Genomic DNA, 49,977 nt, shown 5'->3' with positions numbered 1-49,977 from the left:
GGTGTGGGTCGGGCCGTCAAGGGTGGCCGAAGGCCATCGCAACGCGACGCGACGAAGGAGCGCCCTTTACGGACCCGCACCGGAAGGACAACGGGCGGCCGGGAAACCCCAGTCGCCCCTCCGCCCCCGCCCGACCGTCACCCCGCCCCCTCCCCGCACCCCGCACCCCGCACACCCCGCACGCCCCGCACTCCCCGCAGACTGATCGGGAAAATTCAGGCAGCTCATTTCTCATCGCGCTGCAGCGGACCGCGGAGGACCCGTTGGCTGTGCTGTAACCAGCCTCACCCCGGCGTCCACGACCGCGGACGCTGACCGTGGGCCTACTGCGCCGTATTGTCTACGCATCAGACTGCGCACGATCAGACTCCGCCCGCCGTTCCAGGAGATGAAGCCCCGATGATCACCCCACCCGTCGTGCACTCGCTGCGCGAGCAGATCCGCGAGCACATCGTGGAGGGGATCGTCAGCGGACGCTGGAAGCCGGGCGAGCGGATCGTGGAGCGGCGGATCGCGGTGGAGCTGGAGGTCAGCCAGACGCCGGTGCGCGAGGCGTTGCGCGAGCTGGAGACGCTGCGGCTGATCGAGTCGGCGCCGAACAAGGGCGTCCGGGTGCGGAATCTCACGGCGGTGGACCTGGAGGAGATCTACCCGGTCCGGGCCGGCCTGGAGCAGATCGCGGCCGAGCTGGCCGCGCCGAAGCTGGCGACGGACTGTTCGGCGTTGGAGCCGCACGTCGCGGCGCTGTGGGAGGCGGACCGGGCTTCGGACGGCACGGCGCAGGTGCGGCACACGGTCGGGTTCCACCGGGAGATGGTGCGGGCGGCGGGGAACAGCGTGCTGCTGCACACCTGGGAGAGCCTGGGCATCGAGGTGTTCACGGCGCTGTCGATCCGCTGGCTGGGGACGGTGCAGAAGTCGTACGCGGAGGAGCACGCGGCGCTCGTCGAGGCCTTCCGCAACCAGGATCCGGAGATCGGGGTGCTGGTGAAGCGGCATGTCCTGGGGTGCGCGCCCCGCGCCTGACATCGCCGAATCGCCGACCCGGCCACCAGGCCCGTTTGCCCCGATTTGCCCGGCACGCGGTGTCTGTTTTGCTGGCACCCCGTGCCGACTTTTCGTTGATGTCCCTTAACTTGGACGCAATCGTTTGATCGATCATCGATCAGGGATTTACAGTCTTCGCGGACCCCAACCGGGTCCGCCCACCCTGTCCTGCCCGTCAGGGATCTTCTTCACCACCTCTCCTTTGTCCGGAAGGCGGCGCACACCGATGTCCGACCCCGTAGGAAAGCTTCCGAGCGAGCTCGACCAGCTCCCGGACCGCGACACCGAAGAGACCGCCGAATGGGCGGCCTCGCTCGACGCCGTCGCCCAGGCCGCCGGTACGCGCCGCGCCGAATACCTGCTCCGCCGCACCCTCCAGCACGCCGAGGCCGCCGGCCTGGCCCTGCCGAAGCTGCTGGAGACGGACTACGTCAACACCATCCCCACCTCCGCCGAGCCGGCCTTCCCCGGTGACGAGGAGATGGAGGCCCGCATCACCGCGTGGAACCGCTGGAACGCGGCCGCCATGGTGACCCGCGGCTCCAAGTACGGCGTCGGCGGCCACATCGCCACCTTCGCGTCCGCGGCCTGGCTGTACGAGACCGGCTTCCAGCACTTCTTCCGCGGCAAGGAGACGGACGGTTCGGGCGACCAGATCTACGTCCAGGGCCACGCCTCCCCCGGCATCTACGCCCGCGCCTTCCTCGACGGGCGCATCTCCGAGCAGCAGCTCGACAACTTCCGCCAGGAGTCCGGCGGCAACGGCCTGCCCTCCTACCCGCACCCGCGGCGCCTGCCCTGGCTGTGGGAGTTCCCCACGGTCTCCATGGGCCTCGGCCCGCTGTCCGCGATCTACCAGGCGCGGTTCAACCGCTACCTGGAGAACCGCGGGATCAAGGACACCTCCAACTCGCACGTCTGGGCCTTCCTCGGCGACGGCGAGATGGACGAGCCCGAGTCGACGGCGGCCCTGGCCCTCGCGGCCCGCGAGCGCCTCGACAACCTGACCTTCGTCATCAACTGCAACCTGCAGCGCCTCGACGGCCCGGTCCGCGCGAACTTCCGTGTGGTCCAGGAGCTGGAAGGCGCCTTCCGCGGCGCCGGCTGGAACGTCGTGAAGACCCTGTGGGGCTCCGCCTGGGACGAGCTGTTCCAGCTCGACACCACGGGCGCCCTGGTCCGCCGTCTCCGCGAGACCCCGGACGCGCAGTTCCAGACGTACGCCACCCGTGACGCGGCCTACATCCGCGAGCACTTCTTCGGCGGCGACCCCGCCCTGGTGGCGCTCGCCGGCCTGCTGTCCGACGCGAAGATCGCCGAGTGCTTCCACACCTCGCGCGGCGGCCACGAGCCCCGCAAGGTCTACGCCGCGTACAAGGCCGCCCTGGAGCACAAGGGCGCGCCGACGGTGATCCTGGCGCAGACCGTCAAGGGCTACACCCTGGGTGCCGGGTTCGAGTCGAAGAACGCGAACCACCAGATGAAGAAGCTGACGATCGACGAGTTCAAGGGCATGCGCGACCTGCTCGGACTCCCGATCCCGGACAGCGCCTTCGCCGACGGCGTGGTCCCGTACGGCCACCCGGGCGCCGACTCCCCCGAGGTCCGCTACCTGCACGAGCGCCGCGCGGCCCTCGGCGGCCCGGCCCCGGCCCGCAAGGTCCACCACGTGGCCCTGCCGCAGCCGGCCGACAAGTCCTACGCCCCGCTGCTGAAGGGCTCCGGCAAGCAGGAGATGGCCACCACGATGGCCTTCGTCCGCCTGGTCAAGGACCTGATGCGGGACAAGGAGACCGGCCGCCGCTGGGTGCCGATCGTCCCGGACGAGGCCCGTACCTTCGGTATGGAGTCCCTCTTCCCGTCCGCCGGCATCTACTCGCCCCTGGGCCAGACGTACGAGCCGGTCGACCGCGACCAGCTGATGTACTACAAGGAGGCCAAGGACGGCCAGATCCTCAACGAGGGGATCACCGAGGCCGGCGCCATGGCCGACTTCATCGCCGCCGCCACGTCGTACGCGACGCACGGCGAGACGATGATCCCCTTCTACATCTTCTACTCGATGTTCGGCTGGCAGCGCACGGGCGACCAGATGTGGCAGCTCGCCGACCAGCTCGGCAAGGGCTTCATCGTGGGCGCCACGGCCGGCCGCACCACCCTGACCGGTGAGGGCCTGCAGCACGCCGATGGCCACTCGCACCTGATCGCGGCCACCAACCCGGCCTCGCTCAACTATGACCCGGCCTTCGCGTACGAGATCGCGGTGATCGTCAAGGACGGTCTGGAGCGCATGTACGGGGAGAACCCGGAGGACGTCTTCTACTACCTGACGGTCTACAACGAGCCGAAGCCGCAGCCGGCCATGCCCGCGGGTGTCGAGGAAGGCATCGTCAAGGGCCTGTACCGGTTCAACACCGCCGCTGACCTGGGCGACTCCGCCCCGGCCGCGGACGCCCCGAAGATCCAGCTGATGGCCTCGGGCACCGCGATCCACTGGATCCTGGAGGCCCAGAAGCTGCTGGCCGCCGAGTGGAACGTGGCCGCCGACGTGTGGTCCGCCACGTCCTGGGGCGAACTGCGCCGCGACGCGCTGGAGTGCGACGAGGCCCTGCTGCGCGGCGAGGAGCGCATCCCGTACGTCACCCGCGTGCTGGAGGGCGCCCCGGGCCCGGTGCTCGCGGTCTCCGACTGGATGCGCCAGGTCCCGGACCAGATCAGCCAGTGGGTCCCGCAGGACTACACCTCGCTGGGCACGGACGGCTTCGGTCTGTCCGACACCCGCGACAACGCCCGCCGCCACTTCGGTGTCGACGCGCAGTCGATCGTGGTGGCGGCGCTGGCCCAGCTCGCCCGCCGCGGCGAGGTGCCGGCGTCCTCCGTCAAGGAGGCCCGCGAGCGCTACGGCCTGTAGGCCGTACCGCCCGACGTGACCGGCCGGAGGCGGCCCGTCCCCACGAGGGGAGGGGCCGCCTCCGGCGTTCCTCCGGCGTTCCTCCGGTATTCCTCCGGCTTCCTCCGGTGTTCAGCTTCCTCCGGTGTTCCGGCGCGGCGGACGCACTGTCGGATTCTCGCGGTGGCGGGCTCACGGCGGACCCGTGATGCTGGATGCCGTGATGGACGAGACGGAGTTCTGGGAGATCGTCGACAGCACCCGGGAAGCCGCCGGGGGCGACCCGGTGGAACACGCCGACCTGCTCGTGGAGCGGCTGGGGCAGCTCGATCCGGACTCCGTCCTGGATTTCGCCCGGCACTTCGAGTCCCGCTACAACCGGGCGTACACCTGGGACCTGTGGGGCGCGGCCTGGGTGCTGCTGGACGGGGCGAGTGACGATGTGTTCGATTACTTCCGCTGCTGGCTGATCGGCCAGGGGCGGGAGGTGTTCGAGGGCGCGGTCCACGAACCCGACCAGCTGGCGGAGCTCCTCGACGAGTTCGACGAGGAGATCGACGGGGACGGCGAGGAGCTGGGGTACGCGGCCGACGAGGCGTACGAGCAGTTGACCGGCATGGTCGCGCCGGACCTCGGCGTTCCGCTCCAGTCGGCGGAGCCGGAGGGCACCCCGCTGGACTTCGAGGACGAAGCCGTGCTCGCGGAGCGCTTCCCCCGGCTGTGGGAGCGCTTCAGGTCCTGACCGTCCTGTCCTCCCGCCCGGGGAACGGGTCAGTAGTGGGTGCCGCCGTCGATGCGGATCTCCGTACCGGTGATGAAGGCGCCGTCCTCCGAGGCCAGCATCGCGACGACGCCGGCGACGGTCTCCGGGCCGGCGAAGCCCTGTCCGATGGCCGGGGCGAGCTTCGCGAACAGGTTCCAGTCGGTGTCCTCGGGCAGGCCGGGGCCGGCACCGGTCGTCATGCCGCTCTCGATGGAGCCGGGGGCGACGGAGACGAAGCGGAGCCCCTGCTTGCTGTACTCGGCGGCCAGGGCGTGCGTCATGGACTGGATGCCGCCCTTGCTGGCCGCGTACGCGGACATGTAGGGGTGGGCGAACGAGGCCGAGGTGGAGCTGAAGTTCACGACGACCGGCTTGTCGCCCTCCAGCAGGGCGGGCAGCGCTTCACGGATCATCAGGAAGGTCCCGGTGAGGTTGACCGTGATGACCTTGTTCCAGAGGTCGAGGCTGGTCTGGTGGGTGTGGGCGGAGCGCAGGATGCCCGCGGCGTTGACGAGGACGTCGAGCCCGCCGAGGAGACCGACGGCGGCGGTGACGCCGGCCCGTACGGCGGCCTCGTCGGATATGTCCAGGAGGGCGGTGGTCAGCCGGTCCTCCTGCCCGGCGGCGCGGGCCTGGTCGGCGGTCTCCTTGAGGCCCGCCTCGTTGACGTCCACGGTGTGGACGCGGCCGCCCTCGGCGAGGATGCGGTGGACGGTGGCGCGGCCGATGCCGGAGCCGCCGCCGGTGATGAGGACACGACGTCCTTCGAAACGGTTCATGGGGCGAGCGTACCGTCGAGATGACGCGTTTTGCCAGAGTGTCAAAGCGTGCATCCCGGTCGGGTCGGAGGGGTAGGCTTCTGACGTGAGATCCCCTCGTCCGTACTCCCCCCAGACCGGCCCCGGAGCACAGTCGCTGACCGAACGGCGCAAGGCCGCCACCCAGCTCGACATCGCCCGCGCCGCCTGCGCCCTCTTCGCCGCGCACGGCCCCGACGGCACCACCGCGGAGGACATCGCGCACCGGGCGGGCGTCGCCCTGCGCACGTTCTACCGCTACTTCCGCAACAAGCAGGAGGCCGTCGGCCCGCTGCTGGCGACCGGCGGCGAGCGGTGGCGCGGCCTGCTCGCGGAGGAGACCCCCGGCACTCCCCTCGGCGAGGCCCTGGAACGCGCCGTCACCCGCTCCCTCACCGACCCCCAGACCGTGGAGGAGGGGCTGGAGGTGACCCGCGGCCTGCTCCGCGCGGCGGCGGGCGACCCCGCGCTGCGCGCCGTCTGGTACCGCGTGAACCAGGACTCCGAAGAGCAGCTCGTCCCGGTGATCGCCCGCCTGGCCGGCGAGGGCGCCGACCCCCTCGGGGTCCGCCTGCTCGCCGCGGCCGCCACGGACGCGATCCGCATCGCCCTGGAGCTGTGGGCCACCACCGACGCCCCGCGCACCGGTCCCGCCTCCCCCGCCGAGCTGGCGGTCCGCAGCCTGCGCGAGCTGACCGGGGCGATGCCGCTGCTGGCGCGGGCCGGGGAGGTCAGAGGAACCGGTCGGCCTTCAGCCTGAGCTGCTCGGCGAAGTAACGGGCCGCGTCCGGCCGCATCCGGGCCAGGGACACCATCGCGGTGATGGCGACGTCGGCCACCTCCGCCTCGACGTCGTCCCAACCGTGCGAGTTCCCCTTGCGCGGGTTGGTGCCCTTGGCTCCGATCACGGCCTGGGCGGCCTCTCCGAACTCCTCACCGATCTTGAGGATCTGCAGGGTCACGCTCTCCTCGTGCGCCATCCCGCGCGCGCGGTCGTGCGCGTCGAACGTCGCCGCCAGCGCGGCGACGGTCTTCCACTGATCGTCCATGCCCCGAACCTAGCGGCTACGGCCGCACCCGCGGGACGCGGTCAAAAAAGAGGGCCGCCCCCACTGCCGTGACGGCAGTGGGGGCGGCTCTTCATCGCCTGCGGCTTAGAGGTCGAAGTACAGCTCGAACTCGTGCGGGTGCGGGCGCTGGGCGATCGGGGCGATCTCGTGGGTGCGCTTGTAGTCGATCCACGTCTCGATCAGGTCGGAGGTGAAGACACCGCCGGCGAGGAGGTACTCGTGGTCCTCCTCCAGGGCCTTGAGGACGTTCTCCAGGCTGGACGGGACCTGCGGGACGCTCGCGTGCTCGTCGGGGGCGAGCTCGTAGAGGTCCTTGTCGATCGGCTCCATCGGCTCGATCTTGTTCTTGACGCCGTCGAGGCCCGCGAGCAGCAGCGCCGAGAAGGCGAGGTACGGGTTGGAGGACGGGTCCGGGGCGCGGAACTCGACGCGCTTGGCCTTCGGGTTCGAGCCCGTGATCGGGATGCGCATCGCGGCGGAGCGGTTGCGCTGCGAGTACACCAGGTTGACCGGCGCCTCGAAGCCCGGCACCAGGCGGTGGTACGAGTTCACCGTCGGGTTGGTGAAGGCGAGCAGCGACGGGGCGTGCTTCAGGATGCCGCCGATGTAGTAGCGGGCGGTGTCCGACAGGCCCGCGTAGCCGGCCTCGTCGTAGAAGAGCGGCTCGCCGCCCTGCCACAGCGACTGGTGGACGTGCATGCCCGAGCCGTTGTCACCGAAGATCGGCTTCGGCATGAAGGTCGCGGTCTTGCCGTTGCGCCAGGCGACGTTCTTCACGATGTACTTGAAGAGCATCAGGTCGTCGGCCGCGGCGAGCAGCGTGTTGAACTTGTAGTTGATCTCGGCCTGGCCGCCGGTGCCGACCTCGTGGTGCTGGCGCTCGACCTGGAGGCCCTGGGCGTCGAGCTCCAGGGAGATCTCGGCGCGCAGGTCGGCGAAGTGGTCGACCGGGGCGACCGGGAAGTAGCCGCCCTTGTAGCGGACCTTGTAGCCGCGGTTGTTCTCCTCGGAGCCGGTGTTCCAGGCGCCGGCCTCGGAGTCGATGTGGTAGAAGCCCTCGTTCGCGGTGGTCGCGAAGCGCACGCTGTCGAAGATGTAGAACTCGGCCTCGGGCCCGAAGAACGCGGTGTCGGCGATGCCGGTGGAGGCGAGGTACGCCTCGGCCTTCTTCGCGATGTTGCGCGGGTCGCGGCTGTAGGCCTCGCCCGTGATCGGGTCGTGGATGAAGAAGTTGATGTTCAGCGTCTTGTCGCGGCGGAACGGGTCCAGGCGCGCGGTGCTGATGTCGGCCCGCAGGGCCATGTCGGACTCGTGGATGGCCTGGAAGCCGCGGATCGAGGAACCGTCGAAGGCGAGCTCCTCCGCCGGGTCGAACGCCCGCGCCGGGATGGTGAAGTGCTGCATCACACCGGGCAGGTCGCAGAAGCGGACGTCCACGAACTTGACGTCGTTCTTCTCGATGTACTGCTTCACTTCGTCGGCGTTCTGGAACATCCAACTCCTCCTACTCCCGACCCCGGGGGAGGGACGGGTTGCATAGCTCGTGGTGCGTCAGTGCGGTGCCGCACGCTGACCCGACCATAAGCAGACGGGATTTCCCAAGCATGACCCATTTGTTTCGCACAAGTTAACCAGGGTCCGGCCGGAGGGGCGCGGAGCGCCACAGGTACCGTGGTCGGGTGGACAACAGGCAAGCAATGGGATCGTGGCTCTCCGGCCCCCGCGCGGCGGCCGAGGACATGGGCGTCGACTTCGGCTACCCGGGCCAGCGGCTCGGCCTGCCCCAGCACGGCCCCGGCTCCGCGGCGCGCTTCGGGCGCCGCCTCGGCGGCGTGGCCGTCGACTGGATCGCCTGCCAGGTGATCGCATACGGGCTGATCACCGGCGGCAACGCGACCGCTACGGGCAACTGGACGCTGCTGCTCTTCGTGGGACTGAGCATCCTGACCCTCGGCACCGTGGGCTTCACGCCCGGGAAGCGACTCGTGGGCCTGCGCGTGGTCTCGGAGAACGGCGGCCGGCTGGGCTTCGGCCGGGTGGTGCTGCGGACGCTGCTGCTCGCCCTGGTCATCCCGGCGCTGGTCTGGGACCGCGACGGCCGCGGCCTGCACGACCGGCTGGCCCGTGCGGTCCAGGTCCGGATCTGATCCGTTCGCGCGACGGACGTGGAGGACCCGGTCGGCAACGTGGCGAACCGGGTCACCGCCGACGCAGGAACAGGGGCGCCCCCGCAGCCATCGGCTCGGGGGCGCCCCTGTTGTCGTATACGAACAGCGGCTCAGCGCATCAACGCATCAACGCATCTTTCCGCCGCGCGGCATCCGCATGCCCTTCGGCATCGGGCCCTTGGGCAGCGGCATGTTGCTCATGAGGTCGCCCATGGCGCGCAGCTTGTCGTTGGCCTGGGTGACCTGGGGGCCGGACAGCACGCGCGGCAGCTTGAGCATGGTGGTGCGCAGCTTCTTGAGCGGGACCTGACCCTCGCCGTTGCCCACGATGAAGTCGTGCACCGGGACGTCCGGCATGATCCGGGCGAGCTTGCGCTTCTCGGCGGCCAGGAGCGGCTTGACCCGGTTGGCGTTGCCCTCGGCGATCAGGACGACGCCCGCCTTGCCCACCGCCCGGTGGACGAGGTCCTGGCTGCGGTTCATCGCGACGGCGGGGGTGGTCGACCAGCCCCGGCCCACGTTGTCCAGTACGGCCGCGGCCGCGCCCGGCTGGCCCTCCATCTGCCCGAAGGCGGCCCGCTCGGCCCGGCGCCCGAAGACGATCGCCGTCGCGAGGAACGCCACCAGGAAGCCCAGGATGCCCAGGTAGACCGGGTGGTCGATCAGGAAGCCGATCCCGAGGAAGACACCGAAGGTGATGATTCCGACGGCCGCAAGGATCAGACCGACCTTCGGGTCGGCCTTGCGCGTCATCTTGTACGTGAGGGCGATCTGCTTCAGTCGCCCGGTTGTCGCAGCAGTCTCTGCGTTTGCCTTCCTCGCCATACAGCGAAGTTTACGTGGCCCGTGGGGTCCGGGTCGCAGCGGCCTCGAGTACGTGCTCGGTTTCGACGCGGTCCTTCGCGCGGCGGCGGTCCTCCAGGACCGCGGTCCAGGCATTGCGGCGGGCGCCGCTCATGAGCAGCGATTCGAGGCCCCTGAAGGCCTCGGCGAACGACGGAATGGCGATGGCGCGTACGGGCGCGGCCTGCATGGTCTCGTTCCCTTTCACGGTGCTCACATCGGTCCGGAGGGTGCACTGCGGGTGGGGCGCGGGTGTGCGACGGTGTGCGCGGTGCGTTGACCCATGGTCACTCATTGGTGTTACCAGGGCATGACCGGCCGGTCAAACGGTGATGAAACATTTACGCGGCCCGTCGGACCTCTTCCCTCGAAGAGCCTACGGGCCGCGTCCATGCGGCATTACCGGCTGGTAACCTTTGTGTGTGACGTCACACGCTGCTACGCGACGGCTCCGCTGCGCTTGTCCATCGCCTGCTGGTACAGGCGGCCGGCCCGGTACGAGGAACGGACCAGCGGGCCCGACATCACACCGGAGAAGCCGATCTCCTCGGCCTCCTTCGCCAGCTCGACGAACTCGGCCGGCTTCACCCAGCGCTCGACGGGGTGGTGCCGCGGCGACGGGCGCAGGTACTGGGTGATGGTGATGAGCTCGCAGCCGGCCTCGTGCAGGTCGCGCAGGGCCTGCGTGACCTCCTCGCGCTCCTCGCCCATGCCGAGGATCAGGTTCGACTTGGTGACCAGGCCGTACTCGCGGGCCTTGGTGATCACTTCGAGGGAGCGCTCGTAGCGGAAGCCCGGGCGGATCCGGCGGAAGATCCGCGGAACCGTTTCGACGTTGTGCGCGAAGACCTCGGGGCGGGAGGCGAAGACCTCCTCCAGCAGCTCCGGGACGGCGTTGAAGTCGGGGGCCAGCAGCTCGACCTTGGTGTGGCCGCCCTCGCGGCCGGCCGTCTGCTCGTGGATCTGGCGCACGGTCTCCGCGTACAGCCAGGCACCGCCGTCCTCCAGGTCGTCGCGGGCGACGCCGGTGATGGTTGCGTAGTTCAGGTCCATCGTGACGACCGACTCGCCGACGCGGCGGGGCTCGTCCCGGTCCAGGGCCTCGGGCTTGCCGGTGTCGATCTGGCAGAAGTCACAGCGCCGGGTGCACTGGTCGCCGCCGATGAGGAAGGTGGCCTCGCGGTCCTCCCAGCATTCGTAGATGTTCGGACAACCGGCTTCCTGGCACACCGTGTGCAGGCCCTCGCCCTTCACGAGGTTCTGCATCTTCGTGTACTCGGGACCCATCTTCGCCCGGGTCTTGATCCACTCGGGCTTGCGCTCGATGGGGGTCTGGCTGTTACGGACCTCCAGGCGCAGCATCTTGCGTCCGTCGGGTGCGACTGCGGACACGACCGGCTCCCTGTGACTGTGATTCCTCGGCGCCCACCAGGGTACGCCCGTAATTTCATACGCTCTTACGCCGGCCAACCTGCGGGCGGCCGGACGCATTCCCCGGCGGCTACGCCCCCGGGACGGTCTCGATCTCCCGCGGACGCAGGTCGGCGTTCTCCAGTACGTCCTTCAGGTGCTTCTCGACCACCGGCAGCACCTCGGTCACGGTGATCGCGCGGCCCAGTTCGTACGAGAGGGACGTCACACCGGCGTCGCGGATGCCGCAGGGCACGATCCGGTCGAACCAGGTGTTGTCGGGATTCACGTTGAACGAGAAGCCGTGCATGGTGACGCCCTTGGCGACGCGGATGCCGATCGCCGCCAGCTTGCGGTCCTCGCGGCGCTGGCCGGCGTTGGAGGGAGCGTACTCGGGCCCGTTCAGGCGGGCGTCGAACTCCTCGTCGTGCAGGCGCGGGTCCAGGTCCAGGGAGAGGCCGCCGATCTTCGGGCGCTGCTCCACGGGGTCGCCCAGCACCCACACGCCGGAGCGGCCCTCCACCCGGGTGGTCTCCAGGCCGAAGTCGGCGGCGGTGCGGATCAGCGCCTCCTCCAGCCGGCGCACGTGCGCGACGACGTCCACCGGCCGCGGCAGCTTCATGATCGGGTAGCCGACCAGTTGGCCCGGGCCGTGCCAGGTGATCTTGCCGCCGCGGTCCACGTCGACGACGGGCGTGCCGTCGAGCGGGCGTTCGCTGTCGGCGGTGCGCCGCCCGGCCGTGTAGACCGGCTGGTGCTCCAGCAGCAGGCAGGTGTCCTCGACCTCGTCCGCGAAGCGGGCGGCGTGGACCCGGCGCTGCTCTTCCCAGGCCTCGGTGTACTCGATGTAGTCGTCCGGTCCGAAGCCCAGATGGACAAACCCAAGCTCAGCCACCGCAGCGCCTCCTCGTTGAACCTGCTGTGTGCACGTACCGCACCAGCCAAGGGTACGGCGGCCGGCCACCACCGCTCCGGCGGCCCTCAGCCGCCCGCCGAGACCCCCCGGCCCGGCACGTTCCCGGACTGCGGTTCGGGCTCCGGAGCCGGAGCGGGCGCCGGCGCCGGCGGCAGCCCCGGCAGCAGCGGGGGCCGCCTGCGCCCCTTGGGCGGCCGGTCCGGGTCCTCGTCGGCGCGCGGCAGTCGCCGGTGCCCCTCGGAGTGGTCGTTGACCCAGCCGCACACCCCGCACGCGTACCGCCCGTCGAGACCCGCGATGTACGTACCGCACCGGCGGCACTCCGCCTCGGTGATCTCGGGTGCGCGGAGCGGCTGCGTGGTGGAGTCGGAGGGCGGCTCCGCCCTGGTCGGCCTGCGGGTCATGGGGCGCAGCGTACGCGGCGGGCGTCGACGCGGCCGTAAAGAGCCCCACCGATTCTGCACACGATCGGATGAATATGGGGCACAGAGGACGGCACAAGGGAAGTTCGCCGCTACATTCACGCCGTTCACAGGGCCGAACCTCCGGTCCGTCACGTCAGGAAACCGTGGAGCCGATGACGGAACGCCCCGCCCAGCACGTCCCCAACCGGCAGCTCGCGGCGCTGATCGCGGAAGCCGGGTTCTCCAACGCAGGTCTGGCCCGCCGCGTCGACCAGCTGGGCCTGGAACACGGCCTCGACCTGCGGTACGACAAGACCTCCGTCACCCGGTGGCTGCGCGGCCAGCAGCCCCGTGGAACCACCCCCGCACTGATCGCCGAGGTGTTCACCCGGCGCCTGGGCCGGCGGCTCTCCGCCCAGGACCTCGGCCTGGACGCCTGCGCGCCCGTCTACGCGGGCCTGGAGTTCGCGGCCACCCCGGAGGAGGCCGTCGACATCGCCAGCGGACTGTGGCGCAAGGATTCCGGCTCCCACGCCGAACTGCGGAAGATCGCCTTCACCCCGGCCGGGCTGGTCGTTCCCAGCCGGGACTGGCTGATCGGGCGGCCGGACGAGCACGTGGGCCGCGGCACGGACCCGGCGGCCGCGGCCCCCCGCGTCCCAGCCCAGGGCCGGGGCACCGTCCCCCGCCAGCGGCAGATCGACCGGGGGCCGGGCCAGCGCGTGACCAGCGGGGACATCGCCGCGCTGCGCTCGGTCAGCGAACTGTTCAAGACCCTGGACCAGACGTACGGCGGCGGGCACGCCCGCCAGGCCCTGGTGCGCTACCTGGAGCACGAGGCCGAGCCGATGCTGCGCGGCACCTACGGGGAGGCCACCGGCCGCCGGCTGTTCGCGGCCGCCGCCGACCTGACCCGGCTCGCCGGCTGGACCTCGTACGACATCGCCGCGCACGGGCTCGCCCAGCGCTACTTCGTCCAGGCGCTGCGGCTGGCGCAGGCCGCCGCGGACCGGCCCTTCGGGGCGTACGTGCTGGTCACCATGAGCCGGCAGGCGGTGTACCTGGGCCACGGCCGGGAGGCGGTCCAGCTGGCCCGCGTCGCCCAGCAGGGCGTCGGTTCCGGGCCCCCGCCCCTGGTCCAGGCGCTGCTGCACTCGGCGGAGGCCCGCGGGCACGCGGTCCTCGGCGAGGTGCGGGCGGCGACGGCCTCCCTGGTCCGGGCCGAGCGGGCGCTGGGCGCGGCCCGGCCCGGGGATGACGTGCCTCACTGGGCGCGGTCCTTCGACGAGGCCCAGCTGGCCGACGAGTTCGGGCACTGCCACCGGGACCTCCAGCAGTACCGGGCCTCGGCCCAGCACGCGGAGCGCTCGTTGCAGCTGCGGGCCCCGGCGCTCGCCCGCTCGCGGCTGTTCTGCCGGGTGGTGCTGGCCACGGCCCGGCTGGGGCTGGGCGAGCTGGACCAGGCGTGCGCGCTGGGCGCGGAGGCGGCGCAGCAGGCGATGGAGATGCGGTCGGTCCGGGCGGTGGAGTACGTACGGGACTTCGAGCGACGGCTGGAGCCCTACCGGGACGCGGCGGCCGTACGGACCTACCGGGACCGGCTCGCGGCGCTGTCCTGAGCGGCGGTGTCCTCAGCGGCACTGTCCTCAGCGGTGTTCCGAACCGCGGTTGCGGATGGGTACGGGCCCGGCCCCTGGCGCGGGGAACCGGGCCCTCGACCTGTGGTTCTTCTCAGGCCACCGCCGGGAGGGCGACCTCGGCGGTGGCCGGCAGCCGGATGCCGAAGTCGCGCAGGACGGCGGTGGCGGCGCGGCGGGCCGAGTGCAGGGCGCCCTGCACGGTGTTGGCGTCGCGGTGGTCGCCGCACACGTACAGCCCGGCCAGCACCCGCACCGGCCGCCGCAGGTCGTAGGGCGGCGGCATCGCGGGCACGGCCTCCGGCGCGTGGTGGACGGCCAGCAGCTCCCAGTCCCGGGTGGCGGTGTCGTACAGCCGGGCGAGGCGCGAGGCGACGGTGCGCACGGGCGGCGGCGGGCCGAGCACGGTCGTGGCGACCAGGCTGCGGCCGGCCGGGGCGCGCGTGGCGTCGACCGCGCTCATCACGGCGGTGTGCGCGACGGGCCAGCGGGGGTCTCCGTCGAGCAGCAGCGAACCGTCCCAGGGCAGCGGGGCAGGGGTGGCGTGGTGGATGACGGTGACCTCGTGGAAGTCCGGCACCCGCAGCCCCGGAAGCAGCTCGGCGGCGGCCCGCGCCCCCGTGGCCAGGACGAGGGAGCGGCAGGTGAAGTCGCCGTGCTCCTCGGTGGTGACCCTTTGGGTCGCCACGGACGTGACCCGGACCCCGGTGCGCAGGGTGCCGGGCGGCAGGGTGGCCGCGAGCAGCCGGGGCAGGGCCGCGGCGCCGCCCTCGGGCACGGCGAGCCGGCCGCGGGCGAAGGTGCGCAGGGCCAGGTCGGCGACGCGGCTGGAGGTGGTGAGCTCCGGGTCGCGCAGCAGGGCGGCGAGCAGCGGCCGCAGGGTGGCGGCCGGGGGCCGGGTCCCGAGGGCCGCCGCGGCCCTGCGCTCGGGCCGGGCCATCAGGCGTTCGACGGGCAGCGCGGCGAGCCGGCCGAGGTGGGCGCTGAGCCGGGCCTGGTCGAGGGACCGGCTGGCCAGCGCTCGGGCCGGCGTCATGACACCGGCCCGCAGCTGCCGGCCGTCGGTGTGGACGAGCACCCCGGGCGCGAAGGGACGCAGGACGAGGCCGGCGAGGCCGGGGGTCCGGTCCAGCTCCGTGTACGAGGTGTTGAGGAGCTGGCCGACCCGGTCGAGCCGGAAGCCGTCGGCCTGCTCGGTGGCCATCCGGCCGCCGGGGTCCTCGGCCGCCTCCAGGACGGTGACGGTGACCCCCGCCGCGATCAGGTGCTGTGCCGCCGCGAGTCCTGAGACCCCGGCTCCTACGATGACGACGTCCGCATGCTGTGCGGCGCGGTGTGAGCTGCTGAGCACGTGCCCCTCCCCGAGGTCGGCGCGGCTGTGTGGGGATCCTCCTTCCCCCAACGAGCTTCCGGGGAACCACCGTTGGGTGCGGGATTACGGTCGGATCCGGTCGCATTGTGGTCGCAACCGGGTCACGAACGGTCGCACGGGGACGGGGCCGCGGCCCTCGTGCGTGCGGGCGCGGCGAGGGCCCCGTGCGGAACCAGGGGCAGGAGGCGGGTAGTAGGAGGCGGGAGGTCGGGGTCAGGGCTCGGAGCGGGCGACGGCGGCGCGGACCGCGTCCTCGACCCTCGGGTGGCGGAACACGAAACCCGACTCCAACAGCCGCACGGGCTGGGCCCGCTGACTGCCCAGCACGTCCTCGGAGAGCTCCCCGAGGACGAGGCGCAGCACCGGCGCCGGTACGGCCAGTAGCGTCGGGCGGTGCAGGACTCGGCCCATCGCGGCGGTGACCTCGCGGTTGGTCGGCGGCTCAGGAGCGGTCAGGTTCACCGGGCCCGACAGTTGCGGGCTGTCGATGAGGTGCCGCAGGGCCGCGACCTCGTCGTGCAGGGAGATGAACGGCCAGTACTGACGGCCGTCGCCCAGCCGCCCGCCGATCCCGGCCCGGAAGACCGGGAACATCCGCCCCCAGGCACCGCCCTTGCCGGAGACCACCAGTCCGGTCCGGGCGAGCACCGTGCGCACCCCGGCCTCCCGGGCCGGGGCGGCGGCCGCCTCCCACTGCACGCACACCTCGGGCAGGAAGCCGCGGCCCGCCGGGGCCGTCTCGTCGACGGTGCGGTCGCCGGCGTCGCCGTAGTAGCCGACGGCCGAGCCGCTGACGAACACCGCCGGCGGCTCGTCCATCGCGGCCACCGCCCGCGCCACGGCGGCGGTGCCGTTCACCCGGCTGTCCCGGATCTCCTTCTTGTACGCGGCGGTCCAACGGTGGTCGCCGATACCGGCCCCGGCCAGGTGGACGACGGCCGCGCAGCCGGCGAGCCCCGCCGGGTCGACGTACCCGCGCCGGGGGTCCCACCGCACCTCGTCGGGCGCGGCGGGCTCCCGCCGCACGAAGCGGACCACGTCGTGGCCGTCCGCCCGCAGGGACCGTACGAGGGCGCTGCCGATGAGGCCGGTGGACCCGGTGACCGCGATACGCATGGCCCCATGATGCCGGTGCGGCAGGTGCGGGCGGGCGGGAACCGCCCGGCGGGTCGGGCGGGGGGCGTGGTCAGGTCGTGCCGATCCAGGTGCCCACCGAGTACGTGACCGCCATCGCGAGCGCACCGCCCCCGACGTTCCGCAGCACCGCCCGCCCGGCCGGGGCCCCGCCCAGCCGGGCGCTGGTCACCCCGCACAGCACCAGCGCCGCGACCACGGCCGCCACCGTGACCGGGACCCGCTGGGACGGCCCCGGCAGGAGGATCGCCAGCAGGGGCAGCAGGGCTCCCACCGTGAACGCGGCGAGACTGGCGAAGGCCGCGTGCCACGGGTTGGCCAGTTCGTCCGGGTTGATGCCCAGCTCCACCCGGGCGTGGGCCCGCAGCGCGTCCCGCTCCGTCAGCTGCTCGGCCGCCTCCCGGGCCACCTCCGGGCTCAGCCCGCGGGCGGCCAGCAGCTCCGTCAGCTCGTCGAGCTCCGCCTCCGGCTCCTGCACCAGTTCCCGGCGCTCCTGGTCCAGCGCCGCCCGCTCGGAGTCCCGCTGCGAACTGACCGACACGTACTCGCCCGCCGCCATAGACAGCGACCCGGCCAGCAGACCGGCCACCCCCGCCGCCAGGATCGCCGGGCGCGAGGTGGTCGACCCGGCCACGCCCACCACCAGGCCGGCGGTGGAGATGATCCCGTCGTTCGCGCCGAGCACCCCCGCCCGCAGCCAGTTGAGCCGGGTGCTCATGCCCGTACCCGGCGGCGGCTCGCCGGGCAGGGGCGTCGGCGTCGTGTCCGTCACGGGACCACTGTCCGTTCCGGGGCGTCCCGTGGCCACCCGGCGGACCGTCCGGGGTGCGCGGCCCGGAGCCCCGTACCAGGGTGGAGGGGTGAGAGGGGTGAGACGCCGGCGCCGTCAGGAGCCGGGCTGGCTGCGCGGGGAACCGCCGCCGCGCTGGGCCCGGGTCGCACCCGTGGTGGCGCTGGTGGTACTGGTGCTCGCGCAGCGGCTCACCCCCGACGACGTCGAGCTGGGCTTCTTCCTGGCGGGCCTGCCCCCGGTGGCCGCGTTCGCGTACGGAGCCGCCGGCACCGCCGTCTTCGCGGGGATGGTGCTCGTGCTGCTCGGGCTGCCGTGGGCCGGCGTCGGCGCACACCCGCGCGGCACCGACCTGGCCACGGTGGCCGCGGTCGGGCTGCTCAGCGTGGTGATCGCCTGGGTCCGGCGGCGTCGGGACACTCAGCTGGTCAACGTACGGACCGTCGCGGAGGCGGCCCAGCTCGCCGTCCTGCCGCCGGTGCCGGAACGCGTCGGCCCGGTGCGCTGCGCCGGGCTGTACCGGGCGGCGCAACGCGGCACCCTGGTCGGCGGTGACCTGTACGACGTACGGGCCGGGCCGTACGGGGTGCGTGCCCTGGTCGGCGACGTGCAGGGGCACGGGCTCGCGGCGGTCGGCACGGTCGCGGCGCTGCTCGGCGCGTTCCGCGAGGGAGTACTGGACGACGCGCAGCTCACGGAGGTCGCCGCCCGGCTGGACCGCAGGCTCCAGGCGGACGCGGCGGACCCGGCGCAGCCCGCCCCGCCCGCGGGGTCACTGGATCCCGGGGCCTCGGCGGGCCGGGGCGGCGCGGAGGACCCGCCTGGCGGCGCGGAGGGCACCGCGGGCCCGCCCGGCGCTCCGGGCGCTACGGGCGCTCCGGGCGCTCCGGGCGGTCTCGGCGCACCCGGTGGGGGCGGGTCGGCCGGGTCGGCCGGCCCGGCGGAGTCCTCGTTCGGGCTCGGGCATCCAGAGCTGTTCGCGACGGCCCTGCTCCTGGAGTTCCCGCCGGGGCTGGACCTCGTACGGATCGTCTCGTGCGGGCACCCACCGGCGCTGCTGCTGCGCGGGCCGGGGGTGTCGGAGGTGGCCGTGGAGCCGGGCCCGCCGCTGGGGCTCGGGCTCACCACCCCGGAGGACACCGCGGTGACGGGCGTCCCGCTGCTGCCCGGCGACCGGCTGCTCACCTACACCGACGGGGTCACGGAGGCCCGTGACACGTCCGGGTTCTTCTACCCCCTGGCCACCCGCGTCCCGGTGGTGGCGGCGCCCGGGCCAGCGGACCCGGCCGGGTTGGTCGGCGCCCTGTGGCAGGACCTGGTGGCCTTCACCGGGGGCGGGCCGGGCGACGACGTGGCGCTGCTGGTCCTGTCGCTCGAACGGCGGTCGCAGCCGGACAGGAAGCATCCCTAGATTCGCCGGGGCGCGCACCGTGCGTCATCAGCGCGCGGCCGACGATTGCGTACGGTGACGGAACGCGGCCCGTAGGTCCCGCCCCGCCCCCGCCCCGCCACTGGCACCGCCCCGCCCCTGCCTCCGACCCCGCCCCGACCGCCCGTGGGAGTCGCCATGTCCATGCTTCTGATCCGAGGAACGTTCAAGGTGTCCGGCGGTGCCCGGCCGGACGGCGACACCCTCCCCTTCATCCCCGACGACGTGGCCGAGTGGAGGCTCGTGCCGGGATGCACGCGGATCCTGCCCGGCGCCGACGGCCGCGCCCCCGTACGACTCGAAGGGGTCGACGCGCTGGAGACCCACTACGGGGTCGGCGAACAGGAGCAGCACCAGCCGCTCGAGTTCGCCCACCGGGCCGCGGACGAGCTGCTGGGCTGGCTCGGCTTCACCCACGTCCAGCGCCACGACGACGAAACCGTCACCACCGTCCCCGAACAGGTCCCCGGCTACATCCTCACCCGGGGCACCGACGCCCACGGCCGCTGCGTGGCCCTGGTCGGCCGCCGCGTCCCGCCCGCGTACAGCGGCTACTGGATCGACGTCAGCGAGAAGCAGCTGAAGAAGACCGCCAACTACCACCTCGTGGCGTCCGGCCTGGCCTACCCGACCTTCTACACCGGCCTGCCCGGCTTCATGCGCGGGGTCTTCTCCGACGCCGCCCAGGCCGCGAGGGCGGCCACCACCCCCGAAGGGCGGGGGCTGTGGGCGGCGGACGTGACCCTCACCGGGGCGAAGATCACCGGAATGTCCTCGCTCACGGCCCGCAACGGCGCGGTGATCCTCCCGAAGCTGTTCCGCCGGCTGAAGGACTACCTGGACCTCAACCCCGAGGACCCGTCGCTGGCCTGCTTCCCGGCCTTCCTGGCCGGTGCCGCAGACACCTACCGCATCCCGCAGCGCCCGAAGCAGCTCACCGGCCTGCAGCACATCGTGGAGATCAGCAACGGCCACACCGTACGGATGACCCACCATGCCGAGGAGATCGTCTTCGACGAGAAATGAGCGGGTGGGTCCTGCCGGCGTGGTCCGCTCCGGCAGGACCCGGCACCGCAACGGCGGGGGAACCGCCGTGCGGGGCGAGGGGTCAGCTCGCGTTGCTCACGATGTACGCACGCACCAGCCTGCACGTCGTGTTCGACGGCCGGTGGATCCCCGTCCGCACCGCCACCGAGCGGATCTTCCGGTTGGTGGCGCGCCGCGCGTCGTACGTACCCGAGTCGAGCAGGGATATCGCCAGCCGCATCGCCTTCAGCCGGCGGTTGTGGCTCTCGTACCACTCCCGGGGGAGCCCCGCGGGCAGCGGCTTCTTCTTGACGGGCCGAAGCGTCTTGGCAGTGGCCATCTACAGCCTCCCAAACGGTAGTTGGCTTCCTGTCGTACTCCCTCGATTTTACCGGGGGGCACTGACAGAAGCCCCTGGCCAGACGGGCTCTGACTAGGCTGGACGCCATGGAAATCTGGATCAACCCCGCCTGCTCGAAGTGCCGCAGCGCGCTGACGTTGCTCGACGCGGAAGGCGCCGAATACACGGTGCGCCGCTACCTGGAGGACGTACCGTCCGAGGCCGAGATCCGCGCGGTCCTGGACCGGCTCGGCCTGGAGCCGTGGGACATCACCCGCACCTCGGACCCCCTTGCGAAGGAGACCGGCGTGCGCGACCTCCCGCGCGAGGAGACCGAAGAGGCCCGGGCCCGCTGGATCGCGCACCTGGCCGCGCACCCGAAGCTCATCCAACGCCCCATCATCACCGCCGACGACGGCACGGCAGTCGTCGCCCGCTCGGAGGAAGCGGTCCGCGAGGCCCTCTCCCGCCGCCCCTGAACGGGACACCACCGGCTGACGGGCCGGTCGGTTGACGGGCCGGTCGGTTGACGGACCGGCTGACACGCCGACGGGTCGAGCGGCTCCCCCCACCTGGCCGCCGCCGGGTTGCCCTGCGCCAGCGCCGCCGCCGACGCCAACGCCGACGCCAACGGCCCGGGGGCCGGCGCCGCTTACCCTCCCCGGTATGACGTCCGACGACAGCGACACCGTCCCGCGCGGGGACACCCGGGCCGCCCCCGGCCCGGGTGGCGGCGCCGACCTGCATCTGGAGCTCCCCCCACACGGCGCCCGCCGCACCGTCCTCGCCCAGGCCCTCCGCGAAGCCGTCCGCAGCGGCCGGCTCGCCGGCGGGACCCGACTGCCGCCCTACCGGGCCCTCGCCGCCGACCTCGGGCTGGCCCGCAACGCAGTCGCCGACGCGTACGCGGAACTCGTCGCCGAGGGCTGGTTCACGGCCCGGCAGGGCTCCGGCACCCGCGTCGCCGAGGGGGTGGCCACCACCGACGAGCCGACCGCCCCGGCCGCGCCCGCCCCCGAGGGACCCCTCCACGACCTGCTCCAGGGCAAGCCGGACCCCGCGGCCTTCCCGCGGGGAGCCTGGTCCACCAGCGCCCGGCGGGCCCTCGCCCAGGCCCCCACCGAGGCCTTCGGCCCGGGGGACCCGCAGGGCCGCCCGGAGCTGCGGCGGGCACTGGCCGCATATCTGTCCCGGGCGCGGGGGGTGCGTACCGGCCCGGGGAACATCGTCGTCTGTTCCGGCTTCGCCAACGGCCTGCGCCTCCTCGCTTCGCTGCGGCCCCGCGATTGGGCCGTGGAGGAGTACGGGCTGCCCTTCCACCACGGCATCCTCGACGCCGCCGGGGTGCGCCCGCATCCCGTACCGGTGGACGTGGACGGCGCCCGCACCGACCTCGTGCCGGCCGGGGCCCGCACCCTGCTCCTCACCCCCGCCCACCAGTTCCCGACGGGTGCCCGGCTGCTACCGGCACGGCGGGCCGCGGCCGTGGAGTGGGCCCGCACCACGGGCACACTGATCGTGGAGGACGACTACGACGGCGAGTTCCGGTACGACCGCAAGCCGGTCGGCGCCGTCCAGGGGCTGGACCCCGGGCACGTGGTCTATGCGGGCTCCCTCAGCAAGTCCCTGTCCCCCGCGGTCCGTCTCGGCTGGCTGGTCCTGCCGGACGACATGGTCGGGCAGGTGCTCGCGGCGAAGGGGCAGCGGGAGTCCTGGGCCAGCGCCCTGGACCAGCTGGCGCTGGCCGACTTCATCGAATGCGGTGCGTACGACCGCCACGTCCGGCGCATGCGCCAGCGCTACCGCGCCCGCCGGGACCGTCTCGTCGAAGCCTTGGCGTCCCGCGTTCCGGACGTCCGGGTAACCGGCATCTCCGCGGGGCTGCACGCCGTGGTGGACCTCCCACCGGGGACGGAGCAGGCCGCCCTGGCGGCGGCCCGCGCAGCGGGCCTCTCCCTGGACGGCCTGTCGGCCTACCACCATCCGACGGCCCCGACCCCGCCCCGCGAAGGCCTGGTGGTCGGCTACGCCGCACCCCCGGAGGCGGCCTTCGGCAGAGCGGTGGAGGCGCTGGTCGGGGTGGTGAAGGAAGTGGTGAGGGGGGTGGTGTGATCAGCCGGGGAGTGGGGTGGAGGGCTGGGCGGGGGCCGGCAGGCGGGCACCTTCGGCGGGCATCCGGCTCATCGCAGCCCCTGCGCAGGGTCCACCGCGGGTTCGCTCCCGCCCCCGCGCTTCCTCATCCCGTCCTCACGCACCGACCTCGTAGGCTGTAACCCCAACAGAAGGGACATAGCGCAGCAAAAGGACGGAGCAGTCTTGACCCCCCACCGCCACGACCACCCCGCCAGTCGTCACGACCCGAACAACCCGGACACCCCCCACACCCCGCGAGCCCCCCGGATTCCCCTCACCCCACCCCACCGCGGGGCCGACTGGATGTTCTGCGGGGTGTACGGGACCGTGCTCGCGGCCGGGCTGTTGGCTGCGCTCGACGAGAAGGGTGCCGAGTACACCCCGTTCCAGGACGCCGTTTGGGTGTTCGTGACCGCCGCCGCCGCGGCCCTGGCGCACGGGTACGCGCACCACATGGCCGGTCACCAGCCCGGCTCCGCAGGGCACCGGTGGCGCATGCTGGTGCGGGAGGTGCTGCACGAGTGGCCGCTGATCGCGGCCACGTTGCCCACCGTGGCCCTTCTCGTCATCGCCGGGTTCGCCCACTGGGACGCCCCCGTGGTGACCACCGTCGGCCTCTGCCTCAACACAGCGCTGCTGTTCGGCTGGGGCTCTTTCGTGGCGCTGCGGGTGGGCTACCGGCTCCGTTCCTCACTCCTGATCGGGGCCGCGGACTCCGCCATCGGGGTGGTCATCATCGCGGCCAACGCCGTGATCAAATAAGTCACTTTTCAGACCGCGGATTTCGGTCCCGACCGTAGTGTGCATGGCTGTCGCCGCCCGGATTCCGAAGGTGCTCTGGTTCGGGGGCCCGTTCCACGAACAGGAGACCCATGCGTACCGCACTGCTCAAGCACGTGGGGCGAGCGGCGGCCTTAGCCGCTCTCGTCCTCGCCACGTCCCTCGGCGGTCCGGCCGTCGCCGCCCCGGCCGATCACACCACCCTCCAGGCACAGGCCGTCCCCGCGGGCCTCGACCGACGTGCGCCGAAGCCGATCGACGTGAAGATCACCGGGTCCGGCATCGAGGCGCCGGAGTCCGCGCCGGCGGGCCTGGTGTCGTTCAGCGTCACGACCGATGACTCGAACGGGCGCTTCCTGCAGGCCTTCCGGCCGCACCCCGGCGTGACCGTGGACCAGGTGCTGGCCGATCTCGCCAAGGCCGTCAGCCGCAAGCCGATCCCCACCGCCGAGGGCATGCTGGCGGTGCGCGACGAGGCGGAGATGTTCGGCGGGGCCCAGGTCACGGCGTCGGTGTCGGAGACGTTCACCACTCCGATCACCGCGGGCGAAGTCGTCCTCCTGGACTTCAGCGCCTTCCTCCAGGACCCGGCGCACCCGATCACCCGGACGCTGCGGCTGCACGGCAACCAGCGGCCCGGCAGGCCGACGGGCTTCCCCGACGGTTTCGTGCTCGCGCGGGACACCCCGGACGGCCCCCGCTTCGACGTCCACGGCCTGAACCGGACGGGGGACACCGTCCTGGTGCACAACGCCTCGCAGGAGTTGCACGAGGTGGGGATACAGCCCGTCGCACCCGGCACCACGGACGCCCAGATCCAGGCGGTCTTCGACCGCACCGCGCCCGGCCCGCTGCCCTACACCGGGCGGCCCGTGGGTCTCGGCGTCATCTCCCCCGGCCGCTCCGTGCTGCTGGAGATGCGGAACCTGCCCCCGGGTACGTACCTGATCGCCTGCTTCGCCCCGGACGGGAAGGCCGGGCTCCCGGACGCGATCAGGGGCATGCACAAGGTCGTCGTCCTGACCTGACGCGGCTCCGGCGTCCGGGGGCCAGGGCCGGCTCCGCTCAGCCGCTCACGCCCCCAGCTGTCCCTCCGCCTCCGCCAGGATCTCCGTCAGCCGGGCCGCGAACCGCGCGTCGCGCGGGTCCGGTACGCCGGTCCGGGCGGCGGTGAGCAGCGCGTCCAGCGCCCGCCCGTACGCGCCCGGTACGTCGGTCCAGTTGGGCAGCGAGTAGACCCCCTCGGCCCCGCGCACCTCCAGCCCGACCCCGGCTGCCGCAACGGGCGCCCCCAGGCTGAGCACGGCGGTGCTCGCGGCGCCCGAGGTGTGGCGCAGGGCCAACTGGACCACGTCGGAGGGCCCGCGGGCGGCGGTGACGGAGGTGACGTCGCCCAGGACCGGGAGCAGTACGGACAACGCGTGGGGGCCGACGTCCCACAGCCCGCCCTTGGCCTTGCGCCAGGGCGAGTCGGCGTAGGCGCTGGGTGCACCGTCGGGCGGGAACACGGCGCCGAGCCAGTGGGCGGCGGCGGTGAACCAGCCGGTGCGGCGGGCCTGTTCCTCGACCCAGCCCGCGGCGGGCTCGGCGAAGCGGAGGGTGAGGAAGACGACGGAGGCGACGCCGTGCCGGTCGGCGGCGTCGGCGACGGCCCGCGCCTCCTCGACGGTCGTGGCGACGGGCTTGTCGAGCAGCAGTCCGCAGCCGGCCGCGGCGGCGCGTACGGCGAGGGGGGCCTGAACGTCGGGCGGGAGGGCGAAGGCGGCGACGTCGCAGTCGGCGAAGAGGGCGTCGGGGTCGTCGTACACCTTCACGCCGTAGGCGTCGGCCAGCTCGGCGGCGGCTTCGGGCCGGCGGCCCCACACGCCCGCGAACTCGGAGCCGGCGTGAGCGGCAAGTGCGGGGGCGTGGGTGCGGCGGGCCCAGGGGCCGGTGCCCAGGAGTCCCACGCGGGGCCGGTCGACGGCGGGCGGACGGATGGGTTCCGCGGGGCCGCCTGCGGAGGTGAAATCGTACGAACTGCTCACCCGCCCAGTCTGCCCCACCCGGCCGGGCCCGCTGACCGCAACCCGCACAAGCCGCCCGACCAGCGGTGCAAACCCCGGTAACACGAGGTTCACACATGGGCAACGGCAGAGAAATGGCCACCGGGCACGCTGCGGTCTACACCGCACTACACCGCACGAGCAGGACCACACACCGCAGCACCCGCAGCACCCGCAGAGTCTGCGCCGGAGCGACGCACCGTAAGGATGGGGCCCGTGAGCTACAAGGCTGAGTACATCTGGATCGACGGCACCGAGCCGACGGCCAAGCTGCGCTCCAAGACGAAAATCCTCGCCGACGGCGCCGAGCTGCCGATCTGGGGCTTCGACGGATCGAGCACCAACCAGGCCGAGGGCCACGCGTCCGACCGGGTCCTGCAGCCGGTGTTCTCCTGCCCGGACCCGATCCGCGGCGGGAACAACGTGCTCGTGCTCTGCGAGGTCCTGAACATCGACATGACCCCGCACGAGTCCAACACCCGCGCGCTGCTCCGCCCGGTCGCCGAGAAGTTCGCCGCCCAGGAGGCGATCTTCGGCATCGAGCAGGAGTACACCTTCTTCGACGGCCAGCGCCCGCTGGGCTTCCCGGTCGGCGGGTTCCCGGCCGCGCAGGGCGGCTACTACTGCGGTGTCGGCTCGGACGAGATCTTCGGCCGCGAGATCGTGGAGAAGCACCTCGACCACTGCCTGGCGGCTGGCCTGGACATCTCCGGCATCAACGCCGAGGTCATGCCCGGTCAGTGGGAGTTCCAGGTGGGCCCGCTCGGCCCGCTGGAGGTCGCGGACCAGCTGTGGGTCGCGCGCTGGCTGCTGTACCGCACCGCCGAGGAGTTCAACGTCTCCGCGACGCTGAACCCGAAGCCGGTGAAGGGCGACTGGAACGGCGCCGGTGCGCACACCAACTTCTCCACGAAGGCGATGCGCGAGGACTACCGCGCGATCATCGCGGCGTGCGAGGCGCTCGGTGAGGGCAGCAAGCCGCTGGACCACGTCAAGAACTACGGCGCGGGCATCGACGAGCGCCTGACGGGGCTGCACGAGACCGCCCCGTGGAACGAGTTCAGCTACGGCGTCTCCGACCGCGGCGCTTCGGTCCGCATCCCGTGGCAGGTGGAGAAGGACGGCAAGGGCTACATCGAGGACCGCCGCCCGAACGCGAACGTGGACCCGTACGTCGTGACCCGCCTGATCACGGACACCTGCTGCACCGGTCTGGAGAAGGCCGGCCTGGTCTGAATCCACCCCGCCGTGCCCGTCGGGCCGCCCTGCGGCCCGACGGGCACACGCGTACGTGGGGGTGCCTGACTGCCGCACGGCGGAACTCCCGTGACGGAACGTCGGTTCGACATCCGGCTCATCCGGCTCATCCAGGCCATCCAGGCCATCCAGGTCATCCGACCCGCTCATCTCGGCGTCGACGGGGCCTTGATCGCTGAATTTGAGATTCCGCTCCACGAGTTGAGACGGACCCTGCCCGGGGCCGAAGGCATCTGCTTCAATGGGCGCATGGCCAGCCCTTCACACACCTCGACCGGTCGCAGCGACCTCGAGCCGTTCTGGCCGTCCCGTCAGGATCATGACTTCGACCGGGTGTGTTGCCGCGCGACGAACGCGCCGGCCCTCTAAAGCCTCCCGGGATCGACCACAGCACACCTCCCCCGAGGCCTTCGGTCTGCGCGGTGCAACGAGGACGTACGTACGACGCACGCACGTCTCCTGCCGACCACTTCGCGTGAAAGAGCCGACCACCCATGTCCCAGACCCACTCCCGCTCCCGGTCCCTGACGTCCGCCGCCTCCGCTGCGACCGCCACCCTCCCGCCCCCTTCCCCTGCCCCCTCCGCCCCGCGGCACCGGTTGCGGGCCGTGGCTCCGGACGAGGTCGCCCGCGTGGCCGACCTGCTCCCGCCCGGCGCCACGTGGCTGCCCGCGCCGCAGCACGCACTGCCCGTGCTGCCGGGGCGGCCGCCGATGGTCGGCTACCTGGTGCTCGTACCGGCCGACCAGCAGCCTCCTTTCTCCATCGCCCCGCAGGCCGTCCCCGCCCCGGCCCCCGACTCCCCGGTCTCCACCGCCGGGGACGGCCTCGTCCGCATCGACGCGGCGCGACGCACCGCCGAGGTCGACGGCCGGGTCCTGGACCTCACCTACCTGGAATTCGAGCTACTGGCGCACCTGGTCGCGCATCCGCACCGGGTGCACACCCGGGACCAGCTGGTGACCACGGTCTGGGGGTACGGCCACGTGGGCGACGGCCGGACCGTGGACGTCCACGTCGCCCGCCTGCGCCGCAAGCTGGGCGCCGCCCACCGGGACGCGATCCGGACGGTCCGCCGGGTGGGCTACAAGTACGCCCCTTGAGCCACGCCCCCGGGCACGACAGTGGGCCCGTACTCCCCCCTGCGGAATACGGGCCCACCGGGCTCTTCGAAGCCGTGGCCGGGCGGTCAGCCGGCCACCAGCCGCAAGCCGCCGGTCAGCCGGCCGTCTTGGCGCGGCGCACCGCGACCGCCCCCAGCACCAGGTCGACCGCGAGGAACGCGACGAGGCTCATGCCGAGCAGCGGTACGAACCACCCGACCACCGCGGTCACCGCGGCGAGCGGCAGCAACATGCCCACCGGCACCTTCCGCCAGGCCCCGCGCGGCTGGGCGCGGCCGACGGACAGCGTGCGGTCCTTGGTGGGCCGGCGCAGCCACCACATCCGGTAGCCCCAGAAGACCAGGAACATCAGGGCGACGGCGAGGGCGGCGAGCGCGATCTGGTTGGCGAGCCCGAAGGTCTGGCCCATGTGCAGGTCGATGCCGAACCGCGTCAGCTTGGCGAGGAGGGGGTAGTCGGAGAAGTACAGCACGTCGAGGACGCGGCCGTCGGCGGGGTTGATGGCGACGGTGTCCAGGTTGACCGGGAACGCCTTGTCCTTCTCCTTGACCACGTACCCCTTGCCCTTGGCGGGGAGAGTGACCTGGAGGTCCTCGGTGGCGCCCGCGGCGCGGGCGGCGGCCACGGCCTTGTCGATGCCGATGTCGGCGGTGGGCGTGGCCGGGGGCATCTCCATGTCCTCGGTCATGACGTGGCCGGCGTGCTCGCCGCCGGCGCCGCCGGCGCCCGAGCCGCCAGGGGTGAGGGCGGCGGAGACCGTCGGGGTGGCGCCGCCGAGGCGGTCCTGGAGCTGGCCGATGTTCTCGCCGGCGTACTTCGACCAGGTCAGGCCGGTGACGGAGAGGGCGACGAGCCCGGCGACGGCCCACAGGCCGACGGCGCCGTGCCAGGAAAGGGTCTTGCGGCGGCCGGTGGCCTTGCGGTCGGGCAGGACGAGCTGTGCCTTGCGGGAGCGGCGGCGGCCGATCCAGAGGGCGAGGCCGCCGAGGGCGACCACCCACAGCCAGCTCGCGGCGAGTTCGCTGTAGTTCCGGCCGAACTCGCCCAGCTGGAGGCTGGCGTGGAACTCGCTGAGCCAGGCGCGCAGCGGCAGCGCGTCACCGGAGGTGGTCAGCACTCCGTTGACGTGGGCCGTATACGGGTCGACGAAGGCGGTGCGGGTCTGGCCCTCGGCCAGGCCCGGGGCCTCCATGATCACGCGGGTGGTCGCCTCGGCGTCGGGCGCGGGCCAGACGGCGACGACCTTGCCGCCGGGCTCGGCGGCCTTGGCCGCGGAGACCTGGGTGCTGAGCGGCACCGTGCTCTCGCCGACCTGGTCGACGGTCAGCTCGTCGGCGTAGATGATCTTCTCGGCCTGCCAGGAGCCGGCGTAGAGGAGACCGGTGGCGGCGGCGAGGAACAGCAGCGGGGCGATCAGGATGCCCGCGTAGAAGTGCATGCGCAGCAGCAGGGGCCGCAGCCCGGCCCAGGTGCCGGGCTTGGCGGAGGCGCCCCGGGCGGATTCGGGCGCGGGGCCCGCTCCGGTGTCGGTGGCGGATCCCGCCGCTCCGGTGGCGGATTCGGGCGATCCGGTGGCGGATTCGGGCGCGGAGCCCGCTTCGGTGGTGGTGGCGGCGTCCCGGCTACGGGTGCTTTGGGCCTCGTCAAGAGACATGCTCGTCCTAGGTGTTGGCGAAGACAGGGGTGGACCGGCCCCTGGTCTCGCCGCTCGCCCCGCCGGGACGGCGGGACGGAAGGTGCGCTGGTCAGGCGCAGGCAGGACGGCCGGGGGCCGTGGCGTGGGAGCTTCGCGGACGGGGCGGGCCGCGGCGCACGAGGGCGTGGGCGTGCACGGCCCCGCGCAGCCTGTGCGGGGGTGCGTACGGGGGCCGCTGGACGGGTGGGCGCGGCACCGGGACCAGGGCGGCGCGGGCCCGCACCAGTGCGAGCGCGCGGGCGAGCGGGCGGGACGCCAGCAGGGCGGTGGCGCCGAGGATGGCGGCGAGCCGGAAGACGGCGGCTTCGCCCCAGGCGAGCCAGACGGCGCAGAGCAGCCCGGCGAGGACGTGGGCGATGGTCATGCCGAGCGCGCCGTTGCCGGCCATCGCGGCGAGGTCGGCCGGCCCTGCGTTCCCGCCCGGCGCACCGGTCCAACCCGTCACACCGGTCACACCGGCCATGTCGGTCATGCCGGTCATGGCGGTCGCGTCCACACCACCCAGTGCGGCTTCCACGGGGTGGTGGCCGGGCGCGGGCTCCGAAGGGTTCCGTCCGGCGTGGTGGGCCGCGTGCCCCGACAGGCCCCCGGCCTGGCTCCCGGAGAAGACCAGGTGGATGACCCCCTGCACGGCGAGCACCGCCGCGCTGATCCCTACGGGCCCCCGGCGCCGGCCCGCGGCGAGCCAGGCGAGGCCGGCGGTCAGGGCGAAGGCGCCCAGAAGGCCCAGCGGGGAGATGTCCGTGCCGGACATGTGCGCGTGCCCCGCGGCACCGAGAGCGGTGCACACCGCAGCGAACATCGCGGCTCGTGCGGCGCGTATCGGCGCGGGGCTTTCTGACATGGCCGGAACATGTTGCCACAGCCCCGGCTCGGCGCGCCCGAGGGCGGTGTCCGATCATGGACGGGTGAATCCGATGCCATGGCCGCCGATAGCCGGCGCGGTGTACGCGGGCGGGGTCCAGATCGGGGCGTACGCCCTGGAGCGGCTGGGTCCGGCTGAGCGCGAGCAGGTGCTGCGGGACTGTTCGACCAATGTCGAGAACCTCTCCTCCGGGCGCTGGGAGACGCTGCTGAGCAGCGCACTCGTGGTGGAGGAACCCATGCCGCTGCCGTACGCGCTGCTACTGGTGGCCGTCCTCGGGTACGCGGAGTACGCGTACGGGGCCTGGTGGACGGCAGCGGTGTTCCTGTTCGGGCACGTCTCGGCCACGCTGCTCGTCTACGGGGTGCTGCGCGGGCGGGCCGGTCCGCAGACCCGGCGGGCCCTGGACGTGGGCACCAGCTACGGCTTCAACGCCGTGCTCGGGGCGCTGACCTCGGCGCTCCCGCGCGGCCGGGTCCGTACGGCCGCCCGGGCCGGGCTGCTGGCGGTGGCCGCGCAGCCGCTGCTGCGGCGGGGGCGGACCTTCACGGACGCGGGGCACCTCGTGGCCCTGGGTGTGGGGGTCGGGGTCTCGCTCGCCTTCGATTACCTATCCGGGACGAAACGTCTGAAAATCGGATGACTCGGAACGATGGCTCCGGAACTCGGGGCACCACTTTGCGCCACACGTCCTCTCCCCCGCACTCCCACCCGCCCCAGCACCCGAACCCGGACCCGGACCCGGACCCGCACCCGGACCCGCACCCGCACCCGCCGACCGATGGAGCCGCCACGATGACCGCCACCGCCACCCCCTCCACCACCGTCGCCAACCTCCGCGACCTCGGCGGAACGCCGCTCGCCGGCGGTCGCACCGTCCGCCACGGCCTGGTCCTGCGCTCGGGCCAGCTCGACCGGCTCGACATCGACGCCGACCCGGCCGTGGCCGCGCTGGGCCTGCGCACGATCATCGACTTCCGCACCGGCGCCGAGCGCGCCGACCACCCGGACCGCATACCCGCGGGCGTGCGCCACCTGATCGGCGATGTCCTCGCGGACAAGCTCAACTCCGGGCAGGCGCCCGCGGCCGCCCAGCTGAAGGACCTCCTCTCGGACCCGGTGGTGGCGCAGGAGCACCTGGGCGGCGGCAGGATCCAGGCGCTGTTCGCGGAGACGTACCGGGCGTTCGTGAACACCGCCTCCGCGCAGGCCGCGTACCGGATGCTGCTCACCGAGCTCGCCGCTCCGGAGGCGGGCCCGGTCCTGTTCCACTGCACGGCCGGCAAGGACCGCACCGGCTGGGGCGCGACCGTCGTCCTGGCGCTGCTCGGCGCGGACGACGACACCCTGATGGCCGAGTACCTGGCGGTGAATCCGGCGGTCAAGCAGGCCTTCGCCCGCATGATCGAGGGCTTCACGATGGCCGGCGGCGACCCGGACATCGCCCTGGCGCTGATCGGGGTGTTCCCCGAGTACCTGGAAGCCGCACTGGACGAGGTCCGCACCCGGTACGGCTCGATGGAGAAGTACGTGCGCGAGGGGCTCGGCGTCTCCGACGTGACGGTCGAGGCCCTGCGCACCCGCCTGACGGCCTGACGCAGACGGCCCGACCCGCCGAACCCGCCGCAAGCGGTTGGACCCGAACGTGTGACCTGGGGGCGGTGACCATCCGGCCATTCGCTCGTTCAGCTGAACGTGACTGCGCCGGACACCGCCACCCGCCCCCCGTCTCCCGCGACGCCCGACGTCGAGCAGGCCGAGGCCGCGATCGTCGAGCACTACCCGCGGCTGGTGCGGCTCGCCTACCTGGTGCTGCCGCCCTCCCTGGGCCGGCACCGGCGCGTGCTCACCGCCCACTCGCTGGCCCAGCGCGCGCTCCCGCGCGGGCGGCGGTCCGGCGGGAAGGCCGCGGCCGGGGCGCGGCGGGGGGTCCCCGGGCAGCGCGGCGACCGCCGCGGTGGCGCGGGCCGGGACACCCCCGGCGCCGGATACGCGTACGTCCGGCTCCAGGTGCTCCGATCCGCCCTGGAGGCTGGGGTTCCGCTGACCTTCCGGGCGCTGCCCGGGCGGTACCGGCTGCCCGCGCTGCTGCCCCGGGTGTGGGGGCTGCGGCTGTTCCCGCGGTCCGGCGGGGCCGAGGAGCTGGCCCTGGACCAGTGGCTCGCCACGCTCGACGGGCCCGGCCGGGCCGCCTGCGCGCTGCGGGCGCTGGAGCGGCTGCCGGAGTCGGAGGTGCTGCGGGTGCTCGCCGCTGCCGGGGTGGCGGACCCGGCGGCCGCGGTCGCGGAGTCCGGGGACCCGGCGCACGACCCGCTGTTCACCTCCCCCGAGTTCGATCCGTGCGTGCTGCAGGCGCGCCCCACCGACCTGCTGCGCCGCCGCCGTCTCGGGCGGGCCGCACTGGCAGCCGGGGCCGCCCTCGCCGTCTGCGGTGCGCTGCTCGCGCTTCCGGGCGGCGGCTGGGGCGAGGACGGTGCGGCGGCCCCGCCGTACGCGCGCAACGCGGCCGTGGAACGGGCCCTGGACCCGGCCGAGCTGGTCCGGGTCGCGCCCACGCTGTGGCGTACGTCGTCCCGTACGGGCTTCTCGACCTGGCCGGCCCGCGGCGACCGGATCGACGACACGGAGCTGCTGCGCCGGGCGCTGGCCGTGTGGGTGCGGCCCGGGAAGTCGGTCGTGGCCTCCGCCACGCCGGGCACTCCGCCCGGACCTCCGATGGGTCCGCCGCAGCTGCTGTTCGCGGGCACCGTCGACCAGGCCGTCGTGGTCCTGCTGTACGACGGCCTGCGCGTGGTCCGGTACGCCGAGCCGCGCACCGGGACCTCGGTCGCCGCCCTGGACTTCGCCCGTACGGACGGCGCGTCGGCGGAGACGGCCACCGCGCTGGTGCTGAGCAGGGTCGACGGCAACGTCCGCTACCTGACGGCGCCCTGGGCCGCGGGGGTGGGTCTGCGGGACCTGTTGAAGCCGGGCGAGGCCACCGTGCCGTTGAAGTTGGGCCCGGACGGCGTCACCCCGCCGGTGCCGAGCCCCGCTCCGGCCGGCAACTGCACCAGCTGGAACGCACTGTCGCTGACCGGCGACGGCGCCACCCGACTGGTGACGGACCTGGGCGAGCTGACCCCGGCCCGGCTGACCTCGGGTGCGCCGGGCGCGGAGCGGGATGCCGCGGAGGGCGGGGAGCTCGGCGACTGGTCGCGGATCGCCTGCCTGCTGCCGTCGGTCCGGTCGGCGGGGGTCCGTACGGTCAATGCGTGGACGTACGCCAAGCAGCAACTGCCCGAGGGCGAGGGCACGGCGACGTGGCTGTGCACGCGGGCGGAGACCTGGGCGGGCGTGCAGGACCGGGTCCAGGCCCAGTTCCTGGCACCGGGCGCACCGCTGGCGGCGCAGGTGGCCAAGGCGGAGGGCTCGCCGGCCTGCGGCCCGCGGGAGCCCCGGGTGCTGGCGGGCGTGCTGTGGAAGTCGAAGGCGGGCCAGTGGTACACCCTGGGGGCGGGCAGCACGCAGTTCGCGTCGCTGTCGGCCTCGGGCGGTGGTGTGAACGGCTCCGCGGTGGGCAACCGCCTGGCCCTGAAGGCGCCGGCAGGAGCCCAGGTCGAGCTGTCGGGCAAACTCACGGACGGCACGAAGGCCCGCTCCCTGGGCTAGGAGCACCCCCCTCTGGGCCCGAACACTCCCTCAGGCCCGTGGGGCCCCCTCGGTTCGGTAGCAACCCCGGTAGCCGTCGGGCCCGTGGCCCCGCCGGCCTCCAGGGGGTGTGGTGCTGCGGCCCTCACAGCACCACACCTACCGGGGAGCTGGACAGGAGCGCGGTCCAGTCCTGGTCTGCGGCCCAGTCGGCGAACGTGTGCCAGCCGACCTCGGGGTGGTCGCGCCGCAGCCGGGCGGTGTCGACGTCGAGGCCTTCGGCGGTGAAGTACGCGAACATGGCCGCCAGGTCCTCGGACCAGTTGCGGACCTGGTCGAGCGGCACTTCCCGGTGGGTGACCGTGCGGCCGGTGGCGGCTGCGAGGACCTCCGCGATCCCGGCAGGGGTGAGCTCGTCGGAGGCCATGTCGATACGACGGCCGGCGAATTCGGGGCGCCGCTGCAGGACCAGCGCGGCGAACGAGCCGATGTCGGCGGCGGATATGAGGGTGAGCGGCCGGTCCGCGGGCATCGGCCAGGCGAAGGAGCCGTCGCGCAGCCCGTCGAGGGTCCAGCCGGTGGCGTAGTTGTCCATGAATGCGGCCGGGGCGATCACGGTCCAGGGCACTCCGGCCGCCCGCAGGTGCTGTTCCACGAGGTGCTTGCTCTCGTAGTGCGGGATGCCGGTGCCGCGGTCGGCGTGGGCTGCGGAGGTGAGCACGACGTGCCCGAGGCGGGCGTCCGCTGCGGCGTCGACGAGGGTGCGGCCCTGCCGGGTCTCGGTGGCGGTGTCGGTGCCGAACGGGGTGGTGACCGCGAAGAGCGAGTCCGCCCCGGCGAGCGCGGCGTCCAGCGATGCGCGGTCGTCGAAGTCAGCGCGGCGGACGTCGGCGCCGAGGCGGCGCAGGGCGTCCGCTGCGGGCGAGGCCGGGTCGCGGGTGAGTGCGCGAACCTGGTGGCCCGCTCCGATCAGGGCGCGGGCGGTGGCCCCGCCCTGGGCTCCGGTGGCTCCGGTGACGGCGATGGTGAGCATGGTTCCCCCAGGACAGAAGACAGCGAACTACTACGAATGACGCGAACGACGACCCGCATTCCCCTGCGCGGCACATTCACTGCGTCACACAGAAGACTACCGGAGGCGGGAGGGATTCCCAACCCCTGAACCACCTCAGTACATTGACGCCATGTCTAATAAGCCGCTCGCTCCCGCCCCCGTGGCGTCGGAACGCACAGAGCTCAAGGCGCGCAACGTGTCCTTCGGCTGGGAGGGCACCCCCCTCCACTGGCTGCCGGGCGACCCCTTCGCCACGCACACCATCAACGTGCTCCACCTGCTCCTGCCCGCCGGCGAGCGCTGGTTCGTGCACGTCTACAAGCAGGTGCTCCCCCACATCAGGGACGAGCGGCTCCGCGCGGACGTCATCGGCTTCATCGGCCAGGAGGCGATGCACGCGGCCGCTCACGACGAGGTGCTCCCCCACCTCAAACGGCTCGGCCTGGACCCCACCCCGTACACCGCCCAGGTGGACTGGCTCTTCGAGAAGCTGCTCGGCGACCGGACCCTGCCGCCCGGCCGGGCACGGCACTGGTGGCTCATGGAACGCGTCGCCATGATCGCGGCGATCGAGCACTACACGGCGTTCCTGGGCGACTGGGTGTTGAACGCGGACGAGTTGGACCGGCGCGGCGCCGACCCGATGATGCTCGACCTGCTGCGCTGGCACGGCGCGGAGGAGGTCGAGCACCGCTCGGTGGCCTTCGACCTGTTCATGCACGTGGACGGGAGCTACCGCCGCCGGGTCCGGACCTGGGCCACCGCCTTCGCCTCCCTCGTCTTCCTCTGGCAGCGCGGCACCCGCTTCTTCATGGAGCACGACCCGCAGCTGCCCGGCGCCAAGGCCTCGTTCGGCCAGTTCTTCCGGGCCGGGCAGCAGGGCACCCTACCGTCCACCGGTGCGATGCTCAGGTCGATCCCGACCTACCTCTCCCGCACGTACCACCCGTCCCAGGAGGGTTCCACCGCCCAGGCCGTCGCCTACCTGGCCTCCTCCCCCGGCGCGAACGGCGGTGTCCGGCCGTGAGCAGCAGCCGTGCCCTGACCGTCGCGGCCTTCGCGGGCGCCGCGTGGCTGACGAAGCGCGCCCTGCGCAGGCGCATATCCCGTTCGCCCCTGTGGCCGCTGCCGGCCCTTCAGACCCCGATCTCCGGGTACTCGCCGCGCCGCCGCCTGCGCGCCCCGATCGTGTCGCGCACCGAACCGGCGCACGGAGTCGTCCAGCTGACCGTGGAATCCCCCGAGCTGCCGGACTGGGCGCCCGGCGCGCACGTCGACGTCACCCTCCCCTCCGGCCTGGTCCGCCAGTACAGCCTGTGCGGGGACCCGGCCGACACCGGGCGCTACACGTTCGCGATCCGGCTGGTCGAGGACGGCCGCGGCGGCTCCCGCGAGGCCCACGCCCGGCTCGTCGAGGGCACCGAGCTGGAACTGCGCCCGCCGCGCAACCGCTTCGGGTTGGAGCCCGCGGCCTCGTACGTCTTCGTCGCGGGCGGCATCGGCATCACGCCGATCCTGCCGATGCTCCGCTCCGCCACCGCCGCCGGGGCGGACTGGACGCTGCTGTACGGGGGCCGCTCGCGCGCCTCGATGCCGTTCCTGCCCGAACTCGCCGGGTACGGGGACCGCGTCGCGCTGGTCCCCAAGGACGAGGCGGGCCTGCCCGACCTGGTCGGGCTGCTCTCCGCAGCCGCCCCGGACGCCCTGGTGTACTGCTGCGGCCCGGAGCCCCTGATGGCCGCCGTCCTCGCCGCGGCTCCGGACCCCAGGGCCGTCCGCCTGGAGCGTTTCGCTCCGTCCACGTCCACGTCCCCGGCCGAGGCGCGGCCCTTCACCCTGGACCTCGCCCGCTCGGGCCGCACGGTCGAGGTCGGGGCCGGCGAATCGGCCCTGGCGGCCGTCCGCCGGGTGCTGCCGGACACCCCGTACTCCTGCGGGCAGGGCTTCTGCGGGACCTGTCAACACCGGGTCCTGGCGGGCGAGGTGGACCACCGCGACGAGCTCCTGACGGACGGGGAGCGGGAGGACTCGATGCTCCTGTGCGTCTCCCGCGCGAGGGGTGACCGCCTGCTCCTCGACCTGTAAGGACCGCCCCGGACCTGCGGGTATGTGAGGGACATCCGGGGACGACCGGTTGCCCGGGGGCGAAGTAGGGTGTCCGCATGACAACCGGGGTGCGGCGCAGGATGGGTGTCGAGGAGCGGCGGCAGCAGCTGATCGGGGTGGCTCTGGAGCTGTTCAGCAACAGGTCTCCCGACGACGTGTCTATCGACGAGATCGCGGCGGCCGCCGGCATATCCCGGCCGCTCGTCTACCACTACTTCCCCGGCAAGTTGAGCCTGTACGAGGCCGCGCTGCGGCGCGCGGCGGACGACTTGGCGCAGCGGTTCGTGGAACCGCACGAGGGTCCGCTCGGGGCGCGGCTGCTGCGCGTGATGGGCCGGTTCTTCGCGTTCGTCGAGGACCACGGGCCGGGTTTCTCCGCGCTGATGCGCGGCGGTCCGGCGGTCGGCTCGACCCGGACCAACGCGATGATCGACGAGGTCCGGCAGGCCGCGTACGACCAGATCATCACGCACCTCGGCATCGAGAGGCCGCCCGCCCGCCTGGCGCTCGTGGTGCGGTCGTGGGTGTCGCTCGCGGAGTCCACGGCGCTGATCTGGCTGGAGAGCCGGGAGATCCCGCGCGCCGAACTGGAGTTGCAGCTGGTGCACGATTTCGCGGCGCTGGCCGCGGTGAGCGCCTCGTACGACACGGAAATGGCCCAGATCATGGTGCGGATCCTGGAGGGAGAGCCGGCCGACGGCCCGTTCGGCGAACTGGTGGGCCGCCTCGCCCTGCTGGTCCCCACCACGCCGGAACCGGCGTCGGATCCGCACCGATGATCGCGTGATAATACGCGCGTGATCATTGATGACGACGGGATCCGGTTCCGGCGGGCCGTGGAGAAGGACGCCGCCGCGTTGGTGGCCCTGTACGACCAGGCCGCCCGGTGGATGCAGAAGCACGGGATCGAGCAGTGGAAGCCCGGCGAGAAGGACGTCGCGCACTTCACGCAGAAGATGGGCGACGGGGAGGTGTGGCTCGCGGGCGACCAAGGGGGGCGGATCGTCGGGGCGTACGAGCTGTGGTGGTCGGACGAGGAAGCCTGGGGCGTGCAGCCTCCGGTCGCCGGCTACGTGCACCGGCTGATGGTGGAACGCAAGACCGCGCCCGCGGGGACCGGCCGGCGGATCCTCGAACACGCCGAGCGCCGGATAGCCGGTTCCGGTCTGCCGCGGGCGCGGCTGGACTGCGTCTCCACCAACCCCCGGCTGCTCGCGTACTACCAGAACGCGGGCTACCGGGTGGTCGGGGAGTTCCCCCACAAAGAGGGGAAGGACGGCCGCGTCTACGGGGTGATCCTGTTGGAGAAGCGGCTCGACCGGCTCAGCGTCGTGTGAAGACCGCGATCGTGCGGCCCGGGGTGCGGAACTCTCCCTTCTCCGCGTCGTACGAGGACTGCTTGACGACCGCGTCGGAACCGGCGGCCTGCACGGGGTGCAGGGCGTACCCGGTTCCGGCGAGGTCGGGGATCCGCTGGGTCTGGGCGCCGGGCGTGGCGTTGAAGACGACGACGAGGCGGCCCAGCGTCATGGTGACGACCCCGGGGGTCTCGTCCTTCCCCGAGAGCGGGAAGGCCAGTGCGTCCTGCACCTGCTGGGCCGTGGCCAGCGAGAACGCCGGCTCGGTGGTCCGGATCCGCAGCAGGTCCCGGTAGGCGGCCGAGGTGCCGTTGATCTCGGTGCAGCCCGGGGCGGGCCCGGTCAGCAGCGGCTTGGCGTAGACCCACTTGGACCGGTTGTCGGCGGCCGGCGGCAGACCCCGCCCGAACCCGTTGCCGTCTCGGCAGTCCCAGTGGATCGCGTTGAACCAGTCGCCGCTGTCGTACGAGTTCCGGTCCAGGGACTTCGAGCGGAGCAGGTCCGTCCCGGCCTGTGACAGCGCCGGCCCCTGGGACAGCGCGGCGACACCCATCGCCAGCACCTGCATGCGGGCCTGGTCGGCAGCCGCAGTGCCCTGGGGCAGCTTGTACGTCAGGGCGTCGGCGAGCGTCTCGTTGTCGTGCGCATCGGCGTAGGCGAGGGCATCGCCGGGAGCGGCCGCGTATCCGGCGGGGGCGCCGTTGTAGTCCACTTCGGAGCCCTTGACCCGGCGCCCCGAGGTGTCGGTGAAGGTGTACGAGGCGAGGTTCCCGGACAGACCGACCTTGATCAGGTCCTGGTCGTGCAGCAGCCGGGCCCGCTGCTCGGCGGCCGTCCCGTTGGCAGGGGACCCGTTCGGAGCCGTGAACAGCCCCGAGGCGAAGCCCTGGACGCGCGGATCCTCGTCGAAGGGGCCGCCGCCCCGCACCGCGTCACGGGCGCGGTCCGAGAACGTCGCGATCCCCGTTCCGGCCATGTTCAGCTGAGTGGCCTGGACGAACCGGGCGTCGTTCGCGACCTCTCCGAAGTTCCAGCCCTCGCCGTACAGAATGATCTTCTTCCCGTCCACGCCGTCCTTCTCGACGGTCAGCGCGTCGAGGGCGTTGCGCACGGCGAGGACGTTCTCCTTCGGGTGGTGGCCCATCAGGTCGAAGCGGAAGCCGTCGACCTTGTACTCCTTCGCCCAGGTGACGATGGAGTCCACCACGAGGCGGCCCATCATGGCGTTCTCGGGGGCCGTGTTGGCGCAGCACGTCGACGTGGCGACGCTCCCGTCGGCGAGCAGCCGCTGGTAGTACCCGGGCACGATCCGGTCGAGGACCGACTTGCCGTCCTGTCCGGCCGCCACGGTGTGGTTGTAGACGACGTCCATGACGGTCCGCAGCCCGGCCCCGTTCAGGGCCTGCACCATCTTCCGGAACTCGACGGTCCTGGCGGTGCCGTTCGGGTCGCTCGCGTACGAGCCCTCCGGGACGGTGTAGTGCAGCGGGTCGTAGCCCCAGTTGTAGGAGTCCTTCGCGGCCGCCGCAGCCACACAGGCCTGCTGTTGGTCCGAGTCCGGCGCGTACACCTTGAGGTCGCAGGCGGGCTCGGTACGGTCCTCCCGCTTCTCGGGGATGGTGCCGATGTCGAAGGCGGGGAGCAGGTGGACGTACGAGGTCCCGGCAGCCGCGAGGCCGCGCAGGTGGCGCATGCCGGCCGAGTCGCCGTCGGTGAAGGCCAGGTACTGGCCGGGGTGCTTGCTGGTGGGGTCGGCGACGGAGAAGTCCCGGACGTGGAGTTCCTGGATCTGCGCCGAGGTGAAGGGCACGGCGGCGGGCTTGCGCAGCTGCCGCCAGCCGGCCGGAGCCAGCTTGGGGTCCGCGAGGTCCACGACGAGGCTCGCCGCGGAATCGGTGGTCAGCGCAGTGGAGTACGGATCCGTCACCAGGTTGCGGACCACCTGCCGGGCACCGGGCGCCCACACCGTCACGGCGTACCGGTACGGCTTCCCGGCCCAGGACCGCTCACCGCGCGCCGACCAGACGCCGGTGGCCTCATCGCGGTGCATCGGCAGGACGCGGCCGTCGAGTTCGAGCTCCACCTTCCGGGCGGTCGGCGCCCACACCGACAGGGTGGGCCGACCGTCCTTGAACACGGGCCCGAGCGCGGCCCGGGTGGCGTACAGATCGTCGAGTACCCCCGCGAGCTGCACACCCGTGGCAGCGAGGACGGCCCCGTTGGCAGCCCTGGCCGAGGCGACGACCTGCCCCCTCAGTGCCTCCCGCACCCGTCCCCGGTCGCGCGCGTCCACGCTGTAGGCGGCGTACGCGGCCAGGTGCGGGTACTTCTGCTTCTGGGCGTCGGTGAGCTTGGTCGGGGAGAGCCGCAGCCACTGCGCCGCCCCGGTCAGCGTGCCGTTCGCGGCCTTGATCGCCCCGTCCCCGGAGGCGAGGAGCTGTACGGAGGCGGCCGCCGGGGGTGCGTTCCACGCCACGGTGTCCCGGTCGATCCAGACGGCCTGCGCCTTCCCGAGGTCGAGCCCGGCAGCAGAGCCCGCGGGCTGCGGCAGCAGGTGGGCGGCCTGTCCGCCCAGCATCCACACCTCGTGCCCGGTCCCCTTCAGATCGAGCGACTGGTCGGCGGGCAGGTCCTTCTCGTCCCCCTTGTGGAGGATGTAGCTGAGCGAGCCGGCCCCCGCGGCGAGCGGGACCTCGAAGACAGCGCCGTAGGCGTCGAACCGGGCGGGCATCAGCGGCTTGGACCAGTCGGTCGGGTTGGCGGCCCCGGTCCACACGTGCAGACCCCAGCCGTCGTAGGCCCCGTCGGCACGCTTGTAGTGCAGCACGGCCTTGCCCTGGTCCTGCGGCGGGTAGGCGGGCCGCTCGGTCTGCGCGGCCTCCTTGCCCTGCTCCAGCCAGACCTCTCCGGCACGCGTCACGTCCAGCGTGCGGTCGGCGGCGACGTCCTTGTTGCCGTCCTTGTCGATGACCAGGTAGCCGATGGACGAGGCGCCGGGCTTGAGCTTGACCCACGCGAAGGCGCCGTACGCGTCACGACCGACGAAGTCGTGTCCGGCGGGCCAGGGCGTGGCCTCCCCCTCGGCGATGTCGCCCCAGGCGTAGAGCCGCCAGTTCGTGTAGTCGCCGTCGGCCCGCCGGTAGTGGACGACGGCATAGTCGCGCTGGGTGGCGGTGGGCACGCCCACGGGCGGAACCCGCCCGGCGACGGACTCGCCCCCGCCACTGGCCGTGCGCCCGGCGGAGTCCACGACGACGGCCTTGTACCGCAGCGGTGTTCCGGCCGGGGCGTTCACGTGCTGGGTGACCTTGTACGGAGCGTGGTCGGCGGATCCGAGCACCTGCCACGGGCCGTTGCCGACCTGGGCGGCGAACACGACCCGGTTGAGCCCGCCGCCGCTGACGTCCGCCGACACTTCGACGGTTCCGGCAGCGCCGGCCGCGGGCGCCTTCAGGGTCAGCGCGGGCTTGGAAGCGGCGACGGCGAGGGGCTCGATGCCCCGCAGCACCACGGAACCGAGGGCGGGCACGACGACGGTGAGCTTGCCGGCGGCGGAGGCGCGGATCAGCGCGGTGCCGCCGTACAGGGTGCGGTACTGGGCGCCGGCGGGGGCGTCGATCTCTACGGTCCGCGACCCGGTGCCGTTGTTGGCGGCCACCAGGTACTCGGTGCGGCTGCGGGCGTCGGTCCGCGCGAAGGCGTAGACCGAACCGTCCGCCAGCCGCTCGCTCTGGATGCCGTCCCGCAGTGCCGGGTGCTCCCGGCTCAGCTTGGACAGCCCGGCGATCTGCCGGTAGATCGGATGCTGCTGGTCGTACGCGTCACTGGCGTGCGTGCGCGAGGTCCCGAGCTGGTCGTCATCGACATAATCGGCGATCTTCGTGGCGAAGAGGGGCTGCCGGGCGTCCTTGTCGCCGCCCGCCCCGGTGAAGCCCTGCTCGTCACCCGAATAGACGACGGGATTGCCACGCGAGAAGAACATCAGCTCGTTGGCGAGCCGGTTCCGGTCCAGTAGCTCCTGCTCACTCGCCCCGGGCCGGTCCTGCTTCAAGAACGAGGCGAACCGTCCCATGTCGTGGTTCCCGAGGAACGTGACCTGCTCGTAGGCATTGGCCTTGTCCGTCGTGTACCGGTAGTCATCGGCGAGGACACCGGCCAGCCGGCCAGCCGCCGCGCCCTGGGAGGCGTACGCGCGGATCGCGTCCTGCAGCGGGAAGTCGAGCGTGGCGTCCAGCCGCCCCTGCGTGACGTACGGCGAGGTGACGGCCGTGTCCGCCGAGTAGACCTCTCCGAACATGAAGAAGTTCTTGCGCCCCTGCTTGGCGGCGTACTTGTCCAGAGCAGTGGCCCACTGCGTCCAGAACTCGGTGTTCACGTGCTTGACGGTGTCGATCCGAAACCCGTCGACACCGAAGTCCTTGACCCACTTCTCGTAGATCTTTTCCATGCCGCTGACGACCTCGGGCCGCTCGGTCCACAGGTCGTCGAGCCCGAAGAAGTCGCCCTGCCCGGAGGATTCACCGGCGAAGGTGGAGTCGCCCCGGTTGTGGTACATGGTCGGATCGTTGAGCCACGCCGGCACCTTGAGGTTCTTCTTCCCCTCCGGCACGAACGGCGTACGCGGGAAGGACGAAGTGCCGACACCGGGAAACTTCCTCTTCCCGTCCGCGTAGTCCGCGTCGTCGAAGGCGACGCCGTCCTTCGTCAGATACGGAAAGGCTCCCTTCGACAGGTACGAGTAGGACTGCTCGCGATAGTCGACGACATCAGCCGTGTGGTTGGTGATGACGTCGAAGAAGACCTTCATCCCCTTCGCGTGCGCCTTGTCGATGAGCTTCGTGAGGTCGGCGTTGGTCCCGAAGTGCGGATCGACCTGGGTGAAGTCGGTGATCCAGTAGCCGTGGTAGCCGGCGGACACGTCATCGCCCTTGCCCTGCACCGGCTGGTTCTTGAAGATCGGCGCCATCCAGATGGCGGTGGTGCCCAGCCCCTTGATGTAGTCGAGCCGGTCCGTCAGCCCCTTGAGGTCGCCACCCTGGTAGAACCCCTTGTCCGTCGGGTCCAGGCCGGTCTGCAGCCGGCCGCCGCTGAGGCCTCCCGCATCGTTGCGCGGGTCGCCGTTGGCGAACCGGTCCGGGAGCACGAAGTAGAACTGCTCCCGCGTGAGGTCGTGCCGCGCGGGCTCGGCGGCCAGTTTGGCGTCCGACGGCGGCCCGGGGGGTCTTGCGGCGGCCGCGGCGGGCAGGGCGGGCAGGAGCGTCACGGCCATGGCGGCGGCGAGGACTCCTGCGGCAGGGCGTATCAAGGCGGCTCTCCTTGGTGACGTGAAGAGGGCCGCCCGGCGGTGGCGGGGTTCCTTGCGGGGTGCCGGGCGGCCCTGGTCTGTGGGGCGTCAGTTGCGCCAGGTGTCGTTCAGGACGACCTTGCTGCTCGCCGGAACGGTGGCGGTGCGGTTGGCACCGCCCTCCCAGGTCACGTTCCCGGCGGCGTCCTTGCGGACGTACTTGTACGAGAACGCGGTTCCGGGCGGAAGGGTCACGTCGAGCTTCCACACGGGGTAGGCGGACGGGTCGAGCTTCACGGCGCCGGCGGGGTTCCAGTTCCCCAGCTCGGCACGGTCTCCGGTGACGTAGACGTTCTGCCCGACCACGGTGGTGGCGTTGACCGCGAACGAAGCGCCCGCAGCGGCAACGCCCCCGCAACCGGGCGCCCCCACGTGGATCGCGAGCGCCGTGTTGCTTCCCAGCGTTGCGGTGAACGTGCCGTTCGCCCCGACGGAAACGTTCCTTCCGCTCTGCACGTCGCAGTAGTCACCGGCCGGCAGCGAGGTCTGGAAGGTCCGCGTCAGAGCAGCGCCCTCGTGGTTGATGGCCACGAACGCCTTGTTGCCCCGCCCGAACGCGATCTGGTCGTTGCCGTTGTCCCACCAGTTGGTCACGGCCTGCCCGCGCGCCGCGTTCCGGAAGGCGACCATGGAGGAGATCTCCGGCCAGGCGTGCTGGCACTTCCACCCGTCGCGGTAACACCCGGCGACCTGCCCGCCGTTCGGCGGACCGGCGTCCTTGTCGGTCCACTCGTACCCGGAGTGCACATCGGGCGAGCCGTACGGCCACGCCAGCATGAAGACGCTCGCCAGGGTGTAGTCGGCGCCGTTCTTGTAGTTCAGCGTGTCGCCGACCCGCTCGGTGTCGTGGTTGTCCACGAACACCCCGGCGCTCCCGGAGGCCATGTACCCCCAGCCCTCACCGAAGTTCTTCAGGTACGCGAGCTTCTCGTCCTGGAAGACGCGCTTCAGGTCGCGCGCGTACCGGAACTCCTGGACGTCACCGTTCCCGAGGTACTCGCTCGGCGACACCGCCTCGCCGGCCCCGTGGATGGCCTCCTGCTTCCAGTACGCACCGGGGCGGGTCAGCCGCGACTTGATGTTGGCGAGGTCGGCGGCCGGCATGTGCTTGGCCGCGTCGATCCGGAACCCGTCGACCCCCAACGACAACAGATCGTTCAGGTAAGCGGCGATCCGGCCGCGTACGTAGTCCTCGCCCGTGTCGAGGTCGGCGAGCTGGACGAGCTCGCAGTTCTGCACGTTGCCGCGGTCCTGGTAGTTGGTGATCTCCGCCCGGCAGTCGTCCATGTCGGCGCCGGAGTAGGTGCCGGAGTACCCGTACTTCGTATACGGGCTGCCCCCCGTCCCCACACCGTCACCGGCCGCCATGTGGTTGATGACGGAGTCGGCGACGACCTTCACCCCGGCCGCGTGGCACGTGTCGATCATCGTCTTGAACGCGGCCCGGTCCCCGAGCCGACCGGCGATCTTGTAGCTGACGGGCTGGTACGAGGTCCACCACTGCGGCCCCTGGATGTGCTCCTGCGGCGGCGAGACCTGGACGTACCCGTATCCGGCCGGACCCAGGGTCTCCGTGCACGCCCGGGCCACGGACTCGAACCGCCACTCGAACAGCACGGCCGTGACGTCCTTGTCCCCGGGCGCCGCGGCACTGGCCTGCGGGGCCTGCGCGGTCAGGGTGGCGGCGGCCAGAGCCGCGACGGCGAAGAGCCCGGCGGCGCTCGCTCCGGCAGGTCTGGCAGCTCTGACAGACATGTGGGGTCCTCCTGGCGGAAGAGGTGTGGGGATTGCAGTGACCGTAGGGGCCCACCCCAGACCGTTGCAAGACCTTGCGCAAGAGATTGCAGAATTGTTTCCTGCCGGCCATCTCGCCACCGGGCCCCGCACGTTGGCCGGCGGCCGGGAAAAGGACGATGGGCGGCCGGGAAATCCCGGCCGCCCATCTACCCCCGACCAAGGGGAACTTGTGGTGCAGCCCGGCCCTAGCCGGGCCTCAGTCCGCCCGCGGCGCCATCCCCGTGGACCCCCGGACCACCAGCTCCGGCTGGAACACGTACTCCGTGCGCTGCACGGGCGTACCGCCCACCGCCTCCAGCAGCGCCCCGACCGCGGCGGTCGCCATGGCGCGCACGGGCTGCCGCACCGTGGTCAGCGGCGGGTCCGTGAACGCGATCAGCGGCGAGTCGTCGTACCCCACCACCGAGACGTCCTCCGGCACCCGCAGCCCCCGCTCCCGCACGGCCCGTATCACGCCGAGCGCCATCGGGTCGCTGCCGCAGACGATGCCGGTGCAGCCGCGCTCCAGCAGGGCGCCCCCGGCCGCATGCCCGCCCTCCACGGTGAACAGGGTGCGCTGGATGAGCCCCTCGGCCTCCGCGTCGGGCACGGCGGCGGTGAAGCCCTGCTCCTTCCGGGCCGACGGCACGTAGCGCGTCGGCCCGATCGCCAGCCCGATCCTCCGGTGCCCCAGGTCCTCCAGGTGCCGTACGGCCATCTCGGCGGCGGCCCGGTCGTCCGGGGATATAAAGGGGGCGTTCACGTGCTCGTTGAACCCGTTGATCATGACGAACGGCACCCCGCGCGAGCTGAGCCGCTGGTACCGGGCGGGATCGGCCAACCCGTCCGCGTGCAGCCCGGACAGGAAGACGATCCCCGTGACCCCGCGCTCCTCCAGCTGCTCGACGAGCTCGTCCTCCGTGGCCCCGCCGGGCGTCTGCGTGCACAGCACCGGCGTGTACCCGTGGCCGGCCAGCGCCTGCTCGATGACCTGGGCGAAGGCCGGGAAGATCGGGTTGGTGAGCTCGGGTATGAGCAGCCCGACGAGCCCGTTGCTGCGCCTGCGCAGCCGTACGGGCCGTTCGTAGCCGAGCAGGTCCATCGCGGCCAGCACCTTGTGCCGGGTGCCGGCCGCGACGCCCGCCTTGCCATTGAGGACCCGGCTGACGGTCGCCTCGCTGACCTGGGCCTGCGCGGCGATGTCCGTCAGCCGGAGCGGCGAGGTCACCCCTGCCACCACACCGCCGTGTCGGCGGGCAGTACGCCGGGCTCGGTGAGCCCGCCGCTGGCCAGCAGGACGGTCCCGGCCGCGGGCAGCGCGACGGCCTCCCCGGTGGTGTTAGCGGTGCAGACGAACCCGCCCCGGCGGAAGGCCAGCACGCCCTCGGGGGCCGGGAGCCACTCGACCCGGTCACCGGCCCCCAGGTCGGGGTTCTCCCGCCGGATCCGCAGCGCGCTGCGGTACAGCTCCAGCGTCGAGTTCGGGTCGCCGGTCTGCGCCTCCACGCTCAGCGCAGCCCATTGCGCAGGCTGCGGCAGCCAGCTCCCGCCCTCCCCGAAGCCGTAGGGGGCCTCGGTGCCGCTCCACGGGATCGGCACACGGCATCCGTCGCGCAGGCCGTCCTGCCCGTTCTCCTTGAAGAACGACGGGTCCTGGCGGACTTCGTCGGGCAGGTCGGTGACCTCGGGCAGGCCGAGCTCCTCGCCCTGGTAGACGTACGCCGACCCGGGCAGGGCCAGCATCACCAGCGCGGCCGCGCGCGCCCGCCGCAGCCCGGCCTCCGCGTCACCCTCCCCGAACCGGGTGGCGTGCCGGACCACGTCGTGGTTGGACAGCACCCAGGTGCTGGGGGCGCCGACGGGGCGCATCGCGTCGAGCGAGTCGTCGATGGTGGCGCGCAGGGCGTCCGCGTCCCAGCCCGTGGTCAGGTAGTGGAAGTTGAACGCCTGGTGCAGCTCGTCGTGGCGCACGTAGAGGGCGGTGCGGCCGACGGTGGGGGTCCAGGCCTCGGCGACGCCGATGCGGTCGCCGGCGTACTCGTCGAGGACCTTGCGCCAGGCGCGGTAGATCTCGTGGACGCCGTCCTGGTCGAAGAAGGGCAGCACCTGGTTGCCGAGCAGCTTGAGCTGCTCGTCGCGGCCGAGGTCGGGCAGGCCGGGGGCCTTGACCAGGCCGTGCGCGACGTCGATGCGGAAGCCGTCGACGCCCAGGTCGAGCCAGAACCGCAGGACGGACCGGAACTCGTCCTGGACGGCCGGGTGGTCCCAGTTGAAGTCGGGCTGCTCGGGAGCGAACAGGTGCAGGTACCACTCCCCGTCCTCGACGCGGGTCCAGGCCGGCCCGCCGAAGATGGACTCCCAGTCGTTCGGCGGCTCCTCGCCGTTCTCGCCCCGGCCGGGCCGGAAGTGGAAGCGTTCGCGCAGCGGCGTCCCGGGCCCTTCCCGCAGTGCCTGCTTGAACCATTCGTGCTGGTCGGAGCAGTGGTTGGGGACGAGGTCGACGATGATGCGCAGGCCCAGCCCGTGGGCTTCGCGGATTACGGCGTCGGCGTCGTGCAGGGTGCCGAACATGGGGTCGATGGCCCGGTAGTCGGCGACGTCGTAGCCGGCGTCGGCCTGCGGGGAGGCGTAGAACGGGCTGAGCCAGACGGCGTCGACGCCCAGCTCCTTGAGGTAGGGCAGTCTGCTGCGGATGCCTTCGAGGTCCCCCATGCCGTCTCCGTTGGAGTCGGCGAAGCTGCGCGGATAGACCTGGTAGATCACCGCTTCTCTCCACCAGCCGGGCGCAGTGCCGGTGGCGGTGGTGAGCGTTTCGGCGAGGTGCTGGGTCATGACGTCCTTGGTTGGGTTCGGGCCGGGGGTGTGTCGGGGCGGGCGCGGGTGGTCAGCCCTTGGTGGCGCCCGCCGTCATCCCGGCGACGAGGTGACGCTGGGCGAAGACGAAGAAGATGGCAGCGGGGATGGCGATGAGGACCGAGGCAGCCGTCATCGGACCCCAGTTGGCGGTGTACTGCGTGACGAAGGTCTGCAGGCCGCCCGCGAGGGTGAGGTTCTCGTCACCGACCATGAACGCGGAGGCGTACGCGACCTCGCCCCAGGCGGTGATGAACGAGTAGAAGCCGGTGACGGCCAGGCCGGGCCGGGCCAGCGGCAGGATGAGCCGCCAGAAGGTGCCGAAGGGCGTGAGTCCGTCCACGCGCCCCGACTCGTCGATCTCGGCCGGGATGGTGTCGAAGAAGCCCTTCATCATCCAGGCGCAGAAGGGCACGGCGATCGTCAGGTAGGTGATGATCAGACCGACGGGCTGGTTCAGCAGCCCGAGCTGCCCCATGAGGTTGTAGAGCGGGACGATCAGGATGGCCATGGGGAACATCTGCGTGATCAGCAGGGTCCACATGAGCGGCTTCATGCCCGGGAACCTGAACCGGCTGACGGCGTACCCGGTGGTCGCGGCGATGAACACGCCGAGCACGGTCGTGATGCCCGCCACCAGCACGGAGTTGCCGAACCAGGTGAAGAAGGAGGTCTGCTCCACCAGGTAGCGGTAGTTGTCGAGGGTGGGTTCCTTGACGAAGTCGGTGGTGATCGCGTGCTTCGCGGGCTTGAGGGAGGTCAGGAGCACCCACAGCACGGGGAAGACGGCGATCACGGAGGCGACGACGAGGGTCGCGTGCAGTCCGACGGAGGCGAGCGGCGACCGCTTGCCGCGCTCGCGCACACCGGCGGACCGGTCGGTCGTGGAGGTGGCCACGGTCACCACACCTCTCCCTGCTTGCGCAGCGCCCGTCGGTAGACCAGCGCGAAGATCATGAGGAGGGCGAGGATGAGCACGCCCCAGGTCGCGGAGCCGGCGAAGTCGCGCGGGCTCGCCACGAACGCCTGCCGGAAGGCCTGGGTGACCAGGATCTCGGTGGCGTCGCCCGGCCCGCCCCGCGTGAGCAGGAAGATCACCGGGAACATGTTGAAGGTCCAGATGGTGGAGAGCAGGACCACGGTCATGCTCACCGACCGCAGCCCGGGCAGGGTGATGTGCCGGAAGCGCTGCCAGGTGCTGGCGCCGTCCATCTCGGCGGCCTCGTAGAGCTCGCCGGGGATGGACTGGAGGCCGCCGAGGAGGGCGACCATCATGAAGGGGATGCCGAGCCAGACGTTGACGGCGACGACGGAGACCTTGGCCCACGTCGGGTCGTCGAGCCACGGGACGGCTGCGATGCCGCCGCCTTCGAGGAGCTTGTTGAGGATGCCGTTGTCGCGGTTGAAGAGGAACCGCCAGGCGAAGACCGAGACGAAGCCGGGTACGGCCCAGGGCAGGATGAGCGCCATCCGGTAGACGGCACGGCCCTTGAACTCCCGGTTCAGCATGTTCGCCAGCACCAGACCGAGCCCGAAGGTGATGGACACGCACGCGACGGTCCACACCACCGTCCACACCAGCCGCTGCATGAACACCGGGTCGGCGAGCACGGCCGCGTAGTTGTCGAGCCCGACGAACTGGTACGTGGCCTCGATGTGGTTGGCACCGATCGTACGGGCGACGTTGCGCTCGTTGGCGTCGGTCAGCGACAGGTAGATGCCGCGCACCAGCGGCCAGCCGATGATGACGCCGAGCACGATCACGACCGGGGCGACCATGGCCCAGGCGTACCAGTGCGTGGCAAAAGCACGCTTGAGCCCGCCGCGGTTCGCGGCGCGCTTCTTGGAGTTCGAGCCCGCGTTCGAGCTCGGGTTCGGGCCCTCAGCCGTGCGGCTCCGGCCGCGGGCGACGACGCTCTC

44 protein-coding genes are annotated in these 49,977 nt (G+C 72.4%); 22 read left to right on the top strand and 22 right to left on the bottom strand.

Translation table 11 applies throughout. The annotated features are described in order from the left end of the window. Positions 1 to 402: 402 nt before the first annotated feature. From ACFV7Q_RS19030 to ACFV7Q_RS19020, 3 genes are all read left to right on the top strand, one after another. Positions 403 to 1,026 (top strand): GntR family transcriptional regulator, encoded by a 624-nt coding sequence (locus ACFV7Q_RS19030; protein ID WP_385429775.1) that lies wholly within the window; start codon positions 403 to 405, stop codon positions 1,024 to 1,026. 247 nt (positions 1,027 to 1,273) lie between these two features. Continuing rightward, on the top strand, positions 1,274 to 3,958 hold the full coding sequence (aceE, locus tag ACFV7Q_RS19025) for a pyruvate dehydrogenase (acetyl-transferring), homodimeric type (RefSeq protein WP_385429761.1): 2,685 nt from the start codon (positions 1,274 to 1,276) through the stop codon (positions 3,956 to 3,958). A gap of 202 nt (positions 3,959 to 4,160) precedes the next feature. Next, the gene (locus tag ACFV7Q_RS19020) at positions 4,161 to 4,679 is read left to right on the top strand and encodes a DUF4240 domain-containing protein (RefSeq protein ID WP_385429774.1); all 519 of its coding nucleotides are present in this window, start codon (positions 4,161 to 4,163) and stop codon (positions 4,677 to 4,679) included. Between the two features lie 29 nt (positions 4,680 to 4,708). On the opposite strand, the gene ACFV7Q_RS19015 is transcribed toward ACFV7Q_RS19020, so the two are convergent. Continuing rightward, the gene (locus ACFV7Q_RS19015) at positions 4,709 to 5,479 is read right to left on the bottom strand and encodes an SDR family NAD(P)-dependent oxidoreductase (protein WP_385429759.1); all 771 of its coding nucleotides are present in this window, start codon (positions 5,477 to 5,479) and stop codon (positions 4,709 to 4,711) included. 85 nt (positions 5,480 to 5,564) lie between these two features. Here ACFV7Q_RS19015 and ACFV7Q_RS19010 point away from each other — a divergent pair, with 85 nt between their 5' ends. Further along, positions 5,565 to 6,257 (top strand): TetR/AcrR family transcriptional regulator, encoded by a 693-nt coding sequence (locus ACFV7Q_RS19010; protein ID WP_385429758.1) that lies wholly within the window; start codon positions 5,565 to 5,567, stop codon positions 6,255 to 6,257. Here ACFV7Q_RS19010 and ACFV7Q_RS19005 read toward each other — a convergent pair. Further along, positions 6,229 to 6,546, bottom strand: a complete 318-nt coding sequence (locus ACFV7Q_RS19005; RefSeq protein WP_385429756.1) for a MazG-like family protein — start codon at positions 6,544 to 6,546, stop codon at positions 6,229 to 6,231. The two genes, ACFV7Q_RS19010 and ACFV7Q_RS19005, sit on opposite strands and share 29 nt — an antisense overlap. 105 nt (positions 6,547 to 6,651) lie before the next feature. Continuing rightward, positions 6,652 to 8,061, bottom strand: coding sequence for a type I glutamate--ammonia ligase (gene glnA / locus ACFV7Q_RS19000; protein ID WP_385429755.1), 1,410 nt, complete (start codon positions 8,059 to 8,061; stop codon positions 6,652 to 6,654). A gap of 185 nt (positions 8,062 to 8,246) precedes the next feature. On the opposite strand from glnA, the gene ACFV7Q_RS18995 reads away from it, so the two are divergent. After that, the gene (locus ACFV7Q_RS18995; protein ID WP_385429753.1) at positions 8,247 to 8,714 is read left to right on the top strand and encodes an RDD family protein; all 468 of its coding nucleotides are present in this window, start codon (positions 8,247 to 8,249) and stop codon (positions 8,712 to 8,714) included. A gap of 147 nt (positions 8,715 to 8,861) precedes the next feature. Here ACFV7Q_RS18995 and ACFV7Q_RS18990 read toward each other — a convergent pair whose 3' ends face one another. The 5 genes from ACFV7Q_RS18990 to ACFV7Q_RS18970 all read right to left on the bottom strand — a co-directional run bounded on the left by ACFV7Q_RS18990 (position 8,862) and on the right by ACFV7Q_RS18970 (position 12,308). Continuing rightward, complete coding sequence (locus ACFV7Q_RS18990; protein ID WP_385429751.1) at positions 8,862 to 9,560, bottom strand: DUF4191 domain-containing protein; 699 nt, start codon at positions 9,558 to 9,560, stop codon at positions 8,862 to 8,864. 10 nt (positions 9,561 to 9,570) lie between these two features. Beyond that, positions 9,571 to 9,768: a hypothetical protein gene (locus ACFV7Q_RS18985; protein ID WP_385429772.1), complete on the bottom strand. Its 198-nt coding sequence runs from the start codon at positions 9,766 to 9,768 to the stop codon at positions 9,571 to 9,573. A 248-nt stretch (positions 9,769 to 10,016) separates the two neighbouring features. Then, positions 10,017 to 10,970 carry a lipoyl synthase gene (lipA, locus tag ACFV7Q_RS18980; RefSeq protein ID WP_385429750.1) on the bottom strand — a complete coding sequence of 318 codons (954 nt, stop codon included), beginning with the start codon at positions 10,968 to 10,970 and terminating at the stop codon, positions 10,017 to 10,019. Positions 10,971 to 11,079: 109 nt separating this feature from the next. Continuing rightward, positions 11,080 to 11,883: a lipoyl(octanoyl) transferase LipB gene (gene lipB, locus ACFV7Q_RS18975; protein WP_385429748.1), complete on the bottom strand. Its 804-nt coding sequence runs from the start codon at positions 11,881 to 11,883 to the stop codon at positions 11,080 to 11,082. A gap of 86 nt (positions 11,884 to 11,969) precedes the next feature. Next, positions 11,970 to 12,308, bottom strand: a complete 339-nt coding sequence (locus ACFV7Q_RS18970) for a hypothetical protein (protein ID WP_385429747.1) — start codon at positions 12,306 to 12,308, stop codon at positions 11,970 to 11,972. Between the two features lie 173 nt (positions 12,309 to 12,481). Here ACFV7Q_RS18970 and ACFV7Q_RS18965 point away from each other — a divergent pair, with 173 nt between their 5' ends. Next, complete coding sequence (locus ACFV7Q_RS18965) at positions 12,482 to 13,927, top strand: regulator (RefSeq protein WP_385429745.1); 1,446 nt, start codon at positions 12,482 to 12,484, stop codon at positions 13,925 to 13,927. 112 nt (positions 13,928 to 14,039) lie between these two features. On the opposite strand, the gene ACFV7Q_RS18960 is transcribed toward ACFV7Q_RS18965, so the two are convergent. From ACFV7Q_RS18960 to ACFV7Q_RS18950, 3 genes are all read right to left on the bottom strand, one after another. Beyond that, positions 14,040 to 15,296, bottom strand: a complete 1,257-nt coding sequence (locus ACFV7Q_RS18960) for an NAD(P)/FAD-dependent oxidoreductase (protein WP_385429744.1) — start codon at positions 15,294 to 15,296, stop codon at positions 14,040 to 14,042. 234 nt (positions 15,297 to 15,530) lie between these two features. Beyond that, positions 15,531 to 16,433: a TIGR01777 family oxidoreductase gene (locus ACFV7Q_RS18955; RefSeq protein WP_385429742.1), complete on the bottom strand. Its 903-nt coding sequence runs from the start codon at positions 16,431 to 16,433 to the stop codon at positions 15,531 to 15,533. A 70-nt stretch (positions 16,434 to 16,503) separates the two neighbouring features. After that, positions 16,504 to 17,169 carry a VIT family protein gene (locus ACFV7Q_RS18950; protein ID WP_385429770.1) on the bottom strand — a complete coding sequence of 222 codons (666 nt, stop codon included), beginning with the start codon at positions 17,167 to 17,169 and terminating at the stop codon, positions 16,504 to 16,506. Positions 17,170 to 17,320: 151 nt separating this feature from the next. Here ACFV7Q_RS18950 and ACFV7Q_RS18945 point away from each other — a divergent pair, with 151 nt between their 5' ends. Together ACFV7Q_RS18945 and ACFV7Q_RS18940 are read left to right on the top strand one after the other, a co-directional pair. After that, positions 17,321 to 18,652: a PP2C family protein-serine/threonine phosphatase gene (locus ACFV7Q_RS18945; RefSeq protein WP_385429740.1), complete on the top strand. Its 1,332-nt coding sequence runs from the start codon at positions 17,321 to 17,323 to the stop codon at positions 18,650 to 18,652. A 156-nt stretch (positions 18,653 to 18,808) separates the two neighbouring features. After that, complete coding sequence (locus ACFV7Q_RS18940) at positions 18,809 to 19,696, top strand: nuclease (RefSeq protein ID WP_385429739.1); 888 nt, start codon at positions 18,809 to 18,811, stop codon at positions 19,694 to 19,696. 82 nt (positions 19,697 to 19,778) lie between these two features. On the opposite strand, the gene ACFV7Q_RS18935 is transcribed toward ACFV7Q_RS18940, so the two are convergent. Continuing rightward, entirely contained in the window at positions 19,779 to 20,036 is a 258-nt protein-coding gene (locus ACFV7Q_RS18935; protein WP_360639249.1) for a hypothetical protein, read from the bottom strand. 107 nt (positions 20,037 to 20,143) lie between these two features. On the opposite strand from ACFV7Q_RS18935, the gene ACFV7Q_RS18930 reads away from it, so the two are divergent. The 4 genes from ACFV7Q_RS18930 (at position 20,144) to ACFV7Q_RS18915 (ending at position 23,977) form a co-directional block, all read left to right on the top strand. Next, positions 20,144 to 20,515 (top strand): ArsC/Spx/MgsR family protein, encoded by a 372-nt coding sequence (locus ACFV7Q_RS18930; RefSeq protein WP_385429737.1) that lies wholly within the window; start codon positions 20,144 to 20,146, stop codon positions 20,513 to 20,515. 187 nt (positions 20,516 to 20,702) lie between these two features. After that, positions 20,703 to 22,148: a PLP-dependent aminotransferase family protein gene (locus ACFV7Q_RS18925; protein WP_385429735.1), complete on the top strand. Its 1,446-nt coding sequence runs from the start codon at positions 20,703 to 20,705 to the stop codon at positions 22,146 to 22,148. Positions 22,149 to 22,352: 204 nt separating this feature from the next. Further along, the gene (locus ACFV7Q_RS18920) at positions 22,353 to 22,931 is read left to right on the top strand and encodes a hypothetical protein (RefSeq protein WP_385429733.1); all 579 of its coding nucleotides are present in this window, start codon (positions 22,353 to 22,355) and stop codon (positions 22,929 to 22,931) included. A gap of 110 nt (positions 22,932 to 23,041) precedes the next feature. After that, positions 23,042 to 23,977, top strand: coding sequence for a hypothetical protein (locus ACFV7Q_RS18915; RefSeq protein ID WP_385429732.1), 936 nt, complete (start codon positions 23,042 to 23,044; stop codon positions 23,975 to 23,977). Between the two features lie 45 nt (positions 23,978 to 24,022). Here ACFV7Q_RS18915 and ACFV7Q_RS18910 read toward each other — a convergent pair whose 3' ends face one another. After that, positions 24,023 to 24,928, bottom strand: coding sequence for a Gfo/Idh/MocA family protein (locus tag ACFV7Q_RS18910; protein WP_385429768.1), 906 nt, complete (start codon positions 24,926 to 24,928; stop codon positions 24,023 to 24,025). Between the two features lie 282 nt (positions 24,929 to 25,210). Here ACFV7Q_RS18910 and glnII point away from each other — a divergent pair, with 282 nt between their 5' ends. The 3 genes from glnII to ACFV7Q_RS18895 all read left to right on the top strand — a co-directional run bounded on the left by glnII (position 25,211) and on the right by ACFV7Q_RS18895 (position 27,354). After that, complete coding sequence (gene glnII / locus ACFV7Q_RS18905; protein ID WP_385429731.1) at positions 25,211 to 26,230, top strand: glutamine synthetase; 1,020 nt, start codon at positions 25,211 to 25,213, stop codon at positions 26,228 to 26,230. Positions 26,231 to 26,320: 90 nt separating this feature from the next. Further along, positions 26,321 to 26,620 carry a hypothetical protein gene (locus ACFV7Q_RS18900; protein ID WP_385429730.1) on the top strand — a complete coding sequence of 100 codons (300 nt, stop codon included), beginning with the start codon at positions 26,321 to 26,323 and terminating at the stop codon, positions 26,618 to 26,620. Positions 26,621 to 26,745: 125 nt separating this feature from the next. Then, positions 26,746 to 27,354, top strand: a complete 609-nt coding sequence (locus tag ACFV7Q_RS18895) for a winged helix-turn-helix domain-containing protein (RefSeq protein ID WP_385429728.1) — start codon at positions 26,746 to 26,748, stop codon at positions 27,352 to 27,354. 115 nt (positions 27,355 to 27,469) lie between these two features. Here ACFV7Q_RS18895 and ACFV7Q_RS18890 read toward each other — a convergent pair whose 3' ends face one another. Together ACFV7Q_RS18890 and ACFV7Q_RS18885 are read right to left on the bottom strand one after the other, a co-directional pair. Further along, positions 27,470 to 29,029, bottom strand: coding sequence for a PepSY-associated TM helix domain-containing protein (locus ACFV7Q_RS18890; RefSeq protein ID WP_385429726.1), 1,560 nt, complete (start codon positions 29,027 to 29,029; stop codon positions 27,470 to 27,472). A gap of 91 nt (positions 29,030 to 29,120) precedes the next feature. Next, positions 29,121 to 29,915 carry a hypothetical protein gene (locus tag ACFV7Q_RS18885; RefSeq protein WP_385429724.1) on the bottom strand — a complete coding sequence of 265 codons (795 nt, stop codon included), beginning with the start codon at positions 29,913 to 29,915 and terminating at the stop codon, positions 29,121 to 29,123. 73 nt (positions 29,916 to 29,988) lie between these two features. Here ACFV7Q_RS18885 and ACFV7Q_RS18880 point away from each other — a divergent pair, with 73 nt between their 5' ends. The 3 genes from ACFV7Q_RS18880 to ACFV7Q_RS18870 all read left to right on the top strand — a co-directional run bounded on the left by ACFV7Q_RS18880 (position 29,989) and on the right by ACFV7Q_RS18870 (position 33,587). Continuing rightward, positions 29,989 to 30,579 carry a rhomboid-like protein gene (locus tag ACFV7Q_RS18880; RefSeq protein ID WP_385429767.1) on the top strand — a complete coding sequence of 197 codons (591 nt, stop codon included), beginning with the start codon at positions 29,989 to 29,991 and terminating at the stop codon, positions 30,577 to 30,579. Between the two features lie 152 nt (positions 30,580 to 30,731). Next, complete coding sequence (locus ACFV7Q_RS18875; protein ID WP_385429722.1) at positions 30,732 to 31,532, top strand: tyrosine-protein phosphatase; 801 nt, start codon at positions 30,732 to 30,734, stop codon at positions 31,530 to 31,532. A 99-nt stretch (positions 31,533 to 31,631) separates the two neighbouring features. Beyond that, positions 31,632 to 33,587: a hypothetical protein gene (locus ACFV7Q_RS18870; protein WP_385429720.1), complete on the top strand. Its 1,956-nt coding sequence runs from the start codon at positions 31,632 to 31,634 to the stop codon at positions 33,585 to 33,587. A gap of 124 nt (positions 33,588 to 33,711) precedes the next feature. Here the strand turns inward: ACFV7Q_RS18870 and ACFV7Q_RS18865 are convergent, their stop codons facing one another. Further along, complete coding sequence (locus ACFV7Q_RS18865; protein ID WP_385429718.1) at positions 33,712 to 34,599, bottom strand: NmrA family NAD(P)-binding protein; 888 nt, start codon at positions 34,597 to 34,599, stop codon at positions 33,712 to 33,714. A 151-nt stretch (positions 34,600 to 34,750) separates the two neighbouring features. Here ACFV7Q_RS18865 and ACFV7Q_RS18860 point away from each other — a divergent pair, with 151 nt between their 5' ends. From ACFV7Q_RS18860 to ACFV7Q_RS18845, 4 genes are all read left to right on the top strand, one after another. Beyond that, a complete protein-coding gene (locus tag ACFV7Q_RS18860) occupies positions 34,751 to 35,647 on the top strand; it encodes a metal-dependent hydrolase (RefSeq protein WP_385429716.1) in 897 nt (298 codons plus the stop codon). Then, positions 35,644 to 36,705 carry a PDR/VanB family oxidoreductase gene (locus tag ACFV7Q_RS18855; protein ID WP_385429714.1) on the top strand — a complete coding sequence of 354 codons (1,062 nt, stop codon included), beginning with the start codon at positions 35,644 to 35,646 and terminating at the stop codon, positions 36,703 to 36,705. The genes ACFV7Q_RS18860 and ACFV7Q_RS18855 overlap by 4 nt, the downstream gene beginning before the upstream one ends. A 77-nt stretch (positions 36,706 to 36,782) precedes the next feature. Beyond that, on the top strand, positions 36,783 to 37,505 hold the full coding sequence (locus ACFV7Q_RS18850) for a TetR/AcrR family transcriptional regulator (RefSeq protein ID WP_385429712.1): 723 nt from the start codon (positions 36,783 to 36,785) through the stop codon (positions 37,503 to 37,505). Positions 37,506 to 37,526: 21 nt separating this feature from the next. Beyond that, positions 37,527 to 38,063 carry a GNAT family N-acetyltransferase gene (locus tag ACFV7Q_RS18845; RefSeq protein ID WP_385429765.1) on the top strand — a complete coding sequence of 179 codons (537 nt, stop codon included), beginning with the start codon at positions 37,527 to 37,529 and terminating at the stop codon, positions 38,061 to 38,063. On the opposite strand, the gene pulA is transcribed toward ACFV7Q_RS18845, so the two are convergent. The 6 genes from pulA to ACFV7Q_RS18815 all read right to left on the bottom strand — a co-directional run. Beyond that, positions 38,050 to 43,353 carry a pullulanase-type alpha-1,6-glucosidase gene (pulA, locus tag ACFV7Q_RS18840; protein ID WP_385429763.1) on the bottom strand — a complete coding sequence of 1,768 codons (5,304 nt, stop codon included), beginning with the start codon at positions 43,351 to 43,353 and terminating at the stop codon, positions 38,050 to 38,052. The two genes, ACFV7Q_RS18845 and pulA, sit on opposite strands and share 14 nt — an antisense overlap. A 123-nt stretch (positions 43,354 to 43,476) precedes the next feature. After that, positions 43,477 to 45,183, bottom strand: a complete 1,707-nt coding sequence (locus ACFV7Q_RS18835; protein WP_385429710.1) for a carbohydrate-binding module family 20 domain-containing protein — start codon at positions 45,181 to 45,183, stop codon at positions 43,477 to 43,479. A 238-nt stretch (positions 45,184 to 45,421) separates the two neighbouring features. Next, the gene (locus ACFV7Q_RS18830; protein ID WP_385429708.1) at positions 45,422 to 46,441 is read right to left on the bottom strand and encodes a LacI family DNA-binding transcriptional regulator; all 1,020 of its coding nucleotides are present in this window, start codon (positions 46,439 to 46,441) and stop codon (positions 45,422 to 45,424) included. Next, the gene (locus ACFV7Q_RS18825; RefSeq protein WP_385429706.1) at positions 46,429 to 48,036 is read right to left on the bottom strand and encodes a glycoside hydrolase family 13 protein; all 1,608 of its coding nucleotides are present in this window, start codon (positions 48,034 to 48,036) and stop codon (positions 46,429 to 46,431) included. Before ACFV7Q_RS18825 ends, ACFV7Q_RS18830 begins: the two co-directional genes overlap by 13 nt. Before the next feature lie 52 nt (positions 48,037 to 48,088). After that, on the bottom strand, positions 48,089 to 48,955 hold the full coding sequence (locus ACFV7Q_RS18820) for a sugar ABC transporter permease (RefSeq protein ID WP_385429704.1): 867 nt from the start codon (positions 48,953 to 48,955) through the stop codon (positions 48,089 to 48,091). A gap of 2 nt (positions 48,956 to 48,957) precedes the next feature. After that, the coding region (locus ACFV7Q_RS18815; protein ID WP_385429702.1) for a carbohydrate ABC transporter permease at positions 48,958 to 49,977 on the bottom strand (1,020 nt) is incomplete at its 5' end.

This window comes from Streptomyces sp. NPDC059851, from assembly GCF_042732005.1.
GTDB lineage: Bacteria > Actinomycetota > Actinomycetes > Streptomycetales > Streptomycetaceae > Streptomyces.
Note: the sequence above shows the minus strand (reverse complement) of the source record. Positions and strands in the feature narration are given on the sequence as shown.

Excerpts from the sequence above, each read along its gene's own strand:
- aceE (WP_385429761.1), top strand. The coding sequence starts at position 1,274 with ATGTCCGACCCCGTAGGAAAGCTTCCGAGCGAGCTCGACCAGCTCCCG.
- ACFV7Q_RS19020 (WP_385429774.1), top strand. The coding sequence starts at position 4,161 with ATGGACGAGACGGAGTTCTGGGAGATCGTCGACAGCACCCGGGAAGCC.
- ACFV7Q_RS19015 (WP_385429759.1), bottom strand. The coding sequence starts at position 5,479 with ATGAACCGTTTCGAAGGACGTCGTGTCCTCATCACCGGCGGCGGCTCC.
- ACFV7Q_RS19005 (WP_385429756.1), bottom strand. The coding sequence starts at position 6,546 with ATGGACGATCAGTGGAAGACCGTCGCCGCGCTGGCGGCGACGTTCGAC.
- glnA (WP_385429755.1), bottom strand. The coding sequence starts at position 8,061 with ATGTTCCAGAACGCCGACGAAGTGAAGCAGTACATCGAGAAGAACGAC.
- ACFV7Q_RS18990 (WP_385429751.1), bottom strand. The coding sequence starts at position 9,560 with ATGGCGAGGAAGGCAAACGCAGAGACTGCTGCGACAACCGGGCGACTG.
- ACFV7Q_RS18985 (WP_385429772.1), bottom strand. The coding sequence starts at position 9,768 with ATGCAGGCCGCGCCCGTACGCGCCATCGCCATTCCGTCGTTCGCCGAG.
- ACFV7Q_RS18970 (WP_385429747.1), bottom strand. The coding sequence starts at position 12,308 with ATGACCCGCAGGCCGACCAGGGCGGAGCCGCCCTCCGACTCCACCACG.
- ACFV7Q_RS18965 (WP_385429745.1), top strand. The coding sequence starts at position 12,482 with ATGACGGAACGCCCCGCCCAGCACGTCCCCAACCGGCAGCTCGCGGCG.
- ACFV7Q_RS18955 (WP_385429742.1), bottom strand. The coding sequence starts at position 16,433 with ATGCGTATCGCGGTCACCGGGTCCACCGGCCTCATCGGCAGCGCCCTC.
- ACFV7Q_RS18950 (WP_385429770.1), bottom strand. The coding sequence starts at position 17,169 with ATGAGCACCCGGCTCAACTGGCTGCGGGCGGGGGTGCTCGGCGCGAAC.
- ACFV7Q_RS18940 (WP_385429739.1), top strand. The coding sequence starts at position 18,809 with ATGTCCATGCTTCTGATCCGAGGAACGTTCAAGGTGTCCGGCGGTGCC.
- ACFV7Q_RS18935 (WP_360639249.1), bottom strand. The coding sequence starts at position 20,036 with ATGGCCACTGCCAAGACGCTTCGGCCCGTCAAGAAGAAGCCGCTGCCC.
- ACFV7Q_RS18930 (WP_385429737.1), top strand. The coding sequence starts at position 20,144 with ATGGAAATCTGGATCAACCCCGCCTGCTCGAAGTGCCGCAGCGCGCTG.
- ACFV7Q_RS18925 (WP_385429735.1), top strand. The coding sequence starts at position 20,703 with ATGACGTCCGACGACAGCGACACCGTCCCGCGCGGGGACACCCGGGCC.
- ACFV7Q_RS18915 (WP_385429732.1), top strand. The coding sequence starts at position 23,042 with ATGCGTACCGCACTGCTCAAGCACGTGGGGCGAGCGGCGGCCTTAGCC.
- ACFV7Q_RS18895 (WP_385429728.1), top strand. The coding sequence starts at position 26,746 with ATGTCCCAGACCCACTCCCGCTCCCGGTCCCTGACGTCCGCCGCCTCC.
- ACFV7Q_RS18890 (WP_385429726.1), bottom strand. The coding sequence starts at position 29,029 with ATGTCTCTTGACGAGGCCCAAAGCACCCGTAGCCGGGACGCCGCCACC.
- ACFV7Q_RS18885 (WP_385429724.1), bottom strand. The coding sequence starts at position 29,915 with ATGTCAGAAAGCCCCGCGCCGATACGCGCCGCACGAGCCGCGATGTTC.
- ACFV7Q_RS18880 (WP_385429767.1), top strand. The coding sequence starts at position 29,989 with ATGCCATGGCCGCCGATAGCCGGCGCGGTGTACGCGGGCGGGGTCCAG.
- ACFV7Q_RS18875 (WP_385429722.1), top strand. The coding sequence starts at position 30,732 with ATGACCGCCACCGCCACCCCCTCCACCACCGTCGCCAACCTCCGCGAC.
- ACFV7Q_RS18865 (WP_385429718.1), bottom strand. The coding sequence starts at position 34,599 with ATGCTCACCATCGCCGTCACCGGAGCCACCGGAGCCCAGGGCGGGGCC.
- ACFV7Q_RS18860 (WP_385429716.1), top strand. The coding sequence starts at position 34,751 with ATGTCTAATAAGCCGCTCGCTCCCGCCCCCGTGGCGTCGGAACGCACA.
- ACFV7Q_RS18850 (WP_385429712.1), top strand. The coding sequence starts at position 36,783 with ATGACAACCGGGGTGCGGCGCAGGATGGGTGTCGAGGAGCGGCGGCAG.
- pulA (WP_385429763.1), bottom strand. The coding sequence starts at position 43,353 with ATGGCCGTGACGCTCCTGCCCGCCCTGCCCGCCGCGGCCGCCGCAAGA.
- ACFV7Q_RS18835 (WP_385429710.1), bottom strand. The coding sequence starts at position 45,183 with ATGTCTGTCAGAGCTGCCAGACCTGCCGGAGCGAGCGCCGCCGGGCTC.
- ACFV7Q_RS18825 (WP_385429706.1), bottom strand. The coding sequence starts at position 48,036 with ATGACCCAGCACCTCGCCGAAACGCTCACCACCGCCACCGGCACTGCG.